Source organism: Streptomyces sp. SID12488, from assembly GCF_010548275.1.
In the GTDB taxonomy this organism is placed as follows: domain Bacteria; phylum Actinomycetota; class Actinomycetes; order Streptomycetales; family Streptomycetaceae; genus Streptomyces.
This window is the reverse complement of the sequence record NZ_JAAGLT010000027.1, coordinates 1-56,834: the sequence shown is the minus strand read 5'-3', so window position 1 is coordinate 56,834 and position 56,834 is coordinate 1. Positions and strand designations below refer to the sequence as shown.

52 protein-coding genes and 1 pseudogene (1 of these 53 running past the window's edge) are annotated in these 56,834 nt (G+C 70.5%); 27 read left to right on the top strand and 26 right to left on the bottom strand.

Going from position 1 to position 56,834, the window contains the following annotated elements; all coding sequences use genetic code 11:
• Positions 1-471 carry the 3' portion of a hypothetical protein gene (locus G3I56_RS32020; protein ID WP_343240108.1) on the top strand. The gene continues 75 nt to the left of window position 1, outside the view, so only the last 471 of its 546 coding nucleotides appear in the window; its start codon lies off the left edge, out of view; it ends in the stop codon at positions 469-471.
• A 29-nt stretch (positions 472-500) separates the two neighbouring features.
• On the opposite strand, the gene G3I56_RS32015 is transcribed toward G3I56_RS32020, so the two are convergent.
• On the bottom strand, positions 501-3,098 hold the full coding sequence (locus tag G3I56_RS32015) for a helicase C-terminal domain-containing protein (protein ID WP_164415113.1): 2,598 nt from the start codon (positions 3,096-3,098) through the stop codon (positions 501-503).
• A 210-nt stretch (positions 3,099-3,308) separates the two neighbouring features.
• Here G3I56_RS32015 and G3I56_RS32010 point away from each other — a divergent pair, with 210 nt between their 5' ends.
• Together G3I56_RS32010 and G3I56_RS32005 are read left to right on the top strand one after the other, a co-directional pair.
• Positions 3,309-4,352 (top strand): hypothetical protein, encoded by a 1,044-nt coding sequence (locus tag G3I56_RS32010; RefSeq protein WP_164415266.1) that lies wholly within the window; start codon positions 3,309-3,311, stop codon positions 4,350-4,352.
• Positions 4,353-4,405: 53 nt separating this feature from the next.
• Positions 4,406-5,056 carry a haloacid dehalogenase-like hydrolase gene (locus G3I56_RS32005; RefSeq protein WP_164415111.1) on the top strand — a complete coding sequence of 217 codons (651 nt, stop codon included), beginning with the start codon at positions 4,406-4,408 and terminating at the stop codon, positions 5,054-5,056.
• Here G3I56_RS32005 and G3I56_RS32000 read toward each other — a convergent pair.
• Positions 5,029-5,283 (bottom strand): hypothetical protein, encoded by a 255-nt coding sequence (locus G3I56_RS32000; RefSeq protein WP_164415109.1) that lies wholly within the window; start codon positions 5,281-5,283, stop codon positions 5,029-5,031. The genes G3I56_RS32005 and G3I56_RS32000 overlap by 28 nt on opposite strands.
• 216 nt (positions 5,284-5,499) lie before the next feature.
• On the opposite strand from G3I56_RS32000, the gene G3I56_RS44840 reads away from it, so the two are divergent.
• A complete protein-coding gene (locus tag G3I56_RS44840) occupies positions 5,500-5,883 on the top strand; it encodes a cold-shock protein (protein ID WP_164415107.1) in 384 nt (127 codons plus the stop codon).
• A gap of 150 nt (positions 5,884-6,033) precedes the next feature.
• Here the strand turns inward: G3I56_RS44840 and G3I56_RS31990 are convergent, their stop codons facing one another.
• The 4 genes from G3I56_RS31990 to G3I56_RS31975 all read right to left on the bottom strand — a co-directional run bounded on the left by G3I56_RS31990 (position 6,034) and on the right by G3I56_RS31975 (position 9,673).
• A complete protein-coding gene (locus G3I56_RS31990; RefSeq protein WP_164415105.1) occupies positions 6,034-6,903 on the bottom strand; it encodes a 1,4-dihydroxy-6-naphthoate synthase in 870 nt (289 codons plus the stop codon).
• Positions 6,875-7,642, bottom strand: coding sequence for a futalosine hydrolase (locus tag G3I56_RS31985; RefSeq protein WP_343240107.1), 768 nt, complete (start codon positions 7,640-7,642; stop codon positions 6,875-6,877). Before G3I56_RS31985 ends, G3I56_RS31990 begins: the two co-directional genes overlap by 29 nt.
• Positions 7,612-8,112, bottom strand: a complete 501-nt coding sequence (locus G3I56_RS31980) for a DUF2771 domain-containing protein (RefSeq protein WP_164415103.1) — start codon at positions 8,110-8,112, stop codon at positions 7,612-7,614. Before G3I56_RS31980 ends, G3I56_RS31985 begins: the two co-directional genes overlap by 31 nt.
• Positions 8,113-8,218: 106 nt before the next feature.
• The gene (locus G3I56_RS31975; protein WP_164415101.1) at positions 8,219-9,673 is read right to left on the bottom strand and encodes an MFS transporter; all 1,455 of its coding nucleotides are present in this window, start codon (positions 9,671-9,673) and stop codon (positions 8,219-8,221) included.
• A gap of 439 nt (positions 9,674-10,112) precedes the next feature.
• Here G3I56_RS31975 and G3I56_RS31970 point away from each other — a divergent pair, with 439 nt between their 5' ends.
• Positions 10,113-11,066 carry a DUF3027 domain-containing protein gene (locus tag G3I56_RS31970; RefSeq protein WP_164415099.1) on the top strand — a complete coding sequence of 318 codons (954 nt, stop codon included), beginning with the start codon at positions 10,113-10,115 and terminating at the stop codon, positions 11,064-11,066.
• Between the two features lie 88 nt (positions 11,067-11,154).
• Here the strand turns inward: G3I56_RS31970 and G3I56_RS31965 are convergent, their stop codons facing one another.
• Entirely contained in the window at positions 11,155-12,036 is an 882-nt protein-coding gene (locus tag G3I56_RS31965; protein WP_343240106.1) for a prohibitin family protein, read from the bottom strand.
• Positions 12,037-12,276: 240 nt separating this feature from the next.
• On the opposite strand from G3I56_RS31965, the gene G3I56_RS31960 reads away from it, so the two are divergent.
• Complete coding sequence (locus G3I56_RS31960) at positions 12,277-15,435, top strand: molecular chaperone Hsp90 (protein WP_164415095.1); 3,159 nt, start codon at positions 12,277-12,279, stop codon at positions 15,433-15,435.
• Positions 15,436-15,717: 282 nt separating this feature from the next.
• Positions 15,718-16,530: a hypothetical protein gene (locus G3I56_RS31955; RefSeq protein ID WP_164415093.1), complete on the top strand. Its 813-nt coding sequence runs from the start codon at positions 15,718-15,720 to the stop codon at positions 16,528-16,530.
• A 223-nt stretch (positions 16,531-16,753) separates the two neighbouring features.
• Here G3I56_RS31955 and G3I56_RS31950 read toward each other — a convergent pair whose 3' ends face one another.
• On the bottom strand, positions 16,754-17,116 hold the full coding sequence (locus G3I56_RS31950; protein ID WP_164415091.1) for a DUF6086 family protein: 363 nt from the start codon (positions 17,114-17,116) through the stop codon (positions 16,754-16,756).
• A gap of 287 nt (positions 17,117-17,403) precedes the next feature.
• On the opposite strand from G3I56_RS31950, the gene G3I56_RS31945 reads away from it, so the two are divergent.
• Together G3I56_RS31945 and G3I56_RS31940 are read left to right on the top strand one after the other, a co-directional pair.
• Positions 17,404-18,339, top strand: a complete 936-nt coding sequence (locus G3I56_RS31945) for a hypothetical protein (protein WP_164415089.1) — start codon at positions 17,404-17,406, stop codon at positions 18,337-18,339.
• A 281-nt stretch (positions 18,340-18,620) separates the two neighbouring features.
• The gene (locus tag G3I56_RS31940) at positions 18,621-19,550 is read left to right on the top strand and encodes a hypothetical protein (RefSeq protein WP_164415087.1); all 930 of its coding nucleotides are present in this window, start codon (positions 18,621-18,623) and stop codon (positions 19,548-19,550) included.
• Positions 19,551-19,573: 23 nt separating this feature from the next.
• On the opposite strand, the gene G3I56_RS31935 is transcribed toward G3I56_RS31940, so the two are convergent.
• The 3 genes from G3I56_RS31935 to G3I56_RS31925 form a co-directional block, all read right to left on the bottom strand.
• Positions 19,574-22,000, bottom strand: a complete 2,427-nt coding sequence (locus G3I56_RS31935; RefSeq protein ID WP_164415085.1) for an HAD-IC family P-type ATPase — start codon at positions 21,998-22,000, stop codon at positions 19,574-19,576.
• Positions 22,001-22,157: 157 nt separating this feature from the next.
• On the bottom strand, positions 22,158-22,406 hold the full coding sequence (locus G3I56_RS31930; RefSeq protein ID WP_164317483.1) for a DUF2530 domain-containing protein: 249 nt from the start codon (positions 22,404-22,406) through the stop codon (positions 22,158-22,160).
• A gap of 139 nt (positions 22,407-22,545) precedes the next feature.
• Positions 22,546-22,728, bottom strand: coding sequence for a ribbon-helix-helix protein, CopG family (locus G3I56_RS31925; RefSeq protein WP_164317481.1), 183 nt, complete (start codon positions 22,726-22,728; stop codon positions 22,546-22,548).
• Between the two features lie 155 nt (positions 22,729-22,883).
• On the opposite strand from G3I56_RS31925, the gene G3I56_RS31920 reads away from it, so the two are divergent.
• From G3I56_RS31920 to thpR, 3 genes are all read left to right on the top strand, one after another.
• Positions 22,884-23,321, top strand: coding sequence for a MarR family transcriptional regulator (locus tag G3I56_RS31920; protein WP_164317479.1), 438 nt, complete (start codon positions 22,884-22,886; stop codon positions 23,319-23,321).
• Positions 23,322-23,604: 283 nt separating this feature from the next.
• Positions 23,605-24,918: an MFS transporter gene (locus tag G3I56_RS31915; RefSeq protein ID WP_343240111.1), complete on the top strand. Its 1,314-nt coding sequence runs from the start codon at positions 23,605-23,607 to the stop codon at positions 24,916-24,918.
• Positions 24,919-24,932: 14 nt separating this feature from the next.
• Positions 24,933-25,532, top strand: a complete 600-nt coding sequence (gene thpR / locus G3I56_RS31910) for an RNA 2',3'-cyclic phosphodiesterase (protein ID WP_164415080.1) — start codon at positions 24,933-24,935, stop codon at positions 25,530-25,532.
• A 198-nt stretch (positions 25,533-25,730) separates the two neighbouring features.
• On the opposite strand, the gene G3I56_RS31905 is transcribed toward thpR, so the two are convergent.
• Complete coding sequence (locus tag G3I56_RS31905; RefSeq protein ID WP_164415078.1) at positions 25,731-26,723, bottom strand: aldo/keto reductase; 993 nt, start codon at positions 26,721-26,723, stop codon at positions 25,731-25,733.
• A gap of 189 nt (positions 26,724-26,912) precedes the next feature.
• Between G3I56_RS31905 and G3I56_RS31900 the strand changes: the two genes are divergently transcribed.
• The gene (locus G3I56_RS31900; protein ID WP_203691113.1) at positions 26,913-27,857 is read left to right on the top strand and encodes a nuclear transport factor 2 family protein; all 945 of its coding nucleotides are present in this window, start codon (positions 26,913-26,915) and stop codon (positions 27,855-27,857) included.
• Positions 27,858-27,979: 122 nt separating this feature from the next.
• Here the strand turns inward: G3I56_RS31900 and G3I56_RS31895 are convergent, their stop codons facing one another.
• A complete protein-coding gene (locus G3I56_RS31895) occupies positions 27,980-28,459 on the bottom strand; it encodes a carboxymuconolactone decarboxylase family protein (protein ID WP_164415075.1) in 480 nt (159 codons plus the stop codon).
• 271 nt (positions 28,460-28,730) lie between these two features.
• Here G3I56_RS31895 and G3I56_RS31890 point away from each other — a divergent pair, with 271 nt between their 5' ends.
• A complete protein-coding gene (locus tag G3I56_RS31890) occupies positions 28,731-29,354 on the top strand; it encodes a dihydrofolate reductase family protein (RefSeq protein WP_164415260.1) in 624 nt (207 codons plus the stop codon).
• Between the two features lie 3 nt (positions 29,355-29,357).
• Here G3I56_RS31890 and G3I56_RS31885 read toward each other — a convergent pair whose 3' ends face one another.
• Together G3I56_RS31885 and G3I56_RS31880 are read right to left on the bottom strand one after the other, a co-directional pair.
• The gene (locus G3I56_RS31885) at positions 29,358-29,954 is read right to left on the bottom strand and encodes a Uma2 family endonuclease (protein WP_164415073.1); all 597 of its coding nucleotides are present in this window, start codon (positions 29,952-29,954) and stop codon (positions 29,358-29,360) included.
• Between the two features lie 88 nt (positions 29,955-30,042).
• Positions 30,043-30,726 (bottom strand): GDSL-type esterase/lipase family protein, encoded by a 684-nt coding sequence (locus G3I56_RS31880; RefSeq protein ID WP_164415072.1) that lies wholly within the window; start codon positions 30,724-30,726, stop codon positions 30,043-30,045.
• A gap of 244 nt (positions 30,727-30,970) precedes the next feature.
• Between G3I56_RS31880 and G3I56_RS31875 the strand changes: the two genes are divergently transcribed.
• The 3 genes and pseudogenes from G3I56_RS31875 to G3I56_RS44240 all read left to right on the top strand — a co-directional run.
• Positions 30,971-31,969 (top strand): WD40 repeat domain-containing protein, encoded by a 999-nt coding sequence (locus tag G3I56_RS31875; RefSeq protein WP_164415069.1) that lies wholly within the window; start codon positions 30,971-30,973, stop codon positions 31,967-31,969.
• Positions 31,970-32,184: 215 nt separating this feature from the next.
• Positions 32,185-33,747, top strand: coding sequence for a cellulase family glycosylhydrolase (locus tag G3I56_RS31870; RefSeq protein ID WP_164415067.1), 1,563 nt, complete (start codon positions 32,185-32,187; stop codon positions 33,745-33,747).
• Between the two features lie 73 nt (positions 33,748-33,820).
• A pseudogene (locus tag G3I56_RS44240) lies at positions 33,821-33,962 on the top strand (VOC family protein); the annotation flags it as partial.
• A 63-nt stretch (positions 33,963-34,025) separates the two neighbouring features.
• Here the strand turns inward: G3I56_RS44240 and serC are convergent.
• From serC to G3I56_RS31835, 6 genes are all read right to left on the bottom strand, one after another.
• The gene (gene serC, locus G3I56_RS31860) at positions 34,026-35,144 is read right to left on the bottom strand and encodes a phosphoserine transaminase (protein WP_164415065.1); all 1,119 of its coding nucleotides are present in this window, start codon (positions 35,142-35,144) and stop codon (positions 34,026-34,028) included.
• Between the two features lie 168 nt (positions 35,145-35,312).
• The gene (locus G3I56_RS31855; protein ID WP_164415062.1) at positions 35,313-36,521 is read right to left on the bottom strand and encodes a cytochrome P450; all 1,209 of its coding nucleotides are present in this window, start codon (positions 36,519-36,521) and stop codon (positions 35,313-35,315) included.
• On the bottom strand, positions 36,518-37,132 hold the full coding sequence (locus G3I56_RS31850; RefSeq protein ID WP_164415258.1) for an ATP/GTP-binding protein: 615 nt from the start codon (positions 37,130-37,132) through the stop codon (positions 36,518-36,520). Before G3I56_RS31850 ends, G3I56_RS31855 begins: the two co-directional genes overlap by 4 nt.
• A 43-nt stretch (positions 37,133-37,175) precedes the next feature.
• Positions 37,176-37,571 (bottom strand): DUF742 domain-containing protein, encoded by a 396-nt coding sequence (locus tag G3I56_RS31845; RefSeq protein ID WP_164415060.1) that lies wholly within the window; start codon positions 37,569-37,571, stop codon positions 37,176-37,178.
• Positions 37,568-38,023 (bottom strand): roadblock/LC7 domain-containing protein, encoded by a 456-nt coding sequence (locus tag G3I56_RS31840; protein ID WP_164415058.1) that lies wholly within the window; start codon positions 38,021-38,023, stop codon positions 37,568-37,570. The genes G3I56_RS31845 and G3I56_RS31840 overlap by 4 nt, the downstream gene beginning before the upstream one ends.
• Complete coding sequence (locus G3I56_RS31835) at positions 38,020-40,026, bottom strand: ATP-binding protein (protein ID WP_164415057.1); 2,007 nt, start codon at positions 40,024-40,026, stop codon at positions 38,020-38,022. The genes G3I56_RS31840 and G3I56_RS31835 overlap by 4 nt, the downstream gene beginning before the upstream one ends.
• Before the next feature lie 268 nt (positions 40,027-40,294).
• On the opposite strand from G3I56_RS31835, the gene G3I56_RS31830 reads away from it, so the two are divergent.
• The 6 genes from G3I56_RS31830 (at position 40,295) to G3I56_RS31805 (ending at position 50,720) form a co-directional block, all read left to right on the top strand.
• Positions 40,295-43,183 (top strand): FAD-binding and (Fe-S)-binding domain-containing protein, encoded by a 2,889-nt coding sequence (locus tag G3I56_RS31830; RefSeq protein ID WP_164415055.1) that lies wholly within the window; start codon positions 40,295-40,297, stop codon positions 43,181-43,183.
• Between the two features lie 396 nt (positions 43,184-43,579).
• Complete coding sequence (locus G3I56_RS31825) at positions 43,580-45,112, top strand: MFS transporter (protein WP_164415053.1); 1,533 nt, start codon at positions 43,580-43,582, stop codon at positions 45,110-45,112.
• 91 nt (positions 45,113-45,203) lie between these two features.
• Positions 45,204-45,617 carry a helix-turn-helix domain-containing protein gene (locus G3I56_RS31820; protein WP_164415051.1) on the top strand — a complete coding sequence of 138 codons (414 nt, stop codon included), beginning with the start codon at positions 45,204-45,206 and terminating at the stop codon, positions 45,615-45,617.
• 26 nt (positions 45,618-45,643) lie between these two features.
• Complete coding sequence (locus G3I56_RS31815) at positions 45,644-46,873, top strand: LLM class flavin-dependent oxidoreductase (protein WP_164415049.1); 1,230 nt, start codon at positions 45,644-45,646, stop codon at positions 46,871-46,873.
• 54 nt (positions 46,874-46,927) lie between these two features.
• A complete protein-coding gene (locus tag G3I56_RS31810; RefSeq protein WP_164415047.1) occupies positions 46,928-47,653 on the top strand; it encodes a siderophore-interacting protein in 726 nt (241 codons plus the stop codon).
• A 34-nt stretch (positions 47,654-47,687) separates the two neighbouring features.
• Positions 47,688-50,720 (top strand): BTAD domain-containing putative transcriptional regulator, encoded by a 3,033-nt coding sequence (locus G3I56_RS31805; RefSeq protein ID WP_164415045.1) that lies wholly within the window; start codon positions 47,688-47,690, stop codon positions 50,718-50,720.
• A gap of 152 nt (positions 50,721-50,872) precedes the next feature.
• Here G3I56_RS31805 and G3I56_RS31800 read toward each other — a convergent pair whose 3' ends face one another.
• The 4 genes from G3I56_RS31800 to G3I56_RS31785 all read right to left on the bottom strand — a co-directional run bounded on the left by G3I56_RS31800 (position 50,873) and on the right by G3I56_RS31785 (position 52,535).
• A complete protein-coding gene (locus G3I56_RS31800) occupies positions 50,873-51,097 on the bottom strand; it encodes a hypothetical protein (RefSeq protein WP_203691109.1) in 225 nt (74 codons plus the stop codon).
• A 21-nt stretch (positions 51,098-51,118) separates the two neighbouring features.
• Positions 51,119-51,688 (bottom strand): CYTH domain-containing protein, encoded by a 570-nt coding sequence (locus tag G3I56_RS31795; protein ID WP_164415043.1) that lies wholly within the window; start codon positions 51,686-51,688, stop codon positions 51,119-51,121.
• Between the two features lie 218 nt (positions 51,689-51,906).
• Positions 51,907-52,128 (bottom strand): hypothetical protein, encoded by a 222-nt coding sequence (locus G3I56_RS31790; protein ID WP_239135235.1) that lies wholly within the window; start codon positions 52,126-52,128, stop codon positions 51,907-51,909.
• Positions 52,129-52,223: 95 nt separating this feature from the next.
• Positions 52,224-52,535, bottom strand: coding sequence for a hypothetical protein (locus G3I56_RS31785; protein ID WP_164415041.1), 312 nt, complete (start codon positions 52,533-52,535; stop codon positions 52,224-52,226).
• 162 nt (positions 52,536-52,697) lie between these two features.
• Here G3I56_RS31785 and G3I56_RS31780 point away from each other — a divergent pair, with 162 nt between their 5' ends.
• Entirely contained in the window at positions 52,698-52,943 is a 246-nt protein-coding gene (locus G3I56_RS31780) for a winged helix-turn-helix domain-containing protein (RefSeq protein ID WP_203691105.1), read from the top strand.
• A 174-nt stretch (positions 52,944-53,117) separates the two neighbouring features.
• The gene (locus tag G3I56_RS31775) at positions 53,118-54,191 is read left to right on the top strand and encodes an EamA family transporter (protein WP_164415039.1); all 1,074 of its coding nucleotides are present in this window, start codon (positions 53,118-53,120) and stop codon (positions 54,189-54,191) included.
• A 22-nt stretch (positions 54,192-54,213) separates the two neighbouring features.
• Here G3I56_RS31775 and G3I56_RS31770 read toward each other — a convergent pair whose 3' ends face one another.
• Positions 54,214-54,897 (bottom strand): hypothetical protein, encoded by a 684-nt coding sequence (locus G3I56_RS31770; RefSeq protein ID WP_239135228.1) that lies wholly within the window; start codon positions 54,895-54,897, stop codon positions 54,214-54,216.
• A 64-nt stretch (positions 54,898-54,961) separates the two neighbouring features.
• On the opposite strand from G3I56_RS31770, the gene G3I56_RS31765 reads away from it, so the two are divergent.
• Positions 54,962-55,453, top strand: a complete 492-nt coding sequence (locus G3I56_RS31765) for a CGNR zinc finger domain-containing protein (protein WP_203691103.1) — start codon at positions 54,962-54,964, stop codon at positions 55,451-55,453.
• 182 nt (positions 55,454-55,635) lie between these two features.
• On the top strand, positions 55,636-56,592 hold the full coding sequence (locus G3I56_RS31760) for a helix-turn-helix domain-containing protein (protein WP_164415035.1): 957 nt from the start codon (positions 55,636-55,638) through the stop codon (positions 56,590-56,592).
• The last annotated feature ends 242 nt before the right edge of the window (positions 56,593-56,834 follow it).

Sequence of the window (56,834 nt, the reverse complement as noted above, 5' to 3'; positions counted from 1 at the left end):
TGGCCGATGGGCGTCGACGCCCGCCTCTGGGGCGAGGTGCGGCCGGTGATCGAGACCCGGCTCGTGGCCGACTCGCGGGGCAGCGGGTACGGGGAGACGGTGGCCGGGCTCAGGGCGCGGTGGTTCTGCCGGGCGGAGCCTTTGGACCTCGGCGAGGACGGCGACGGCGTCGTACGGGCGGGCGTCAACACCCTGTGCATGGAGTACGGGGTCCGCGTGGGCGCCCTGGTGGAGTGCGGCGGCTCCCGGTACCCGCAGGTGTTGCGGCTGGAACGGGCGGCGGACGGCGGCTACCGGGTCGTGTCGCGGGAGGAGCCGCCGGACGGTGCCGGGTACGCGGAGTGGATGGAGGACCACTTCGGTTTCTTCGCCGGGTCCGGCGCCGACGGCACGATGTCGTCCACCGACCTGGAGACCGCCGCCCGAGCCCACTTCGGCCTGCCCGCGGACGCCCGGGTCGCCGCCTGCTGACCGGTTGCTCTGAGAAGCCGCCCGGGTGCCTACGGCTGGTCGTCCGCCAGCTCCGCCACCCCGGTGACCCGGTGCAGCGGATACGTCCGTACCTCGTCCGCCGTGTGGTCGTACGCCGTCACGAAGCCGCCCTCCACCCGGATGGGGGCGATGACGCGCTGGCTGGCGGCGCCCTCGGCGTTGACGTAGCCGATCCACACGGCCTCGCCGGTCATCACGGCGGCCTGCATGGTGGCCAGGGTCTCGGGAGGGCTGGTGCGCGGGAGGTCGCCGCTCGGGGCCGGGGTCTCCGTCGGTTTGCGCGGGGTCGTCGAGGCCAGGTCGCCCGCCCGGATCGCCCGGATCGCCGCCGAGAGGAGCGTGGTGTCGGGGGCCGGCGGACCGTCCGGTACGGGGTCCGGGGCGGTGCGGGGCGGGGTGCGGTGGGCGTGGGCGCGGGTGATCAGGACGTCACCCTCGGCGGACTCGGCGGCCGGTGCGAAGCCCATGCCGCGCAGGCCTTCGAGGAGCGTCGCCGGGTCGGCCTGGGCGGCCAGCACCGTGGGCGCCAGGCGCCGCAGGCGCAGGTTCGCGGACCGCTTGTCGGCGAGGATCTCGCTGAGCACCGCGTCGTCGTCGCAGCGCACGTAGGCCGAGGCCGCGCCGATCCGCAGGTGTCCGTGCCTGCGCGCCACGTCGTCGATGAGGTAGGCGAGGGGCTGCGGGACCGGCGTACGGGAGTGAGCGGTCAGGAAGTCGTGCAGGTCGGAGGCGGAGCGGCCCGCGTCCAGGGCGCGGCGTACGGAGCCCGGGGTGAAGCGGTAGACCGTCGCGCCGCCCTTCGACTCGACGTCCGCGAGCACGCCGAGCATGTCGGCCAGGGGTCGCTTCAGGGGGCCCGGGGCCACCGCCGTCAGGTCCGCCTGGAGGAGGACGTGGTCGAGCGGCTCGGGCAGGAGCGGGGTGAGCAGCCGGGCGGCGGTGGCGGAGGCGACGGCCTGCTCGGACGCCGAGAGGGGTTCGAGGGTGTGCCCGTGGGAGTGCGGGTGGGAGTGGCTGTGGTGGTCGTGGGTGTGGTGGTCGTGGGTGTGGTGGTCGTGGTGGACCGGGAGTTTGTCGCCCGGGCCGGTCGACTCGGGCGCCTTCGTCGTCGCTGCGGGGGCGCCCAGCAGTGCCCGGCCCTGGGACGACAGTGCCCCCCGGCCCGTGACGCCCAGCGACTCCGCCTCGGCCAGGGTCCAGCGGGCGAGCCTGGTGCGCAGGTCCTCGTCGCCCTCCCGGTCCTGTTGCGGGCCGCGCGTCGGACGCTCCCAGTGCAGGCGGGCCAGCACGGACTCGACGGTCGGGGACGTGCCCTCCGGGAGGGCGGCCAGCAGGGCCAGCACCCGGTGCCGTACCTCCGGCGCGGCCGACCGGTCCAGGGCCGGGCCGAGCGCGGACAGCGTGCGGTCCTTGGCGTCCCGGCCGCCGATCACGCCGGGCGTCCGGGTCGCCGTCAGCCATGCCTCCGCGAGCCGGGCCCAGCGCCGGCTGGAGGGCCACTCCAGCCACTCGTCGTACGCGGGGGTCGCCGCGTACCGTTCGTCGGCCTCGCCGTCGGACGCCAACAGGCCTGCCGCGTAGGCGAGTTCGACCCAGAACGCGGCCACCGGCTCGGACACGTCCAGGGCGACGGCCGTCCGCTTGAGGTCGCGGACGCTCAGCCCGCCGGCCCGCAGCACCGCCGGTCCGCCCTCGTCCCAGTCCTTCAGCAGCTCCTCGACGGTCGCGAGCGCGGTGTACGCCTGTCCGGCCGCCGCGTTGTCCACAACCTGTGGACGATGGTTCGCGGCGGGCTCGATCCCCGGCGGCAGCGGCTCGGTCGTACGGTGCGCCTGGCCGCCGCGCAGATGCAGGGCCACCTCGCGGGGCAGTACGACGGTTCCGGGCGCGGTGGGGAGCAGCAGCCCCCGGTCCAGCAGCCAGCGCAGGTGTGCGGCCGGCTCGGCGGTGATCTGCCCGTACGGCGGGCCCCAGACGAGGCGCCGCAGTACGTCCACGGAGTCCGGGGCGGCGCTGTCGAGCAGCGCGGCCATCCGCCTGCGGTCGGTGAACAGGGTGGTCAGCGAGGCGACCGCGCTCACCGCGTCGTGCGTCGACGTGAGCCCCGCCGCAGCCACGATCTCCTGGACCCGGCCAGGCGACATCCCGGCCGTCGCCTCCGCGACCGTCGGACCGAGCCCCGTCGGGGACGGATGCTGCGGCGAGGGCGCCAGCAGCTCGCGGGCGGTGCGGACGAGACGCAGCCGGTCCGTCCCGCCCCACACCAGCGCCTGCTCGCGCAGCGTGGTGAGGGCGCGGGGGAGGGCCGCCGTGACGGTGGGGTCGGCGGCGTCGCCCGCGAGGAGCGCCAGCAGATCGTCGTACGCCGCCGGGTCCGGGGCCACGGCCAGCGCCTGCGCCGTCTGGAGCGTGAAACGGTCCAGACGTTCCAGGGCGCGTACGACCGACGCGCGCGTGCCGGCGCGGGTGGCCAGCTGGGTGAGATCGGTGGGGACGGGGGTGATGAGGTCCGGACGCGTGCGCAGCAGCGCGGCGAGCGATGCGTCGTCCCGCGCGCGAAGCGCCTCCGCGAGGGAACGCGGCGCCGGTGTCTCCTCGGTGCTCATCCCGCCCACGGTAGCGGGTGGGTGCGGTGAGGTGTCTTTTGTCGGTGCGGGTCGGTTGGTGTGGACGTCACTGGGGGCGCTGCCCCCAGACCCCCGTTCGCGCTGAACGCGCTCGTCCTCAAACGCCGGACGGGCTGGATATGCGGGCCCGGGCTGAAGACATGGCGGGGGCGGGTGGGTGGCAAGGAGATGCCGGTAACGTCTGGCTTCGTGGGTATCGAGAGCGACCAGGTCGTCTACGAGTATCTGAGCAGGGTCGGAGACCTGGCCCAGCAGCGGCAGTTGCCGTCCGGTGAGCGGATGCGCCTCGTGTCGGGGCTGCGTGCGGAGATCGACCGGCGCCGCGCCAAGGCGCCGGTGGACAGCCCCGCCTCCGTACGCCGCATCCTCGACCGCATCGGCAGCCCGGACGAGGTCGTGGCCGGCGCGGGCCCCGGTCCCGGTGTGCCCGGCGCGCCCGAGGCGCCGCGTGCCTCCGTGCCCGTACAGCGTGACCGTGAGGAGCCGCAGCGCAAGGGCAAAGGGCTCGGGCGACTCGTACCGCGCCCGCGTCCGGCGGAGGCCGGCGAGGAAGCGGGTGTCGCGGGGCCGTTCACTCCGTTTCCCTCGGGCGGCGACCCCGCCCCGCCCCATCTCGCGGGTACGGACGAACTCGGGGACGCCGACTGGTGGCTGGCGGGCCGCAGGGGCCCGCTCGCGGACGCGGACGGTCTTCCGGCCGGGTTCGTCGGTGGGGTGGAGATCCCCGACCTGCTCAAGCCGCCGCCCAGGCCCCAGAAGCCGCAGCCGAAGCCGACGGACGAGGCCGCCGAGGCAGTCGAGCCCGACGCGTCCGCTGCCGAAGGGGACGCCGGGGACGAGATCGCGGACGCACCCCGTCGACGGCGCCGCCGACTGCGCCTCCCGCTCCCCTCCGGCGGCTGGAGCAACCCCCTGCTCCTGCTCGCCGCCGGCCTCCTCGTCGCGGGAGCGGTCCTCGGCAACCTCTACGCCCTCCTCGTCGGCTGGGCCATCGCCTACGCCTCGCGTCGGCTCTCCCAGGCCGAGACCAAGTGGGCGGTCGTGTACCTGCCCGGAGTGGCTGTCGCGGCCGGTGCGGGGTGGCTGTGGGGCCGTACGCGGGGCCGCTGGGGCGAACCCATCGCCGAGGGGCACATGAACGAGGCCCTCAGCCAGACCTGGCCGTGGGTGGTGAAGGGCGCCGCGATCGTCTCCGCCCTGTTCCTCGTCTGGCGCTCCCAGCGCTCACGCTGAGCGTTCCCCCTGCCCCCGTTTCTCCTTCTGCCCGCTCCCGCACAATGGTGCATATGACATCGATGCCCTCGCCGACGCCCTCCGGCGCGCTCACCGTCGGGTTCGACCTCGACATGACCCTCATCGACTCCCGCCCCGGCATCCACGCCTGCTATCTGGCGCTCGCCGAGCGGACGGGCACGTACATCGACGCCGATCTGGCCGTCACCCGGCTCGGCCCGCCCCTCGCGGACGAGCTCGTGCAGTGGTTTCCGGCCGATCAGGTCGCGGCCATGAGCGACCTCTACCGTGCGATGTATCCGGCCATCGCCATCACCGCGACCCCCGCGATGACCGGCGCCCGCGAGGCCATCGCGGCCGTACGGGAGTCCGGCGGGCGGGCGATCGTCGTCACCGCCAAGTACGAGCCGAACGCCGAGCTGCACCTCGAACACCTCGGCATCGAGCCCGACGCGGTCATCGGGAACCTGTGGGCCGAGCAGAAGGCGGTGGCCCTGCGCGAGCAGGGCGCGAGCGTGTATGTCGGCGACCACGTCGGAGACGTACGCGGTGCCCGGGCCGCCGGCGCCCTGTCGGTGGCCGTGCCCACCGGGCCCTGCGACGCCGCTGAGCTGCGCGAGGCGGGCGCGGACGTCGTCCTCGACGACCTCACGCACTTCCCCGCCTGGCTGGCCTCCTACTCGGGTGTGGCCGCGCGCGCCTGACGGCGGCCGTCGGCCACCGACTGGAGCACCCCGGCGCCCGCGACGAGGAAGCCGACGCCCATCAGCATGCTCAAGCCGAACATGTACGTCGGGAATGGCGTCGTCCCGAGGAGGAATGGGGCCACGGTGACCAAAGTGGCCACCGCACCGACGAAGAACACGATGGCACCGACACGGATCAGCCGATCTCCGGCCGCGGCGGAATTCGTTTGGGTTTTGTCACGCACTCGACCAGGGTAGTTCCCTGCCCGAAGGAACAATCCGGCGACGTCTTGTCACCGGTCCGCAGACCACTAGCCTTGGAACCGGCGGGTCACACGACCCGCCCCAGTGCTATCAAGACCCGTTTTCCCGCCAGCAGTTCGAAGCGCTTCGAAGCACTTCGTAGCAGATTCAAACAGCCCGAAGCAGTTTTCCGACGAGTATGAGGACGAGGAACAGACGTGCCCACCGGCAAGGTCAAGTGGTTCAACAGCGAGAAGGGCTTCGGCTTTCTCTCCCGCGATGACGGCGGTGACGTCTTCGTCCATTCCTCGGTCCTGCCCGCCGGAGTCGACTCCCTCAAGCCGGGCCAGCGCGTGGAGTTCGGAGTTGTCGCCGGACAACGCGGTGACCAGGCACTCTCCGTCGTGATCCTGGACCCGACCCCGTCGGTCGCCGCGGCACAGCGCAAGAAGCCCGACGAACTGGCTTCCATCGTCCAGGACTTGACGACCGTCCTGGAGAACATCACGCCTTTGCTGGAAAGGGGCCGTTACCCCGAGAAGACCTCGGGTGCGAAGATCGCGGGCCTGCTGCGGGCGGTCGCCGACCAGTTGGACGTGTAGGACGCCTCCGGGGATTCCCAGGGGAAATCGAGAGCGTTCGCGGCCGAGGGGCGGCACCAGCCCCCCTCGGCCGCCGCGCGTGCAAGCAGTCCAGTCCCCGGACCATCGCGGCACCTCTTTCCGCCGTCGTTCTGCCGTCCTTGCGCCGGATCAGGGAAACGAGAGGGCTTCAGGGCCGAGCGCCGGTACCAGTCCCTCGGCCGCCGCGCGGGTCAACAGCCCCCGGACCGCCGCGTAGCCGTCCTCGCCGAGGTCGGCGGTGAACTCGTTGACGTACAGCCCGATGTGCTGGTCGGCGACCTTCGGGTCCATCTCCTGCGCGTGTTCCAGGACATAGGCCCTGGAGGCCTCAGGGTCGTCCCAGGCGGCGCGTACGGACGTCCGGGCGGCCTGGGCAAGCAGCTCCAGCTTCCGGGCTCCCAGCGACCGCTTGGCGATGATCGCGCCGAGCGGGATCGGCAGCCCGGTCGTCGCCTCCCAGTGCTCGCCCATGTCGGCGAGCTTGTGCAGCCCGTAGTTCTGGTACGTGAAGCGCGCCTCGTGGATGACCAGCCCGGCGTCGACCTTCCCGTCCCGCACGGCGGGCATGATCTCGTGGAACGGCATCACGACGACCTCCCCGACCCCGCCGGGGATCGTGTCGGCGGCCCAGAGGCGGAACAGCAGGTACGCCGTCGACCGCTCGCTCGGCACCGCGACCGTGCGCCCCGTCAGGTCGGTCCCGGCCTCCCGCGTGAGCACCAGCGGCCCGCAGCCCCGCCCCAGCGCGCCCCCGCAGGGCAGCAGCGCGTACTCGTCGAGGACGTACGGCAACACGGCGTACGACACCTTCAGTACGTCGAACTCGCCGCGCTCGGCCATGCCGTTGGTGATGTCGATGTCCGCGAAGGTCACGTCGAGCGCGGGCGCGCCCGGCACCCGGCCATGGGCCCAGGCGTCGAAGACGAAGGTGTCGTTCGGGCAGGGCGAGTACGCGATCCGCAGCCGCCGTTCAGTTTCCGGGGTCACTCGGGTGCTCATGGAGGTCCTCATGTGGGTTCCAACTCTCCAGTACCGGCGCGAGCTTCCCGAAGGCCTCGGTCAGGGCCGTGAGCGCGTCGCCGATGCGCCAGGCGGCGCGGTCGCGGGGGCCGACGGGGTTGGACACGGCCCGGATCTCCAGCACCGGCACACCGTGCGCGGCGGCGGCCTCGGCGACCCCGAAGCCCTCCATCGCCTCGGCCAGCGCACTCGGGTGCCGGGCGCGCAGCTCGGCAGCGCGTTCGGCGCTGCCGGTGACGGTGGAGACGGTCAGGACGGCACCTGCGCGGGCGCCGATCGCGGCCGTGAGATCTCGTACGAGTGTTTCCGGCGGACGGTGGGTGACGGCGCCGAAGCCGAGCGCGGTGACCGGGACGAAGCCGTCCGGGGTCTCGGCGCCCAGGTCCGCGACGGTGATCTCGTCGGCGACGACCAGCGAGCCGACCGGTGCCTCCGGCTGGAAACCGCCGGCGATGCCCGCCGAGACGACCAGGTCGTACGGGGTGCCGCGGAGGGCCGCGGTGGTGAGCGCCGAGGCGACGGACGCGGCGGAGGCGGCGGGGCCGACTCCCGCGGCGATGACGTGGAACGGTCCGGTGACGTCGAACGGTCCGGTGACGTTGCCGTCAGCGACATCGAACGCCTGTGCCACCGCGTCCCGTTCGACGGGGACCGCGGTGGCGACGAGGACCCGTACCCCCGAGATCGTCAGGAGTCCTTCTTCAGCCGGAACGACCACACACCCTTGACGTCGCCCTCGCCCTCCTTGACGGTGACGAGCGTCGAGTCCCCCTGGGCGCCGTACTGCTCGTTGAAGAACACGCTGCCCGGGATCGTGCGGTACGTCTTGGTGCTGGCGTCGGTCAGCGGGTTGCCGTTCAGCAGGATCGTCCAGCCCTTGTCGGCGATCTTCGGGTCGACACCGAAGCGCACGTTCTCGTCAGGGTCGACCTTGATGCTCTTGACGTCCGAGTCCTTGGCGGTGTCCTTCTTGAGGCACTCGGTCACCTCGGCCGCCTTCAGCTCCTTGGCGTCGCCGTCGGCGTAGCAGGAGGCCTCCGAGCTCACCGAGGAGGTGCCGACGGTGATCGTGGAGATCGGCGTCGGCTTGTCGCAGGCGGACAGGACGAGCAGTCCGGCACCAACGGCGCCGACGGCGGCAACAGCGCGGCGACGGCGCGCAGTGGAAGCGGAACGCAACGAGGTCATGGCCGAAGGCTATCGGGCACCCGCGGCACGGTTGTCACGTGGGTACGGCGTGCCGGGCACCGGTAGGTGCGGTACGTACGTGCTGTCCCGGCCTCGCCGGGTGGCGTCAGGCGACCCGGGGGTGGGCCCGGCCCCCGTGGCGGGCCGAGCCGATCAGGCCCTTGACGGTGGTCAGCCAGCCGACGGCGACGATCGTGGCGGCCACCCCGAGGCCCAGCTCGCCGATCAGCGGCAGCGCGATACCGATCGCGCCGCCCAGCACCCAGGCCATCTGGAGCAGTGTCTCCGAGCGGGCGAACGCGGAGGAGCGGACGTGTTCGGGAACGTCCCGCTGGATCAGGGCGTCCAGGGACAGCTTGGCGAGGGCCTGGCAGAACCCGGCGACCGCGGCCAGACAGGCGACCAGGGCGGCGCCGAAGAAGATCGCGGCGACGATCGCCGCGCCGAGGACCACGGCGACGACCGTCACGACGATCAGCTCCGGCGCGCGTTGCTTCACGGCCGCCCCGACCGCCGTACCGAGCGCGTTGCCGACGCCCGCCGCGACGGCGACCATGCCCAGCGACCACGCGGCGCTCTCCCCGGTCAGCGGGTGCTCGCGGAGCAGGAAGGCGAGGAAGAAGATCAGGAAGCCGGACAGACAGCGCAGGGCGGCGTTGGCGCCCAGGGCGTGCGTGACGGCCGTACCGACCGTGCGCAGACCCGGGCGGCGCAGGGTCTCGCGGCGGTGCGGGCCGTGCAGATGCTCCGGGTCGGCGGCCAGCAGAGCGATGTCCTCGCCCTTGGCGGAGTCCACCTTGTGGGGGAGCGTGAAGGACAGGAACGTACCCGCGATGAAGATCACGAAGGCGCCGTAGAGCGGCCAGCGCGGTCCGAGGGCCTGGAGCCCGCCGCCGATGGGTGCGGCCAGACCGGTGGCGAGCAGCCCGCTCAGCGTGACCCGCGAATTGGCCTTCACCAGGGAGAAGCCGGGTGGCAGGAGACGGGGTACGACGGCGCTGCGGACCACGCCGTACGCCTTCGAGGCGACCAGGACGCCCAGCGCGGCCGGGTACAGCTCGATGCTGCCGGTGGCGACCGCGCCGGCGAGCAGCAGGGCGAGCAGCGCGCGGGCGAGCATCGAGCCGGCCATCGCGGCGCGGCGGCCGTGCGGGAGACGGTCGAGGAGGGGGCCGATCACGGGGGCGAGGAGAGTGAAGGGCGCCATGGTGATGCCGAGATAGATGGCCACGCGCCCGCGTGCCTCGTCGGTGGGGACGGAGAAGAACACGGTGGAGGCGAGGGCGATGGTGATCATGACGTCGCCGGCGCCGTTCACCGCGTGCAGTTCGATGAGCTTGCCGAGCCCGGACTCCCCGGCCCCGTGCGCGTGGGTGGCCTTGCGGATGCCCCGGGCCGTACCGGTCACCGGGAAGTGCAGGGCATGGCCGACCGCACGTACGGACCCGTTCATCCGGTCCCGTACGCCACGCCGGCCGCTCTTGGTGCCGGTGCCGCTCGGGTTGTGCCCCTCGGTCCCACCGGTCTCGGTGGCGCCGTGGGGCGACCTGTCGGTTGCCACCCCGCAATAGTGCCCCGAGAACGGCGTACCTAGCGTGGTTACCGCGCGTATGGGGCCGAGTGGGGTGGGGGAGGAGGGGGTTGGGCGCGACTCATGACGGTTCGGGTGAGGTGTTTTCCGGCCATTGAAGGCCGGGAAGAGTGGGGTGAGAGGCGAACGGGAGGAGGGCCGGAGTTGCCACGGTTGGATGTCGGTCGCCACGAACCGTCCCGTCGGTGTGGGCCCCGGGCGCTGGAGAAGGTAGCGTGCGTAGCGCGCAGTGGCGGTTGTTCTCGGCCGCGCGCCTCTCGGCCATCCCGCAGAATGGATGACGTAGGTGCGCCCGAGCGTGATCGGGCGCGAACGTTGACGCGGTCCTCTGGTCCGCTCCGTTCGCAACCGGTCGCACCCCGTCGGGACGGGCGCACTCGTGAGACGGCGTAGGAGAGAAGCGATACCTGTGAGCGCAGCGACAACGCGAAGCCGCACCCCCGACCGCCTGTGCGCCGAGGCCGTCGACCTCGCCCTTTCGGCGGCGGAGGAGGCGGCGGCACCAGGCGTGGTGGGTGAACACTCGGGCCTGGTGTCAGAAGGCGACCGTGTGGTCACGCACTTCTTCGAGTGCAAGGAGTTCGGCTACCGGGGCTGGCGCTGGGCGGTGACGGTCGCCCGGGCGTCCCGGGCCAAGCTGGTCACCCTGGACGAAGTGGTGCTCCTCCCGGGCCCCGACGCCCTCCAGGCCCCGGAATGGGTGCCCTGGAGCGAGCGCCTGCGCCCCGGGGACATGGGCCCCGGTGACCTGCTCCCGACGGACGCGGAGGACCTGCGTCTGGAGCCCGGCTACTCGGGCGAGGACGAGCCCCTGCCGAACTCCGTGCTGGGATCGGCCTCGGCTTCGGTGGCACTGGCCGCGGATCTGGCGGAGGCCGAGGACGCGGACATCACACCGGGCTCACCGGCCGACTTCACGGTCGTACCGGCTCGCGGCTCGATCGCGGCGGTGGCGGAGGAACTGGGCATGCGCCGGGCGCGCGTCCTGTCGCGGTACGGCCTGCACAGCGCCGCCGACCGCTGGGAGGACGCGTACGGCCCCACGACGCCCATGGCCCAGGCCGCGCCGGCGACGTGTGTGAGCTGCGGGTTCCTGGTGGCGATCGGCGGATCACTCGGGCAGGCGTTCGGTGTGTGCACGAACGAGTTCGCCCCGGCGGACGGGCGTGTGGTGTCCCTGGCGTACGGCTGCGGAGGCCACTCGGAGGCAGCGGTGATGCCGAAGCCGCCGGTTCCGCCACCGCACGTGATCGACGAGACGATGGTGGACCCGTTCCCGCTGCGACCCGCCGCCGACTCCGGATCGGTGTCGGTGGACGGGGCGGACGCGGACGGGGATACGGCGGACCTCGGGCACTCGTAGGTAGTGCGGTAGGGAAGTGCGGTGGGGGCGAGGGCCACGGCCCTCGCCCCCACCGCACTTCACCTGACGAACTGCCGGTCCAGCGGGGCTAGTTCTTGCCGCTGTCCACGATGACCGGGGTGCCGTTCGCGTTCGTGCCGCACGGCACCGCGTACACCGGGTTGGCCTTGGCGGCTTCCTTGTAGGCCTCCAGGCACTGGTTGTACAGCACCTTGTCGCTCAGCGACTTCGAGAGGATCTCGTTGGCGCGGGCGATGCCCTCCGCCTCGATCCGCCTGCGCTCGGCCTCCGCCTTGGCCGTACGCGCCGCCTCGACGGACCGCTCGGTGTCCTGCTCCTGCTGGATCTTCTTGTCGATCTGTTCCTGCAGCTTGTCCGACGGCTTCACATTGCGCAGATTCACGTTGGTGACGTCGATCCCGCGCGGTGCCAGACGCGCCTTGATGAGGGCGGCGATCTCCGAGCCGATCTCCTCGCGGGCGGAGGCGTAGCCCTCTTCGCTGGTGTGCTTCGCGAATACGTTACGGATGATCTCGCGGCTGTCCGGCACCACCAGCCGCTCCTGGACGGCCTCCTCGCTGCCCGCCAGCCGGTACAGCTCGACCGCCTTGGCCGGGATGACGGCCCACTTGATGGTGACGTCCGCGTACAGCACCCCGCCCTGCGCCGAGCGGACCTCGACCACGTCCTTGCCGTAGAGGTCGAGGTCCACGGGACGGGTGGAGAACGACGTGACGTCGGTGAACGGCGACTTGAACTGGACGCCGGAGGTCAGCGGACTCCCGACCTTGCCGAAGGTCACCGGCACCCCGACCTCGTAGGCGCGCACGACATGGACGCACGCGAAGACGCCGGCCAGCACGGCCGCGACGGCGCTGAGTGCCGCTCCGGCCTTCCAGCCGCCGGCCTCCCGCCCACGGCCGACGAAAAAGAGCACGACCGCCGCTATGAGCAGCAGTATGGACAACACGAACACAGAGATCCCCCCTCAGGAACAGGTACCTCGTACCTGCTTCGTGGACCTGCGCCGCCTCGGGCGTGATCCGCAGGGAATGGTAAGTGGCGCCGGTACGGGCCCTCTGCCTCCCGGGATGTGTGGGGATGCGTGAGTGTGTGTGCAGGCCCTGGGGGCCGACCGGGTCCGGTGGGCGGGTGCCCTGTCCGACGCGGGGTACCTTCTTGCTCACGCCGATGAGGAGAGTGAACGTCCGTGAGCAAGTTCGTGCGACCGGCAGCTGAGGGCTCGGATCCTTTCGGTACGGCCCGTCTGCGCCGGGGCGTTCTGGACGCGTGGGCCACCAGCCCCGCCCGGTTCCGTGAGGATGCCAACGCCGAGGAGGATCTCGTCCTCGGTGGCTACCGGGACCGGCTCGTCGTCGAGCTTGCCCAGAACGCCGCCGACGCCGCCCGGCGGGCCGGGGTGCCGGGCAGGTTCCGGCTCACCCTCCGCGAGGGAGTCCTCGTCGCCGCCAACACCGGCGCCCACTTGGACGCCACCGGTGTGGAGTCCCTGTCGACCTTGCGCGCCTCAGCCAAGCGGGACGCCCAGGACAGCAAGGGCGGCGAGGACGGCAAGGCGACGGGCGCCGTCGGACGGTTCGGCGTCGGCTTCGCCGCCGTCCTCGCCGTCAGCGACGAGCCCGCCGTCGTCGGGCGGCACGGGGGTGTGCGGTGGGCGCTGGCCGAGGCCCGCGACCTGGCCGCCGAGACCGCCCGGCACAGCCCCGGACTCGGTGACGAGATCCGGCGGCGCGACGGCCATGTGCCCCTCCTCAGGCTGCCGTTCGCCGCCGAGGGCACCGCCCCGGACCCGTACGACACGGCTGTCATCCTGCCGTTGCGCGACACCGCCGCCGAGGCTCTCGCGGAGCGGCTGCTGAGCGGCGTCGACGACGCGCTTCTCCTCACCCTCCCCGGTCTCGAAGAGGTCGTCATCGAGGTGGGGGAGCAGACGCGCACCCTCAGCCGCCGTACCGACGGCGCCCTGACGCTCGTGGAGGACTCCCGGGACGGTACGAGCCGTTGGCGTACCGTCTCCGCGCACGGACCCCTGGAGGCCGCCCTGTTGGCCGGGCGGCCGGTCGAGGAGCGTCTGCGTCCGCACTGGTCGGTCACCTGGGCGGTGCCCGTCGACGCCGACGGAACTCCCGTGCCGCCCCGGACCAGCCCCGTCGTGCACGCGCCCACGCCGAGCGACGAGCCGCTGGGTGTACCGGCGTTGCTCATCGCCTCGCTCCCGCTGGACACCGCCCGTCGGCATGCCGCGCCCGGCCCGCTCACCGACTTCCTGGTGCAGCGCGCAGCCGACGCGTACGCCCAACTCCTCGCCGACTGGCACCCGGTGGGGGAGGGCATCATCGCGCTCGTGCCCGGCCCGCTGGGCAAGAGCGAGCTGGACGGGCAGTTGCGCCACGCGATCCTCGAACGGCTGCCGCGCACCGCCTTCCTCCCGCCCGCGCTCGACCCGGGAGACGACGAGGAACTGCCCTCGGCCCTGCGCCCCCGGGACGCGGAGGTCGTCGAGGGCGCCGGGGCCGAGACCGTCCAGGTCCTCGCCGAGGTGCTGCCCACGCTGCTGCCCGCCGGGCTCGAACGCCGGGTGGAACTACGGACGTTGGGGGTCGCCCGCGTCCCCCTCACCGAGGCCGTCGATCGGCTCGCCGGCCTGGAGAAGGCGCCCGAGTGGTGGCATCGGCTGTACGACAGCCTGGCCGGCGTCGACCCCGACCGGCTGACCGGACTGCCCGTGCCGCTCGCCGACGGGCGTACGACCATCGGCCCCCGCCAGGTGCTGCTGCCCATCGGGGGCGAGGTGGAGGGCCCCGCCCCCGAGACCCTCGCCCGCCTCGGCCTCAAGGTCGCCCACCCGGACGCCGCGCACCCCCTGCTGGAGAAGCTCGGCGCCCTCCCGGCGACCCCGCGCGCCGTCCTCACCACCCCGCAGGTACGGGCCGCCGTCGCCGCCTCCCTCGACGAGGACTCCGCCGCCCTGTCGTGGGACGACGAAGGAACCCCGGACGCCGAGGAGTTGGCCGACACGGTCCTCGCCCTCGTCCGGGACGCCCGCCTCGAACCCGGCGACGAGCCCTGGCTCGGCGCCCTCGCTCTCCCCGACGAGGACGGCGAGCTGGCCCCCGCCGGTGAACTCGTCCTGCCCGGCAGCCCGTTCGCCCAGGTGATCCGCGAAGGCGAACTGGCGACGGTGGACGGTGAGTTGGCCGACCGCTGGGGCGAGCAGCCGCTGGCCGCCTGCGGTGTCCTCGCGACCTTCGCCCTCGTACGCGCCACCGACATCGTCCTCGACCCGGACGAACTGGAGCCCCGGGACAGCGACTTCGCCGAACCCGACGACCCGGGCCTGCTCGACGCCGTGGACGTGTGGAGCGAGGACATCCTCGACCGCTTCCCCGACTCGCCTGTGCCTCCCGTCGCCACGGAACTGGTCGCCGTACGCGACCTGGACCTCGTGGACGACGACCGCTGGCCCCAGGCCCTCGCGCTCCTCGCCCAGCCGCCCCTGCGGGACGCGATCGTCCAGCCGGTGCGTGTCCTGCTGCCCGACGGCACGCATGAGCTCGTACGGCCTTACACCGCCTGGTGGTTGCGCGGAAACCCGGTGCTGGACGGGCGCAGGCCGGCCGGTCTCCTGGCGGCGGGCGGCGACCCGCTGCTGCGCGGCCTGTACGAGGAGGCCGACGCCACCGGGTTCGACGACGAGCAGGTGCTCCGGGCGCTGGGCGTACGGACCTCGGTGGCCGCCCTCCTCGACGAGCCGGGCGGCGCGGCCGAACTGCTGGACCGCCTCGCCGACCCCGACCGGGAGGTGAGCGGAGTCCAACTGCACGCCCTCTATGGCGCGTTGGCCGACCTCGACCCGGAACAGGTCACGCTGCCGGACGACCTGCGGGCCGTGGTCGACGGGCACGTGGAGGTGGTCGACGCGGCGGACGCCGTGGTGGTCGACTCACCCGACCTGCTGCCGTTCACGGCGGGGGTGCCGCTGCTCCCCGTACGCCCGGCGCGAGCCGCCGAACTCGCCGAGCTGTTCCAGGTACGGCGGCTGAGCGAGTCGGTGACGGGCGAGGTGACGTCGGAGGGATCGGAGCACGACGTACCGGATTCGGTACGGGTACTGCTCGGTCCGGCGACGCCGGCCACGTACGTCGAGCACGACGAGCTCGTCGTCGACGGCGTGGAGCTGGACTGGCGCCGGACGCGGGACGGTGTGGTGCACGCCGCCACCCTGGAGGGCGTCGCGGCCGGCCTCGCCTGGGCGGCCGGTCAGTGGCCGCGGCGGTTCGAGGTGGCGGCGCTGATGGAGGACCCGTCGAGGACGACGGAGCTGGCGCGGGATCGCTGGTTCGACTGAGGCGGGGGCGGGGGTGAGGGCGGGGGCGCGGAGACTGGGGGAGTTTCCGCGCCCGACCATTGGTCGGTCATCGCCGCACAAAAACGGTAATGCGAGCATAAAATTCCCGTGTTCTCCGCAACATTCCGCAACTTCCGTACAACCATCCCCACCCGTCACAGATCTGAGCGGTCGAGTCAACAGACTCCAAGATCACTCGGGCCCGGGTGCGACGCGAGCCGTACGGATGGATTCCGTGCGGACCAGCACCACCGGGCCCCCTTTCTCCACCTGGGGAAACGCATGCGCATACGTGCCACTGTGGCCGCCGTCACCGGCGCCCTGGCCCTCTCCGCCTTCGCTGTGCCTGCCGCGCAGGCCGCCTCGGCGCCCGACGTCACCTTCACCAAGGTGACGGTCAACAACGGCAAGCCGATCGTCGCCCGCCCCACGGGGACCACCTCCGTGCCGGTGACGTACACGTTCAAGCACGCCGCGGGTCTCAGCATCAGCCCGAACAAGCTCGTCACGCTTCCGTTCTTCTACGTCGGCCGCACCGCCGATCTGGATCTGGACAAGGTCCGCCTCCACGCCGATGATCCGGGCACCTGCACGGCCACTTCGTCGACCGTCGCCAGCTGCAAGGGTGTCATCAACCTGCGCACCAGCGGCGATGTTGACAACAAGCTCCTCAACACCGACGCGCGCACGTGGAAGGTGGGCGCCGTCGCCGTCGCCCTCACGGACGAGGGTGACTTCAAGAGCCAGGGCGACCTCGGCACCACCCAGATCAAGTTCCACTCGAAGCTGACCACCACCGACGCCACCCCGGAGCCGGTCAAGAAGGGCGCGACCATCACGGTCAAGGGCACCCTGACCCGCGCCAACTGGAAGACCCGGAAGTACGAGGGCTACACCAACGCCCCGGTGGCCCTCCAGTTCCAGAAGAAGGGCACGACCGCCTTCGTCACCGTCAAGACGGTCAAGGCGGGCGCCGCCGGCGCCCTGAAGACCACCGTCAAGGCATCGGTCGACGGCACGTACCGCTACGCCTTCGCGGGCTGGTCGACGACGGCGCCCGTCACGGCGGCCGGTGACTACGTCGACGTGAAGTAGACGGAGCGCGGGCCGCGGGGCTCGTACGACGAACGAAGGCCGCTGCCACCCAATCAGGGAGGCCGCGGCCTTCGCGCATCGGATTCGGCTCAGCCGACCCCGGCTTCGAGGAAGTACTCGTAGCGGTTCAGGTCGAGGACGATTCCGGTCAGCCGCCGGAACGCGTCCGCGTGTGCGCCCTTCAGCGGATACACATCGGTGAGTCGGGCGGGGGAGGAATGCCCTACAGCGTTGCCATCGAACGCGCGAGGGCCGACTTTTCCCTCGCGAAGGCATCCTCGTGTTCTGGCCTCAGGGGAATTGAGCCCCCTGCTCGGTCCAGCAGCACGAGCGACGTCAGTAGCAATCCGTGGGCCAGTCCGTGAAGCAGTTCGTTCTGGGTCGAGGAGTAGGTACCGCAGAGCCTTTCGACGAAGACCTGGAACGATTTCGGGTCCACGTCACAGCCACCTTGAGCGTTGGGCGTCAGCCCGGACGGCAGTTCCAGGAACTCGGCCGTGCCGTGAGCGAGAGCGGCGTACAACTTTCCGCTGTGGTAGCCCGCGTCCCAGAGAGTCCTGGTGCCGTGCTCAAAGGGATAGCTCATCTGCGATCTTCAGTCGGAGGCCCGGCCCCGGGTGGTTCTGCCCTGATTTCCTGGGTTGTGCCTGCAACACCGGAGCCATGGCGACGCGCGTGCTGTGACGGACGCCACGTGTGAAGCGTGAAGGAAATCTGTCCCGCTCGTACAACCATTCTCACCTGTCACAGATCTGAGCATGCGAGTTGACTGACTCAACAATCACTTGGGTCCCGGGTGTGACTGCGCGTGGTGCGGACGGACTTCGTACGGACGTGCACCTCCGGGCCCCCTTTCTCCACTTGGGGAAACGCATGCGTATACGTGCCACTGTGGCCGCCGTCTCCGGCGCCCTGGCCCTCTCCGCTCTTGCCGTGCCTGCCGCGCAGGCCGACGGCTCGGTGTCCCGCGCCGACATCGCCAAGGTTCTGAAGGCCGGCCAGGCCGCCTCCGGTACTTCCAAGTCCGCGTTCAGCGCGTCGGCCGTCGCCGCCGACGCGCCGTACGCCCTCGATGTGTCCTTCTCCAACGTCAAGGTCAACAAGGGCAAGACGATCGTGGCGGGCACCACCGGCACGCTGACCGTGCCGGTCACCTACACCATGACCCACGCCGCGAACGTCGACATCGCCGCCGAGGACTTCTTCAGCGACATCGAGCTGTACTACGGCGCGACATACGTGGACTCCGAATACGGCCTGTACAGCGACGACTTCCCCGTCTGCAAGTCCACCTCGACGACCGTCGCCAACTGCACCCAGTCCATAGTGATCCACCCGGCCTGGGGTGACCTGGAGAACGCGGCCGCCGGCAAGTGGAAAGCTGCGGCGTACGCGGTCGCCCTGAACGGCCAGGACCCCAGTAGCGACACCTTCGACGTCACCAAGGTCGGTGTCGCCGAGAAGGAAGGCCTGCCCGGCGTCAGCATCCTGCGCGCGGCCAGGCTGTCGGTCAACGCCACTCCGGAGCCGGTGAAGAAGGGCAAGACCATCACCGTGACCGGGAAGCTGACCCGTGCCAACTGGGACGGTGCGAACTACACCGGGTACGGGAACCAGGCGGTGAAGCTGCAGTTCCGGAAGAGCGGCACCAACACCTACACCACGGTCAAGACGATCAGGACTGCGGCGAACGGTGACCTGAAGACCACCGTCAAGGCGACCGTCGACGGGTTCTTCCGGTACGTCTCCGCCACCACGGTGACCACCTCGGACGCGTACGCCGCGCCCGACTACATCGACGTGAAGTAGAAGTAGACGCCACGCGACTCCCGAACAGGCGTTAAGCGGTCTGAATCGTCTGCCGGTCAGGCGAAATGCTTGTAGCCGCCGTCGACCCTCCGCGTTTTCGGGGTCGGCGGCGGGCCCATGTGTAAGGGGTACGCAAAATTACGTCCTCTCCGCACAACCAACCACTCCCGTAGCGGATCTGATCACGGGGGCCATCAGGCTCCACGATCACCTGGGTCCCGGGTGGGCGCGCGTCGATGCGGACGGTCGCCGTCGGGTCCCTTCTCCATGTGGGGAAACGCATGCGTATACGTGCCACTGTGGCCGCCGTCACCGGCGCCCTGGCCCTCTCCGCTCTCGCCGTGCCTGCCGCGCAGGCCGATGTCCACGCTTCCGGCGGCGACTCCAACTACCGCGCGACCGTCGCGAAGATTCTGGGGACCGGCGGCAAGACCGCGTTCATCACCTCGCCGGTCGCCGCCGCCAAGCCGTACCCACTGAACGTCACCTTCTCCAACTTCAAGGTCGCCAAGTCGATCAACGTCGGTGCCAGCGGCCATGTCGCCATCCCGGTCACGTACACGCTGACCCACGGCATCGAGGTCGACATCAAGGCCTCCGACTTCGACAGCGGCCCGTACCTGTACAGGGGCGACTTCGCGAAGCCGGAGAACGTGATCTTCGGCGAGAAGCCCGGTACCTGCACCGCCACGTCGACGACGACCGCCAACTGCAAGGCCAACCTCGACATCTACCCCGGCGAGGGCGACCTGACCACCACGGACGCCGGTACTCGCTGGACGGCGGGCGGCATGGCCATCGCCTTCAACGGACAGGACCCCGAAGGCGACACCATCGACCCCTCCAAGATCGGCATCGCCCAGCAGGGCGACCTCGGCACCACCACCGTGCGGCGTCTCGCCAAGCTGACGCTGAACGCCACCCCGGAGCCGGTGAAGAAGGGGAAGACGATCACCGTGACCGGGAAGCTGACCCGGGCCAACTGGGACGGTGCGAACTACACCGGGTACGGGAACCAGGCGGTGAAGTTGCAGTTCCGGAAGAACGGGACCAACACCTACACCACGGTCAAGACCATCAGGACGGCGGCGAACGGTGACCTGAAGACCACCGTCAAGGCGACCGTCGACGGGTTCTTCCGGTATGTCTCCTCCACCACGGTGACCACCTCGGACGCGTACGCCGCGCCCGACTTCATCGACGTGAAGTAGACGCCACGCGACTCCCGTACGCCTTACGCCGGGAAGCGGCGGTCCACCCACCTCCACAGGACCTCCAGGGTGGCCGCCGCCACCGCCGCGATCCCCACCGCGATCCACGGCATCGTCACGCCCACCAGCTTCAGCGCGAAGAACTCCTGGAGCGACGGTACGACGAGTACCAGCAGGAAAGCCGCGCCCATCGACGCGACCAGGACGATCCGCCACCACGTGTAGGGGCGGGCGACTATCGCCAGTACCCACATGGAGATCAGGAACAGTGTGAGGGTCGCCGCGCTCGTCTCCGCGTCCAACGCACCCTCCCCTGTGTAGTAGTGACGAGCTGTCAGGTAAGTCGCGAAGGTTGCCACCGCCGCCAGTACGCCGCCCGGGATCGAGTAGCGCATGACCCGCCGAACGAAGTGGGGTTTCGCGCGCTCCTTGTTGGGGGCCAGGGCCAGGAAGAAGGCCGGGACGCCGATCGTCAGGGTGGAGAGCAGCGTCAAGTGCCGGGGCAGGAAGGGGTATTCGACCTGGAAGCAGACCACCAGGACTGCCAGGAGGACCGAGTAGACCGTCTTCACGAGGAACAGGGTTGCCACGCGGGTGATGTTGCCGATGACCCTGCGACCCTCCGCGACCACCGAAGGCAGTGTCGCGAAGCTGTTGTTGAGGAGGACTATCTGGGCCACAGCCCGCGTCGCCTCCGAGCCCGACCCCATGGCCACGCCGATGTCGGCGTCCTTCAGGGCCAGTACGTCGTTCACGCCGTCGCCCGTCATCGCCACCGTGTGGCCACGTGACTGCAACGCGCCCACCATGTCCCGCTTCTGCTGCGGGGTGACCCGGCCGAAGACCGTCCCTTCGTCCAGCGCCTTCGCCATCTCCACTGTCTCGGTGGGGAGTTGGCGGGCGTCCACCGTCGAGCCGGTCAGGCCCAGTTTTCCGGCCACCGCGCCCACCGACACCGCGTTGTCGCCCGAGATGACCTTCGCGTCGACGTCCTGCTCGGCGAAGTAGCGGAGTGTGTCCGCCGCGTCGGGGCGCAGGCGCTGCTCCAGGACGACCAGGGCGGTGGGGGTCGTGCCGGTGGCCACCTCCGGGTGGTCGAGTTCGCGGGTGGTGCGGGTGAGGAGGAGGACCCGCAGGCCCGCCTGGTTCAGGCGGTCCGTTTCGGCGAGGGCCGGGTCCTCGGAGGCAAGCAGTACGTCCGGGGCGCCCAGCAGCCACGTGCTCGACTCCCCGTTGCCCTCGCTGAACGACGCGCCGCTGTACTTGCGCGCCGAGGAAAACGGCAGCGACTCGGTGCAGCGCCAGTCCTCGCTGTCCGGGTAGGCGTCGATGATGGCCTTGAGGGAGGCGTTCGGGCGGGGGTCGGACTCGCCGAGCGCGCCCAGGACGCGCCGCAGGTATGTCTCGTCGCCGCCGTTGAGGGAGCGCAGCTCGGTCACGTCCATGCCGCCCTCGGTCAGCGTGCCCGTCTTGTCCAGGCAGACCGTGTCGACGCGGGCGAGGCCCTCGATCGCGGGCAACTCCTGTACGAGGCACTGCTGCCGGCCGAGCCGGATGACACCGATCGCGAAGGCGACGGAGGTCAGGAGGACGAGGCCCTCGGGGACCATGGGGACGATGCCGCCGATGGTACGGGCTATCGACTCCTTCAAGTCGTTGTCCTTGACGACCAGTTGGGTGATGCACAGGCCGATCGCGGCCGGAACCATCATCCAGATCACGTACTTGAGGATCGTCGAGATTCCGGTACGGAGTTCCGAGTGGACGAGAGTGAAACGGGAGGCCTCTTCGGCGAGTTGGGCCGCGTACGCCTCGCGGCCGACCTTCGTGGCCGTGAACGCGCCGCCGCCCGCGACGACGAAACTGCCCGACATGACCTGGTCGCCGGGCTGTTTGACGACGGGGTCGGCCTCGCCGGTGAGCAGTGACTCGTCGATCTCGAGCCCGTCGGCCTCGACGCACTCGCCGTCCACGACGATCCTGTCGCCGGGGCCGATCTCGATGAGGTCCCCGAGGACGATGCCGGAGGTGCTCACCTCGGTGGCGACGCCGTCGCGGCGGACCGTGGGCCTGGCTTCGCCGATCACGGCGAGGGAGTCGAGGGTCTTCTTCGCCCGCCACTCCTGGATGATGCCGATCCCGGTGTTGGCGAGGATGACGTATCCGAACAGGGTGTCCTGGAACGGGGCGACGAACATCGTGATCAGCCAGAGCACACCGATGATCGCGTTGAACCGGGTGAAGACGTTGGCGCGGACTATCTCGCCGATGCTGCGGCTGCTGCGTACGGGGATGTCGTTGACCTCGCCGCGGGCGACGCGGTCGGCGACCTCTGCGGCGGTGAGGCCGCGGGCGCGGGCGCGGAGTGGTGCGTCCCTGCCCGGCTTGGCGCCGGGGAGGGGGACGGGGTGCACAGGATCGAGTTCGGCGCCGGCGTCGATGTGCGTCATGTGTTCGACGGTACGTGCGGATTTATGGCTTCACCCGGTGAGTGGGGCAAAGATCCGACCTGGGGAGGAGGGGTGGGGTGGGGAGTGATGCGGTGGTCGTAGTCCCGTTCCGAACGCCGGACTGGCTGGAATGCCCCGGTCGGGCTGCGCGGCCCCCCTACTCCGACTGCGTCCTCTTGATCGCCGCGTCACGTCCCCGGACGTACCAGATGCCGATCAGGCCCAGGGCCGTGCCCGCGAGGCAGGTCCAGACCCACCACTCGTGGTCGTGGTCCTCGTACCAGCCGTAGAAGGGGAGCTGGGCCAGGAAGAGGACGAACCAGAGGATCGTGAGGCCTGTGATGGTGGCGACGACGGGGCCCTCCAGGGGCTCCGGCGCCTCGTGCTTCGGTGTCCACTTCGCCATGCGACCAGCTTACGAGGGCCGCCCAGCGGGCGCGCCGCAGCCCCATGGCTCCCCCACTGCCTGATGCTGGCGCTGGGGCTGACCTGACCCGCCTCACCTCGTCCCGTCCCGTCCCGTCCCGCCTGGTCCGTGGGGTGTCTCACGGCACCCCGTAGAACTTCTCCGTCTCCTCGACGGCGGTCTGGAAGCGCTCGTCGAAGTCGTCGCGAACGAGCGTCCGGACCACGTAGTCCTGCACGCTCATCCCCCTTTTCGCCGCATGGTCCCGGAGCCGGTCGAGCAGCTCCCCGTCTATCCGCAGGCTGAGCACGCTGGTCCCCATGGAGACGAGGGTCGCGGGCCGGTGCGGGGCGGCGGGTGGCTTTTTGCGGTCGGTTCACTCGTATGGGTGATGTGAAGGTTCCGTGGCCCGCGTCACGGGCATCTCGGCGCGTTTCGAGTGGTCTTTAGTCAGAGTAATGAGTTAGGCTAAATAACATGCCGGACCTAACCCATGGCGACGACGCTGCCGCCGTGAACTCCCTGCGCTCCGCCGTGATGCGCCTCTCGCGTCGACTCAAGCACCAGCGGGTCGACGAGTCGCTGAGCCCCACCGAGATGTCGGTGCTGGGCACCCTTGCCCGCTGCGGCTCGGCCACGCCGGGCGAGCTGGCCCGCAAGGAGCATGTGCAGCCGCCCTCCATGACACGAATCGTCGCGTTGCTGGAGGGCAAGGGCCTGGTCAGGCTGGAGCCGCATCCCGAGGACCGGCGCCAGAAGGTCGTCACCCAGACCGAGACGGCCGAGGCGATTCTCGAAGAGAGCCGCCGCAGGCGGAACGCCTGGCTGGCCGGTCTGGTCGAGGTCCTGGACGAGGACGAGTGGGCCAAACTGCGCGCCGCCGCCCCCGTACTGGAGAAGCTCGCACATCTGTAAGCAGGACACAGCAAGGAGGCGATTACCTTTGAGTTCGGGAACCGGAGCAGACTCCGCACCCGCACCAGCCGCCCACGACCCCCAGCCCGCTCCCCACCCCACCGCGCCCGCCACTCCAGCGGCGCCTGTCACTCCCGCCGTGCCCGTGCCCGTGCCCGTACCCGTGGCTCCGGCGGCGCCCGTGACTCCCGCCGTGCCCGTGACCTCCTCCGCGCCCGTCGGCCGCCCCGAGCCCGCCGGTCTCCCGGAGCCGCATTCCGGGCTCCGCGCGCCTTCCACCGAGGTGGAGTCCCCCCGCGCCGGCTCCCGTACCGCCATGTTCGGTTCCCTCAAGGTCCGGAACTACCGTCTCTTCTTCCTCGGCCAGGTCGTCTCCAACATCGGCACCTGGATGCAGCGCATCGCCCAGGACTGGCTGGTCCTCAGCCTCACCGGCTCCTCGACCGCCGTCGGCATCACGACCGCGCTGCAGTTCCTGCCGATGCTGCTCTTCGGCCTGTACGGCGGTGTCCTCGTCGACCGGCTGCCCAAGCGCCCCACGCTGCTCGTCACGCAGGCGATGATGGCCGTCACCGGCCTCGCACTCGCCGCCCTGACGCTCACGGGTGGCGTCGAGGTCTGGCACGTCTACCTCGCCGCCTTCGCCGTCGGTCTCGCCACGGTCGTCGACAACCCGGCCCGGCAGTCCTTCGTGTCCGAGCTGGTCGGGCCCGACCAGCTCCAGAACGCCGTCAGCCTCAACTCCGCGAACTTCCAGTCCGCACGCCTCGTCGGACCCGCCGTCGCCGGTGTGATGATCACCGGCGTCGGCACGGGCTGGGCCTTCCTCTTCAACGGCCTCTCCTTCGTCGCCCCCATGGCCGCCCTGCTCCTCATGCGCGGCCGTGAGCTGCGCGCCGTTGAGCGGGCGCCGCGTGCCAAGGGGCAGCTGCGCGAGGGCCTGCACTATGTCGCCGGGCGGCCCGAGCTGATCTGGCCGATCGTCCTCATCGGGTTCATCGGCACCTTCGGCTTCAACTTCCCGGTCGTCCTCTCGGCCTACGCGGACGACGTCTTCCACGCGGGCGCCGGTGCGTACAGCCTCTTCAACACCCTGATGGCGGTCGGCTCCCTGACTGGCGCCCTGCTCGCCGCCCGGCGCGGTACGGCGAAGCTGCGCGTCCTCGTCGCGGCGGCGGTGGCCTTCGGCGTGCTGGAGATCGTGGCCGCCGTCGCCCCGTCGCTGTGGCTGTTCGCGCTGCTGATGGTGCCGATCGGGATCGCCGGCCTGACGGTCAACGTCACGGCGAACACCTCGATCCAGATGACCACCGACCCGGCCATGCGCGGTCGGGTCCTGGCCCTGTTCATGATGGTCTTCATGGGCGGTACGCCGGTGGGCGCACCGATAGTCGGCTGGATCACGGACGCGTACGGCCCCCGGGTCGGCCTCGCCTTCGGCGGCATCGTCGCGACGGCCGCCGCCCTGACGGTCGGCCTGGTCCTGGCCCGGGTGGGCGGTCTGAAGGTCTCCGCCGTCTGGAACTCCGGACACCCGCGCGTCAGCCTCGTCAAGCGGCAGGAGGAGCATCGGGAGCCGGTGGCTTCCGCGGCCTGAGTACGGTGAGCGCCATGAGTTCCACGAGTGCCACGAACACCGTCAGGCTGTTCGCCGCCGTGCTGCCGCCCGAGGACGTCTCCGAGCAACTCGCCGTCGCGGTGGCTGGGTTGAGGGGCCTGCCGGGTGCGGACGGGCTGCGCTGGACCGGCGTACCCGGCTGGCACTTCACCCTCGCCTTCTACGGCGAGGTGGACGAGGACGTCGTACCGGAACTGTCGGAGCGGCTGGCGCGGGCCGCCCACCGTACGGACGCGTTCGCGCTGGCGGTGTGCGGCGGCGGGCAGTTCGGGCACGGGCGGGCGTTGTGGGCGGGCGCCGCCGGTGAGGTGAGCGTGCTGGGTCTGCTGGCCGACCGGGCGGAGGCTGCGGGGCGGAAGGCGGGCGTCGACATGGGGGACCACCGGCGCTACAAGCCCCACCTCACGGTGGCGCGCAGCCGCGAGGCCTTCGAGGTGCGGCCGTACGTCGAGGCGCTGGACGCGTTCACCAGCCGCACATGGACGGTGGACGACCTGGCGCTCGTACGCAGCAATCTGCCGAAGTCGGGGGTGCCGGGGGAGCAGCCCCGGTACGAGGTGGTCGGCCGTTGGTCCCTCGGCGCGGCCGGTTAGGCTCGGCGGCGTGAATCCGAAAATCCGGAACCGGGTGATGGCCGGTGCGCTCGTACTGATGTTCATTGTGGTGGGAGTGGCGGCGGCGGTCGGGAAGTGACGAGGGAAGTGGCGCGCGAGGTGCCGTAGGAAGGGACCTCGCGCACGTCGGCTTCCGACCGCCGCCCACCTGCTACGGCTGCTGCGGCGACCGTCGCGTCACCAGGCGAAGGCCTCCGGTGACGGGCCCGGGCCCGGGAAGATCTCGTCGAGCGAGGTCAGCAGGTCGGCGCTCAGCTCCAGCTCGGACGCCCGTACCGCCGACGCCAACTGCTCCGCGGTGCGCGGGCCGACGATCGGGCCGGTGACGCCGGGGCGGGTGAGCAGCCAGGCGAGGGCCGCCTCGCCGGGCTCGATGCCGTGCTTGTCGAGCAGGTCCTCGTACGCCTGGATCCGGGCGCGGTAGGCGGGGTCGGCGAGGGCGTCGGCCGCCCGGTCACTCGCGCGTCGGCCGCCCTGGATCTCCTTCTTGATGACGCCGCCGAGGAGTCCGCCCTGCAGCGGCGACCAGGGGATGACGCCGAGCCCGTACTCCTGCGCGGCCGGGATGACCTCCATCTCGGCGCGCCGCTCGATGAGGTTGTAGAGGCACTGCTCGCTGACGAGCCCGATGGTGCCGCCGCGCCGGGCGGCGATCTCGTTGGCCTGGGCGATCTTGTATCCCGGGAAGTTGCTCGAACCCGCGTAGAGGATCTTCCCCTGCTGTACGAGCACGTCGATCGCCTGCCAGATCTCCTCGAAGGGAGTCGCGCGGTCGATGTGGTGGAACTGGTAGACGTCGATGTAGTCGGTCTGGAGCCGCTTCAGCGACGCGTCCACCGCGCGCCGGATGTTGAGCGCGGAGAGCTTGTCGTGATTGGGCCAGGCGTCGCCCTCCGGGGCCATGTTGCCGTACATCTTCGTGGCGAGGACCACCTTGTCGCGGCGCTCACCGCCCTTGGCGAACCAGTTCCCGATGATCGATTCCGTACGGCCCTTGTTCTCGGCCCAGCCGTAGACGTTGGCGGTGTCGAAGAAGTTGATCCCCGTCTCCAGGGCCGCGTCCATGATCGCGTGGCTGTCGGCTTCGTCGGTCTGGGGGCCGAAGTTCATGGTCCCGAGGACGAGTCGGCTGACCTTGAGTCCTGTGCGTCCGAGCTGCGTGTACTTCATGACTGTTCAGCCAACGTCGTGGAGTGCGCTCTAGGCAAGGGTGGGTCGGGCGGGGCGGGGTGGCAGGCCGACGGACCTTGACGCTAACTCGTGGTTAGTGCTTACGTATGCACAGCGCCACTCGCTTTAAGTTTCAAGATTCTGGTTCGTCGTCAAGATCCCGAGAGAGGGAGCACTGTGACCCCCCACATGCCTGCCCCGCGCGTGCCCGTCCGCCGTGTCCTTGTTGCCGCGCTCGCCGCGTCCGCCCTGCTGGGCGCCGCGACCGTGCCCGCCGTCGCCTCGCCGTCCGTGGGTGGGCGTCATGTCGTCGGGTACGGCGGGTACGTCGGTGCCGACGCGCGGCTCGACTACCAGAAGGACGTTGCCGTACGCGTCCTCAAGGGCGTGTTCGAGCGGGGTGACACCGCGATCGTGGACAGGTTCGTGCGGGCCGACTACATCCAGCACAACCCGCTCGCGGCCGACGGCTCCGGGCCGCTGAAGAACCTGGCCACCGGGATTCACCAGCAGTTCCCCGACGCGAGGTACGACGTGAAGCGGGTCATCTCCGAGGGCGATCTCGTCCTCGTGCACTCCAACGTCGCACTGACGCCGGGGAGTCGGGGCTCGGCCGTCTTCGACATCTTCCGCTTCCGGGGCGGGAGGATCGCCGAACACTGGGACACCGGGCAGAACGTGCCGGACACCAGCGCGAACGGCAACGACATGTTCTCCACGGTCAGTTGGCCGCGGACCGAGCAGCCGGGGTCGCGGTGGCTCACCGCCTACAACAAGAAGCTGGTGACCAAGGCGTTCGACCGGCTCATCGTCGACAAGGATCTGTCCGCGCTCGACACGTACTGGGGGACCGAGTACCACCAGCACAATCCCAACATCGCGGACGGTGTGGCCGGTGCGCGGGAGGGGCTCGGGGGGTACTTCCGGGCGTTCCCGGAGCTGGCGGTGTCCCGTAAGCGGGTGGTGGCGGAAGGGGATCTGGTCGCCGTGCACAGTCACTACGTGAACGCGCCGGGCGAGCGCGGACAGGCTGTCGTGGACCTGTTCCGCGTGCGGGGCGGGAAGATCGTCGAGCACTGGGACGTGCTGCAGGACGTGCCGGCCACTTCGGCCAACGACAACACGATGTTCTGAACTAGGGGTTCTGAGCTCGGGATTCCGAGTCCGGAACACGGCTGAGGCGAGTGACGGGGCCGCCGTGCCTCCCGCCGGGCGGCCCCGTCACTCCGGTCGCCCGGCAGAAGGCGTCGACGTCGTCAGAGCTGGGCGAGCATGCCGGGCTCGTAGTCGCCGGCGGGCTGCTGGACGATGACGTTCATCCGGTTGAAGGTGTTGATGAGGGAGATGGTGAGGATCAGCGCGGTGAGCTGTTCCTCGTCGTAGTACTTGGCGGCGTTCGCCCAGGCCTCGTCCGTGACGCCGCCGGCCGCGTCCGCGATGCGGGTGCCCTGTTCCGTCAGCTCCAGCGCGGCGCGCTCGGCGTCGGTGAAGACCGTGGCCTCCCGCCAGGCCGCGACCAGGTGGAGGCGCTGCGCGGTCTCACCCGCGGCGGCGGCCTCCTTGGTGTGCATGTCGGTGCAGAAGCCGCAGCCGTTGATCTGGCTGGCTCGGAGCCGCACCAACTCCTGCGTCGCGAGCGGCAGGCCCGAGTCCGCGGCCGCCTTGCTCGCTGCGACGAGGTGCTTCGTGGCCTTGGCGGCGACCGGGCTGGCGAAGAGGTTCAAACGGGCTTCCATGATGGGCTCCTTCGTCGTTGGCACTGCTGGCTTCCGGTGCTCTGGTGCTTTGGTGCTGCGGCCTTCGTGGGGCGTTACACATGCACGACGGGGCGGAGCGCTGGGATGTGACATGGGTGAGTGAATGTGATGTGGGTCTCGTTGATGTTCGAGGGCTACGGTGTCGAACGGGCCGGTTCCTGATCGACGTGAGGGTGAACGAGCAGACGCACCAGTACTTCACCAGGACCTCAGGACCTCAGGACCTCAGGAGCCCATCGTGACCGAGAGCGTGACCGTCACCGCGGATCTGGCCATCTCCCTCGACGGCTGCGTGGCCGGCACCGATGTCACCCTCGACAACCCGGGAGGGGACGGCGCCGAGCCCCTGTTCGAGTGGATCCACAACCTGGCGAGCTGGCGGGAGCGCCAGGGCATGACCGGCGGGGAGGAGAACCGCGACTCCGAGTTGATGCGCGAGTGGTTCGACGCCACCGGAGCGGTGGTCATGGGCCGGATGATGTACGACACGGGCGAGGCGTTCTGGGGCGACAACCTGCCGTTCCGGACACCGGTGTTCGTGCTCACCCATCGCCCCAGGCCCACCCTGGTCAAGGAGGGCGGCACCACCTTCACCTTCGTCACCGACGGCATCCACAGCGCCCTCGACCGGGCGAAGGCGGCGGCCGGGGACCGGAACGTCGACATCGCGGGCGGGGCGAACACGGTTCGGCAGTACCTCGCGGAGGGGCTCATCGACGAGCTGCAACTGCACGTCGTACCCGCGCTCCTCGGAGACGGCCTACGGCTCTTCGGGGGGCTGGGCCCGGCGCGGCGGACCTTCGAAAAGGTCAGGGTGGTCGACACGCCCCTGGCCACGCACCTGAAGTACCGCTTTGTGGCGTCTAGTTGCTAATTGCTAGTCGCGGGGGAACTCGTCCGTCTTGAGGGTGAGGTCGACGACGGTGTCGCCGAGGTCCACGTCGTCGCCGAAGGGGAGTTTCGTCTCGGTCGCGTACTCGCCGTTCTTGGGGTGGGTGTAGAGGAAGCACCTGCCCTGGTAGGGATCGGCGATGAGATAGACGGGGACTTCGGCCTCGGCGTAGGCGGTCTTCTTGGGGCCGTAGTCATTGGCGGCGGTCTTCTTCGAGATCACTTCGGCAACGAACTCGACGTCCTGGTAGCGCCACAGGCCCTTGTCGCCCTTCTCGGCACCGTCGGTCATGAGCGTGACGTCGGAGGAGAAGCCGTTGAGGTGGCCCGGGTAGTCGATGCGGACGTCGGACTTCACACGCTTGCGCGGGTACTTGGTGCGCAGCTGATCGTAGATGGCTGCGATGATCTCCCAGTGGGTGTCCCGCTGCGGCGACATGAAGATGTTCCCTCCGACGATCTCGACCCTGTATCCGTCGGGGATGGGGCTCTTCTCGAGCCACTCGTACATCATGTCGAGCGTCAGCTTGTCGCTGTTGTCGGCGATGTCGGCCATCTCGATCCTGTCTTCAAGGACGGTCACCGTGGCACTCCTCCCCGGCTGTGCCCCGGACGAGCGCAGCCGTGCGGTACAACGATACGCACGGTGACCAGGGCACGCCCGGATTCGGTCAGTCGGTTTCAGCCCCGTACCGGTCCCCGAGATCCCAGGCCTCGTACAGCGAGTCCGCGAACGCGCCCGCGATCTTGTGCTCGCCGTTCGCGTTGGGATGCGTGCCGTCGTACGTGTCGTGGTGGATGTCGTACGAGGGCGGGGGCGACGTCAGGAGCAGGGGGGAGCGGGATTCGTCCAGGTCGGCCGCCGTCTTCGCCAGGAGTTCGTTGAAGCGGGTGACCTGGGCGGCGAAGGGCGGGTCCGTCTCCGCGCGGACGTTCGGGATCACCGGGAGCAGGGCGATGGCGATGCGCGGGTTGGACCGTCGGGCCTCGGCCACGAAGAGGCGGACGTTGTCCGCGGTCTGTTCCGCGTCCGTGTAGAAGCCGAGGTCGATCAGGCCCAGGGAGACCAGCAGGACGTCCGGCTCGTGGGCGAGTACCGCGTCCGCGATCAGCGGGGTGATGTGGTGCCAGCCCTCGCCCCAGCCGGCCAGGTGGGCGCGGGGGAAGTCAGGGTCGGCGTACTCGTACGAGTCGGCGGTGTCCGTCGCCTTGTCGTACAGCGCCTCGCGCGGACCGACGATCCGGAACGGGCCGCCGTAGGTCTCCCGCAGGTGCTGCCACAGCCGGTAGCGCCAGGTGTGTTCACCGGCGCTGCCGATGGTCATCGAGTCGCCTACGGGCATCAACCTGAGCATCCGCTCATGATGAGGGATGGGGGGAGGGGCGTGGGAAGCGTGCGGTGTGTGAGTCGGGCCACCCGGTGTCAGGCGAATGTCAGGTGTGGGTCGGCTTGCGGGTAGTTGGCCGTCGGTGAGCGGGCGATCCGGCATCGGCCCAGCACTGGTCCGGCACTGGCCCCACACTGATCCGGTGACCGATCCGGCGGGCGCTCAGGGTCATGGGTCTCGCAACGAGCGCCGGGATGGCACGCTTGAGGGCATGCGCCGATCGCTCGCCCTCCTCGCCGGGGGCCTACTCGTCGGGGCGCTCGCCGCGCCCGCCTCCGCTGCCGATGGTGACCAGGACTTCACCATCAAGGACCCGCGGATCACCGAGTCCAGCGGTCTCGCGGCCTCCCGCCAGCACCCGGGCGTCTACTGGACCCACAACGACAGCGACGACGGCGCCTTCCTGTACGCGATCGACAGCGCGACCGGGCAGACCGTCGCCACCGTCACCATGACCGGCGTGGGCAAACCCCGCGACATCGAGGCCATCTCCATCGGGCCGAACAACCAGATCTACGTCGGCGACATCGGCGACAATGATGGTGTGACCTGGGATTACGTATGGATCTACCAGCTCACCGAGCCCAAGGTGCTCAGGAACCAGACGATCCGCGCCAAGCAGTACGTCGTGAAGTACTCGGACGGTTCGCGTGACGCCGAGTCCCTCGTCGTGCATCCGAAGACGGGGCGTGTCTACATCATCGACAAGCAGGAGGACGGCGGCCACCTGTACTCCGGGCCGGCCAAGCTCTCCTCCTCCGGCACCAACGTCTTCCGGCCCGTCGCCGCCGTCGACATGTGGGCCACCGACGCCGCGTTCTCGCCCGACGGGCAGCAGTTGGCCGTACGGGGGTACTTCGGCGGCGTCTCCTACGCCTGGAACGGCGGCAAGTTGAAGCGGCAGGGGCAGCTCGACGTGCCGTTGCAGCAGCAAGGGGAGTCGGTCACGTACAGCCGGGACGGGTCCAGGATCATGTACGGGAGCGAGGGCGCCGAGAGCGGGGTCAAGGCCGAGGACGCTCCTTCGTACGGCAAGTCCGGTGACTCCGACTCCGACTCGGCTTCCGGCAACGGGAGTTCGGCCTCGGGTGGTGACGGAGGCGGGAGCGCGGAGGGCAACGTCAAGAACGGGGCCATCGCTGTCGGCGTGCTCTTCCTCGCCTATCTCGGGTTGAAGCGGCTTCGGCGGCGGCCGTCGTCGTCTTCGTGATCGTCTTCGTGATCGTCCCGGCGGTCCGTTCCCGGGAGCTGAGCCGTTGAGCCGTTGAGCTGCCGCGCGCCGGACGGTCGCTGACGGGCTTACGTATTCCGGGGTTGCCGCGAGTATTGACGTGGGCATGTTGTGTCAGTTTCCTGAGAGGTGCGCGGCGTATGGGAGCGCTCCCATCGATTCCGGGGCCGCGCCTCCCGAGAGGAACGAACGACATGTTCCGCTTCCCCCAACTCCGCGACCGCCGTGGCTGGCGAAGAGTGCTGTGTTCCGTGGCAGCCGTGCTCCTGCTACCACTGGGAGCCGGTGCACAGGCCGCCCACGCGGCGGACGCCGATACGGCGGACGTCCGTGCGGCAGCCGCCGGCGCCGGCTACTGGCACACCAGCGGGCGCCAGATCCTGGACGCGGCCGGGCAGCCGGTCCGGATCGCCGGCATCAACTGGTTCGGCTTCGAGACCAGCAACAACGTGGTGCACGGCCTCTGGTCCCGCGACTACAAGAGCATGATCGACCAGATGAAGACGCTCGGCTACAACACCATCCGGCTGCCGTACAGCGACGACATCTTCAAGTCCTCGACCGTCCCCAACAGCATCGACTTCAGCAGCGGCAAGAACGCCGACCTGCAGGGTCTGGGCTCCCTCCAGATCATGGACAAGCTGGTCGCGTACGCCGGTCAGGACGGCCTCAAGGTCATCCTGGACCGGCACCGGCCGGACGCGGCCGGGCAGTCGGCGCTCTGGTACACCTCGGCGGTGCCCGAGTCGACGTGGATCGCCAACCTGAAGGCGCTGGCGGCGCGTTACTCCGGCCAGGACGCGGTCATCGGCATCGACCTGCACAACGAGCCGCACGATCCGGCCTGTTGGGGCTGCGGTGACACGACCAGGGACTGGCGGCTGGCGGCACAGCGGGCGGGCAACGCGGTTCTCGCCGTGAATCCGCAGCTGCTCGTGTTCGTGGAGGGCGTGCAGACGTTCAACGGGGTCTCCGGCTGGTGGGGCGGCAACCTGATGGGCGTCGGGCAGTATCCGGTGCAGCTGGATGTGGCGAACCGGGTGGTGTACTCGGCCCACGACTACGCGACGAGCGTGGCCCAGCAGAGCTGGTTCAGTGATCCCTCGTTCCCCGCGAACATGCCGGGGATCTGGGACAAGTACTGGGGCTACATCTTCAAGCAGAACATCGCGCCGGTGTGGGTGGGGGAGTTCGGCACGACTCTCCAGGCGACCGTGGACCAGCGGTGGCTGGCCGCGCTGGTCGACTATCTGCGGCCGACCGCGACCTACGGCTCGGACTCCTTCCACTGGACCTTCTGGTCCTGGAACCCCAACTCCGGTGACACGGGCGGGATCCTGAAGGACGACTGGCAGACGGTCGACACGGTGAAGGACGGGTACCTTGCGAGCGTCAAGGCGCCGGGCTTCCCGGGGAGCGGCGGCGGGGGAGGCGGCGGTGGCGGTGGCGGCAGTACGGCGGCCTGTGCCGCCACCTACACCGTCAGCAGCGACTGGGGCGGCGGGTTCAACGCCGAGGTGAAGGTCACCAATTCGGGCACGGTGGCGCTCAAGTCCTGGAAGGTGACGTGGACTTGGAGTGGTTCACAGGGGGTCACCAGCATGTGGAACGCGTCGTACACGCAGAGCGGGGCGACGGTCACCGCTGTGAACGCGTCTCACAACGGGAGCGTGGCGGTGGGGAGTTCGGCGAGCTTCGGGTTCGGGGGAGCGCCGGGGGGTGGGGGGACTCCTGCGGTGAGCTGTACGGCTACGTGAGGGTCTGAGGAAGTGGACGGGGGTGCCGGGCGACCTGTTCGGCCGGCGCGGCACCCTCATCGACGTCGTTGCCGGCATCGAGCACCATGCCGATCCCCACCGGCAGCAGCCCGGCACGATCAACCGCAACGACGGTGGCCACGGCGTGTACTTCATGAACCCGGCGGGCCACCATGGAACTCATCACCGTGCCGTACGGCGGCTGGGCCTTGTAGGCGGATGCGCCGAGGGCCGCACTCCACTGTGGAGTGCGGCCCTCAACCGCAGTTTGTGCGTGGTTACAGCTTCTCGATCACGTAGTCGATGCACTTCGTCAGGGCCTCGACGTCCGTCGGGTCGATCGCCGGGAACATCGCCACGCGGAGCTGGTTGCGGCCGAGTTTGCGGTAGGGCTCGGTGTCGACGATGCCGTTGGCACGCAGGACCTTGGCGACCGCGGCGGCGTCGACCTCGTCCGTGAAGTCGATCGTGCCGATGACCGCCGAGCGCTTGGCCGGGTCGGTGACGAACGGGTTCGCGTACTTCACGTCCTCGGCCCAGCCGTACAGCGTGCGGGCCGAGGTGGCGGTGCGGCGGACCGCCCAGTCCAGGCCGCCCTGGCCGTTGATCCACTCCAGCTGCTCGTTGAGGAGGAACAGGGTGGAGAGGGCCGGGGTGTTGTACGTCTGGTTCTTGCGCGAGTTGTCGATCGCCGTGGGGAGCGAGAAGAACTCCGGTACGTGGCGTCCGCTCGCGTGGATGCGCTCGGCGCGCTCGATCGCGGCCGGGGAGAACGCGGCGAGCCAGAGGCCGCCGTCCGCCGCGAAGGACTTCTGCGGGGCGAAGTAGTAGACGTCGGTCTCGGTGATGTCCACGGGCAGACCGCCGGCGCCGGACGTGGCGTCCACGAGGACGAGGGAGCCCTCGTCGGCACCCGGTACGCGCTTGATGGGAGCGGCGACACCGGTGGACGTCTCGTTGTGGGTGAAGGCGTAGACGTCCACGCCCGCCTCGGCCGCCGGGTCCGGGTGGGTGCCCGGGTCCGAGGAGAGGACGGTCGGGTCGGCGAGCCAGGGGGCGAGCTTGGCGGCCTTCGCGAACTTCGAGCTGAACTCACCGAAGGTGAGGTGCTGCGACTTGTTCTCGATCAGGCCGTGCGTCGCGACGTCCCAGAACGCGGTGGAGCCGCCGTTGCCGAGGATCACCTCGTAGCCGTCGGGGAGCTGGAGCAGGGAGGAGATGCCCTCGCGCACCTTGCCGACCAGGTTCTTGACCGGGGCCTGGCGGTGGGAGGTACCGAGGAGGGAGCTACCGGTGGCGGCCAGCGCGTCCAGCGCTTCCGTCCGCACTTTGGAGGGGCCCGCGCCGAAACGTCCGTCGGCGGGCTTGATGTCAGCGGGAATCTGGATCTCAGCCACGGGGGGAGCGTAGCCGTTTTGGGAAACGTGGACGAAACGTGGTCCGTCCGGTGAGACGCGCTCCGCGGGTTTGGCGGGGGGTTGGGGGCGCCCGTCTCTGGGGGCTGTGCCCCCAGACCCCCCTTTCGGGCTGAAGGCGCTCGTCCTCAAACGCCGGACGGGCTGAAATTAGCCCCTCAGCGTTGGTGTGAAGCGGACCGGGAGTTCCGTCAGGCCCCGTAGCCACGGGGACGCCCGGCGGGTCAGAGTTTCGGCCGGGACTGCCAGGTCGATGTCCGGGAGGCGGTCCAGGACGACCTCGATGCCTGTTCTCGCGATGACCTCCGCGACCTCCTGCGCCGGGAACGGGCAACGGTGTTCGCCGTGTCCGAAGGAGAAGTGGGCGTTGTTGCCGCCGGTGAGGGCGGAGCCGTCGGTGCGGACCTGGGGGTCGGAGTTGGCGGCCTGGAGGCCGAGGAGGAGCAGGTCGCCCGTACGGATGTGCCGGTCGCCCAGCCGGGTGTCGCGGGACGCCCAGCGGCCCGGCATGGTCTGTACGGGCGCGTCCTCCCACAGAACCTCGTTCATCGCCTCGGCGACACTGCTGCGGCCACCGAAGAGGGAGGCCGCGAACCGCTCGTCCGTGAGCATCAGGCGCAGCGAGTTGCCCATCCAGTCGGCGGTCGGGTCGTTCCCCGTCGCGATCATGATCATCAGGTCGTGGGCGACCTCCTCGTCCGTGAAGCCGTACGGGTTCGCGAGCATCCGCGAGACCACGTCGTCCGAGGGCCGCAGCCTGCGGGCGGCCAGCAGCCGGCCCATCGACTCGATCAGGTGCTGCTGGCCCGCCATGCCGGTCTCCAGGCCGTCGGTCATGGCGAGCGCCGCGGAGACCAGGGTCGGCCCGTCCTCGTCGGCGAACCCGAAGAGGCGGGCCATGACGCGTACCGGCAGCAGCATCGCGTACTCCTTGACGAGGTCCGCCTCGCCCCGGGCGCAGATCGTGTCGATCAGCTCGTCCGCGAACTTCTCGGTGTACGACCGCAGTTCGACCGGATCGGCCTCCTCCAGCGCGTTGCCGATCATCGCGGCGCGCTCGCGGTGGCGTTCGCCGACGGTGTAGAGGATCGAGGGCTGCCCGCGGCCGATCATCGGCAGGTGCGGCCAGTCGGCGGGGATCCTCTCCCATTGGTTCCACAACTCCGAGTCCCGGCTGAACAGCACGGAATCGCCGGTGACCTGATGCAGTTCGCGGTAGCCGAGGACCAGCCACGCGGGTACGTCCCCGTCGAGCAGCACCGGTGCCACCGGACCGTGGTCGCGCCGCATCTCCCGGTACAGCCGGTCGGGTTCGGTCCGCAGCCGGGAACCGTTGAGGGGGACATGGGCGGCGGTCACCGGGGCAACTCCTCGTAAGGGGCGGGCACTTGGGCATCGTACGAATGTGAGAGCTGTGAACGCCGGTTGCGGCTCTTCGCGTGTTCCACGAGTGCGATCAGCACCCGCTTGCTCGAACTCCGTGCGCGCGCGTCGCAGTGTATGAGGGGCACGTCGGGGTCGAGGTCGAGCGCGTCACGGACGGCCTGCGGGGCGAAGTCGGGGCCGCCGAAGTCGTTGCGGGCCACGACGAACGGTGTGCCGTGCCGTTCGAGGCGGTCGATGGCGTACCAGGAGTCGTCGAGGCGGCGGGTGTCGACGAGGACGACTGCGCCCAGCGCGCCGCCGAACAGCCGGTCCCAGAGGAACCAGAAGCGTTCCTGGCCCGGCGCGCCGAACAGGTACAGCACGTTGTGGGCGTCGAGCGTGATGCGGCCGAAGTCGAAGGCGACGGTCGTGGCCTTCTTGTCGCGCACCGCGCTGACGTCGTCGACGGCCTCGCCGGCCCGCGTCATCGTCTCCTCGGTACTGAGCGGACGTATCTCGCTGACCGAACGGACGAGCGTCGTCTTGCCGGCGCCGAAGCCGCCGACGACCACGATCTTCAGTCCGTTGTCGGCGGAGGCGCGCAGGGGTGGCCGTGGGTCGGCCTCGGGGTCGGCGCCTTCGGCCGGGTCAGAGGTTACGGAGTCCAACGAGCACCTGCTCCAGGATGTCGGGGTCGGTGATGGCGGTCCGGCGCGGATGGCGGGCGCTGACGCGGCCCGCGGCGAGGAGGTCTGCGAGCAGGACCTTGGTGATGCCCACCGGCAGGCGCAGCACGGCGGCGACCTCCACCACCGCCGTGGGACGCTCCGCGAGCCGCAGGATCGCCGCGTGCTCGGACTGCATCCCCGGCGCCGGATCGCACTCGGCGACGACCAGCGTCACCAGGTCGAACGGGTTGTCGGGCGCGGTGCGGCTGCGTCCTCCGGTGAGGGTGTAGAGCCGGTCCGGGGAATCGTCCCTTCCCGGACGGTTCCCCGGTTGTCCCGCCGGTCGTGCCCCCGACTGTCCCCCCGGTCCATTCATGCCGTACGGGGCTGGACTGTTCGCGGTTGGACGGTTCGGGGCTGGGCGCGCAGGTACTCCCCGAGCTGCTCGACGAGTTCGCTCATGTTGTGGCCGACGAGCCCGGTGTCCGCGTCCTCGGCGGTGACGACGGCGAGGTGCGCGCCCTGGCCGGCCTCGACGATGAACAGCACCCCGCCGTAGAACTCGGTCATCGCGGTACGCACCCCTCCGCTGCCGTCCCCGAACTCCACGGACGCGCCGTGCGACAGCGACTGGATGCCGGCGGCGATCGCGGCGAGCTGGTCCGCCTGGTCGACGGACAGCTCCGGCGTACGGCACAGCTTCAGGCCGTCCCGGGAGAGCACGAGCGCGTGCCGTGCTCCCGGGGTGCGCTCGAGCAGGCCCTCGATGAGCCAGGTCAGCTTGTCGTCGGCGGTCGTCGGTCCGGGGCCGAGGCCAATGCCGGTCATGGGGTGGGGTCGCCTTCCGGGTGGGAGGTGGTGGGGGGTGAGGTGGCGGGCGGTGAGGCGGCGGCTTCCGCCGCGGGTACGGGGGCCTGCGCGGGGACGGCGGAGGGTGCGGGGGCGGGTGCCGGCTCCGGGCCGGCGCTGCCCTGGAGGGCCGCCTGATCGGGCACGGTGCCGCGCACGGCCTGCCGGAAGGTCCCGAAACGGGCCACACGCTCGCGTGTGTCGTCGGGGTCGGGCGGCGCGAGGGGGATCGAGAACCTCGACTCGTCGGCCCCCGCGCCTCCTCGGGCGCGCTCGGCCTCGGCGAGCGTACGGCCCCGGCGCCGCTGCGGCAGCTCGCCGGGGGGCACCTCCGAGGTGTGGCTCTCCGGGGGCTCCGGCGCGTGGCCGGGGGACTCGTGGGTCGGTACGGGGTCCGGGTCCAGGTCACCGATGGCGGCGCGGGCTGCTGAGTACGACTGCTCCGGGTACGACTGCTCCGGGTACGACTGCTCCGGGTACGACTGCTCCGCGTAGGACTGGTCTACGTACGGTTGCTCCGCGTACTGCTGCTCCTGCGCGGAGGGCGTGTCCGCGTACGGCTCCTCCGGGTACGGCCATTCCACGTGGCCCTTTTGTGCGTACGACACCTGCGGGTGCTGTTCCTGTTCCTGGTCCTGTTCCCAGGACGGGGCTTCCCAGGGTTCGCCGGGTGTGGGCGCCGGGGCCGCGGGGGCCTCCGGCACGGGCTGTGCCGGAGGTGGCGGTATCGGCATGGGCAGCGGCTCCGCCGTCACCGTGCTCCCGGCCAGGATGTCCTGCGGGATGAGCACCAGGACGCCGGTGCCGCCGCGTGCCGAGGGGCGGAAGGAGACCTTGAGGCCGTACTTGCGGGCGAGCCGTCCGACGACGGTGAGGCCGAGGCGGGTGCCGGTGAGGCCGCCGAGCCCCACGCCTTCGGAGTTCCTCCCGTTGCCCTTGGCGTCGTTGCCCTTGACGTCGCTCTTTCCGTCGTCCCCGGAGACGGCCCGTTCGGCGCGGTGCAGCTGCACGTCGCTCATGACCAGGCCGCTGTCCTCCACGGAGACGATGACCCCGGCGGGGACCTCCTCGACGTACACGTGGACCTCGGCGGTCGGCGGCGAGAAGTTCGCGGCGTTGTCGAGGAGTTCGGCCAGCGCGTGCATGACACCCTCGGCGGCGTGTCCGGCGACGGCGGCGGCGCTGGCGGAGTGCACGCGCACGCGTTGGTACCCGCCGATGCGGCCCATGGCGCCGCGCAGGATCGACTCCATGACGATCGGGCGGGCCCAGCGCCGGCCCGAACGGGCGCCCGAGAGGACGGCGATCGAGTCGGCGAGGCGGCCCGCCTGGGCGGTGCGGTGGTCGAGGTGGAGGAGGTCGGCGACGACGTCCTCGTCCGTGTGCCGGTCCTCCATGGCACGCAGGTCGGCCAGGGTGCTGGTGGCCAGCGCCTGCATCCGGCCGGCCACGTTGGCGGTGGCCGCGAGGGCCGCCGCCCGCTCCTGCCTGGCCCGGCGCAGCTCTTCGGTCAGACGGGCGTTGTCCTCGGTGAGCTGGGTGATCTCGTAGGCCTTCTCCTGCTGGAGGCGGCTGAACTCCTGGACGGAGGCATCGTTGAGTCGGGAGCGCTCGCGGGCGAGATCGGCGGACACGCGCGCGCGTTCCCGGTCGAGATCGGCGGCCGTTCCGGCCCGTATCTGGTTCAGCTCCTCGGTGAGGAGAGCCCGGTCGTGCAGCAGTCGGCCGGCGTCGTCGGTGACGGTCGCGAGCCGCCGGCCCGACAGACGGGCGGACCTGACGCCGTGGACGGCCACGGTGACGGCCACGCACAGCAGCAGCGCGGCGACCGCCCCGCCCAGGGTGAGCGGGACGCGCGCCTCGTCCGGCGCCCGGGCGACCCCGCCGGCCACCGCGGCGGCGGCGAGTACGGCGGTGAGCAGCGGGGCGGGCAGGAGGGCACGGTAGGCGAGGCGTTCGCCGGGCTGGCGGGGCGCGGTCATGAAGGGGTCCTCGGTCGGTTCCTCGGTCGTTCCTGGGGCGGTTCCTCGGCTGGGTCTTCGGTGCTGTTGCCGCCTGGCCCACGGGGCCCTGCGCGGTGCCTGTGCAATCGGTTTGTGAGCGAGATGTGACTAATGGTGCTCAACTCGACGTAACTATAGGGGAGTTAGTGATCAAATTGGCGGTGTTTCGGCTCGGTCCCCACAAACCGGCCACGTTTGCCGAGCCGCCCCGACGGTCACTGTCAGTGGCGGGATGCATGCTGGGGGCATGACGGATCTTCGGCCGCTGGAGGCGGAACTGCGGGGGGCCGTCCGGGGCGAGGTCGGTTTCGACGCCACGTCCCGGGCGCTGACCACCATGGACGCGTCGAACTACCGGCGCGTCCCGCTGGGTGTGGTCGCCCCGCGCGACGCGGACGACGTGGCGGCGGTCCTCGCCGTCTGCGGGGCGCACGGTGTCCCGGTCGTGGCGCGCGGCGGGGGCACGTCGATCGCGGGCCAGGCGACGGGCACCGGGGTTGTTCTGGACTTCACGCGGCATATGAACCACCTCCTCACCCTGAACCACGAGGAACAGACGGCTGTTGTTCAGCCAGGGCTCGTTCTCGACCGTCTTCAGGAGGCCGCGGCCCCGCACGGCCTGCTTTTCGGCCCCGATCCGTCGACGCACGGCCGCTGCACGCTCGGCGGCATGATCGGCAACAACTCCTGCGGGGCGCACTCCGTCGCCTGGGGCACGACCGCGGACAGTGTGCGCGAGCTGACGGTGATCCGCGCGCGCGGCGACCGGCTCCGCCTGGGCCGGGACTGGGCGGGCGCCCCGGACGGCCTGCGACAGCTTGCGGAGGCTGACCTGGCCCGTCTGCGCACCGGCTTCCCGGACCTCCCGCGCCGTATCTCGGGGTACGCGCTGGACGCACTGCTGCCGGAGAAGGGCGCGGACGTCGCCCGCTCCTTCTGCGGCTCGGAAGGCACCCTGGGGATCGTCACGGAGGCGGTCGTCCGTCTGGTCGAGGCCCCACGCGCGCGTGCGCTGGCCGTGCTGGCGTACGCGGACGAGAGCGCGGCGGCGGAGGCGGCGGCGGGCCTGTTGCCGTACGGTCCGCTGACGGTCGAGGGCATGGCCGCCGACCTGGTCCGCACCACCACGGACCTACCCCGGGGCGGCGCCTGGCTGTTCGTGGAGACGGGCGGCGCGAGCCCGGCGGAGGCACGCGCGCGTGCGGACGCGATCGTGCGGGCGGCGGACGTCACGAACGCCCTCGTGGTGTCCGACCCGGCCGGTCGACGCGCCCTGTGGCGCATCCGGGAGGACGCGAGCGGCACGGCGACGAGGATGCCCGACGGCACGGAGGCCTGGCCCGGCTGGGAGGACTGCGCGGTACCGCCGCTCCGACTGGGCGCATACCTGCGGGACTTCAGGGGACTGTTGCGCGACCACGGGCTGCGCGGCACGCCGTACGGCCACTTCGGCGACGGCTGCATCCACGTACGCATCGACTTCGACCTGCTGACGGCACCGGGCGTGGCCCGCTTCCGCAGCTTCTCGGAGGACTTGGCGGAGCTGGTGGTGTCCCACGGTGGCTCGCTCTCGGGCGAACACGGCGACGGCCAGGCCCGCGCGGAACTCCTCCCGAAGATGTACGGCCCCGAGGTGATCGCCCTCTTCGAGCGCGTGAAGGCCCTCTGGGACCCGGACGACCTCCTGAACCCCGGCATGCTGGTCCGCCCCGCCCGGCTGGACGAGAACCTCCGCTTCGCGGTCCTGCCCCGCGAGCCGGTGGACGTGGCCTTCGGCTACCCGGCGGACGCCGGGAACTTCGGGGCGGCGGTGAGCAGATGCGTGGGCGTGGCCAAGTGCCGCACGCCGGCGGCCGGCAAGGGGGGTTCCGGGGGCTCGGACGTGATGTGCCCGTCCTTCCGGGTGACGGGCGAGGAGGCGCACTCCACGCGCGGGCGGGCCCGGCTGCTGCACGAGATGCTCGCGGGCGAGGTGATCACCGACGGCTGGCACTCGACGGAGGTCCGCGACGCGCTGGACCTGTGCCTGTCCTGCAAGGGCTGCCGCTCGGACTGCCCGGTCGAGGTCGACATGGCCACGTACAAGGCGGAGTTCCTCCACCACCACTGGGCCGGCCGACTGCGCCCGGCGGCGCACTACGCGATGGGACGGTTGCCGGTGTGGCTGGGGGCCGTCGCCCGCACACGCACGGCGCGCGTGCTCAACTCCCTTGCCTCGGTACGTGCGTTGGCGGCACTGGTGAAACGGCTGGGCGGAATCGCGCCCGAGCGGGAGATCCCGGCGCTGGCGAGGGAGACGTTCAGCCGGTGGTGGGGGAGGCGGGCATCGGCTGCGCCTGCGACTGCGCCTGCCAACGGGGGGCGTCCGCCGGTCGTCCTCTGGCCCGACACCTTCACGGAGCACTTGACGCCGTCGGTGGGACGGGCGGCCGTGCGCGTACTGGAGGCGGCGGGCCTGGAGGTGACGTTGCCGCCGACCGTACGGACCCGCATCCGCGCCCGCGCCCAGGTCTGCTGCGGCCTGACGTATGTCTCGACCGGCCAACTGGACCGGGCCCGAGCGGTGTTGCGCCGCACGCTCGACGCCATGGAACCGGTGCTGGACGCGGGCACCCCGGTGGTGGTCCTCGAACCGAGCTGCGCGGCAGCCCTCCGCGCCGACCTCCCGGAGCTGCTGCACGACGACCCACGCGCGCGGCGCCTCGCGGACGCGGTCCTCACCTTCGCGGAGACCCTGGAACACCACGCCCCCGACTGGACCCCGCCCCGCGTGGACCGCCCGGCGACCGGCCAGACCCACTGCCACCAGCACGCGGTACTGGGCGACGCGGCGGACAGGCGGTTGCGGGAGTCCGTCGGCCTGACGGGTGAACTGGCGGGTGGCTGCTGCGGTCTGGCCGGCAACTTCGGCTTCGAGAAGGGCCATTTCGAGGTGTCGGTGGCCTGCGCGGAGGAGCGGCTGCTGCCGGCGGTAAGGGAGGCGGGCGAGGGGACGGTGGTGCTGGCGGACGGGTTCTCGTGCCGGACGCAGCTCCAGCAACTGGGCGGGGTGCGGGGGCGGCATCTGGCGGAGGTGCTGGCGGAAGGGCTGGCGGAGGGGCTGGAGGGGGACGAGGCGGCAGTGGGACTCGGCTGAAGAAGGTTGCCGTCCTCTCCACCGGCCGAGTGCACGACGTACTGGTTTCTCCATTGCTAACGCCCCGCTGGCACGATCTGGCGATGACGGAGAAAGCAGATCTCACCTGTCGAATTCTGGGAAAAGGATTCCTGATTTGACAACCCGGTCAGCGTTATGTGCAACGGAATTCCGCCGCAGGCAGTGAAATTCGGGTGCTAGGGTCGGCTTTCTGCGTCGAGACTCGACCGCGCATCGCAATGCCCTCGGACGGCTCAGAAGAAATAGCACTTGACAAAGTGCTATCCACTCTGTGCACCCCTCATCCGGGCCGTAACTAAATTTGACATCCCTGGTTTTCCCTGTCCGGGTGAATTACTTTTCCGCATCCCTCGCCACACCCTTTGGAGTTCCCCCTTGTCTGCCGACAGCACCACCACGACCCCCGGGCAGCCGGGTACCGATGCGCCCGGGGCTTCCCCGGGCGGCCGGCACCTCGGCCTGGCGCTCTTCGTGATCGCCGCGGCCCAGCTGATGGTGATCCTCGACGCCACGATCACCAACATCGCCCTGCCCGCCATCCAGACCGACCTGAGTGTCACCGACGCGAACCTGGCGTGGATCGTCAACTCCTACGCGCTGGCCTTCGGCGGACTGATGCTGCTCGGCGGCAAAGCCGGTGACCTCTTCGGCCGGCGGCGCCTGTTCCAGGCAGGTATCGCCGTCTTCACGCTCGCCTCCCTGCTGGGCGGACTCGCCCCGGACGAAGGCCTGTTGATCGGTGCCCGCATCCTCCAGGGCATCGGCGCCGCCCTCGCCGCGCCCAACGCGCTGGCCCTGATCACCACCACCTTCCCCGCCGGCAAGTCACGCAACACCGCCATGGGCGTGTACGCGGCGATGGGCGGCGTCGGCGCCACGGTCGGCCTGCTGCTGGGTGGCGTACTGACCGACGGGCTCGACTGGCGCTGGGTGTTCTTCATCAACATCCCCATCGGCCTGGCCGTCCTCGCCGGCACCAGGAGCCTCGTCGAGGCGGAGCGCCACCCCGGCAGCCTGGACGTCCCCGGTGCCATCACAGGCACCGGCGGCCTGATCGCCCTCGTGTACGGCATCACGCGCGGCGGCGAGCACGGCTGGACGGGCGGCCTGACCCTGGCGTCCTTCGCGACGGCCGCCGTGCTGCTGACGGTGTTCCTGGCCGTCCAGTGGCGCGCCGCGGACCCGATGATGCCGCTGAGGCTGTTCAAGGACCGCAACCGCTCCGGCAGTTACGCCACAATGCTGTTCGTCGGGTCGGGCATGTTCGCCATGTTCTACTTCCTGACGCTCTACATGCAGCTGATCCTCGGCTACAGCGCCGTCAGGACGGGCTTCGCCTTTCTTCCCTTCAGCGTCGGAATGGGTGCCGCCGCGGGTATCAGCTCCAAGTTGATCACCCACCTGGCGCCCCGCCTGATCGCCGGACCGGGCCTGCTGGTCGCCGCGGGCGGCATGTTCTGGTTCGCCACCCTCGATCCCGACTCCTCGTATGCCGGACATCTGATGCCGGCGATGTTCGTCACCGCGCTCGGGCTCGGCATGAGCTTCGTCCCGATGACGCTCGGCGCGGTCAGCGGCGTCGACCACCAGGACACCGGCATGGCATCGGCACTGCTCAACACCGCCCAGCAGATCGGCGGCGCACTCGGGCTCGCCGTCCTGTCGACGATCTCCACGACCGCCGCGAACGACAAACTGCCCGAGGCGGCCTCCGCCTTCTTCAGGGGCCTGGCCACCAAGGACTTCCCCCTGGTCGCGAAGGCGGGCGACGCGCTGACCCACGGCTACACCATGGCCTTCGTCGCCTCGGGCGCTATGTTCCTGGGCGGCCTGGCGGTCATGTTCCTCGCCGTCAACGCGGGCAGGCAGCAACACACTGAGGGCGCCGTGCCCGTCCACATCGGCTGACCTCACGCTCCTGTCCTGAACACGACCATGACGACGTACGGCGGAGGCGTCACACCGCGATGCCTCCGCCGTACCGGAGCGGACACACATCATGACCACCCCCCAGACCACCCCGCAGCGCTCGCAGCCGGACCCCCGGTTCGAACCCTCACAGCAGGCCCAGCCCGACCCGGCCCTCATCCGAGCCTTCGCTCTCCTCGGTGAACCATGGAACGGCCTGATCATCGCGGCCCTGGCCAAGGGCCCGGCCGGCTTCGCCCAGGTGCGGGAGCGAGTCCCCGGCATCAGCGACGACACGCTCGCCGACCGCCTCCGGCACTTGACCACCGTCGACCTCGTCACCCGGACCGCCCGCCCCGGACCGCCGCCCCACAGCCGGTACGCCCTGGCTCCCCACGGCAACGCCTTCCTCATCCCCCTGGCCGCCCTGACCGTGTGGGCCCAGGACCACCTCCCGGCGAGGGACTCGCCGACAGCGGCCGGGCAGCTCGGCCCGCACTCGTAACGGGCCGCGGTCCAGAAGGAGCCACCGTGAAAACACTGGTCCGGTGCAGCAGCGCCATCCCCGTGACGCCCTCGGAACGACGCTCGGGGCGCCCGATCGGCCGGGACATCCATGCCTTTCAGTCCATGCTGCGCAACTACGAGGACATCGCCCGCTGGGCCGACGCGTTCGGCCTGGACGGTTTCGGCAGCGCCGAACACCATTTCCGGACCGAGGGCGGCGAGAACATGCCCAACAGCCTGCTGCTGTACGCGAAACTCGCGGCGCAGACCAGGCAGATCATGTTCGCCCCGATGTCCATCGTGCTCCCCGCCCACAACCCCCTGCGCGTCGCCGAGGACCTCGCGATGTTCACCCACATGTTCCCCGGCAGGCTCGGTGTCGCCTTCGCCCGCGGCTACCGGACGCGCTGGATGCAGACCCTGACCCAGGACGACACCATCGTCTCCGGCCACCCCGATTCCGACGCCCGTAACCGGGAGATCTTCGACGAGTACCTGTCGATCGTCGAGCGGGCCTGGACCGAGGACTCCTTCCAGCACAACGGCGAGCACTATCAGGTGCCCTACCCGGCCTTCGGTGTCGCCGACCGGCCGCCGGCCGACCGGACCCGCGCCTACGGCGGCCCGGACGGGGCCGAGAAGGACGGCACCGTGAACCGGATCGGGGTGGTGCCCAAGCCTGTGCACAGGCCGACGGTCTTCGTCCCCACCACCGCTTCGCCGCAGACCGTGATCGGCGCCGCCCGCAACGGACGGACTTTGCTGCTCGCTGCCAGCAGCCGGGAGAAGGTGCGCTCGATCACCGAGCTGTACCGCGACACCGCCCGCGCCGACGGCCGCGACCTGCGGCTCGGCGAGGGAACGGGCATCGTCGCGAAGCTCTTCCTCGGCGACACGTTCGAGGAGGCGTTCGACCTCGCCGTCCAGACCTCGGGCTACTGGTACCAGGACTGCTTCCAGGCCTTCGGCCGCAACGAGAACCTCCGTACCGCCGATGACCCCCACCGCCCACTGTGCCTGGACGACGCGCGGGCACTCACCCTCCGTATGCACGCGGCGGGCCGCCTCCTCTGCGGCACGGCGGACCAGGTCCGGGAACAGCTGAAGGACGTACAAACCGTCTACGGCGGCGGCCAGTTGGACTGGTTCGTCTGGGAGTACTGGGCGCAGGCGCTGCCCGGTGTCGACGCGCCGGACATCCAGCGCGAGCAACTCAAGACCTACGCCGAGCAGATCATGCCGACGTTCCGCTGATCGGCCTTCTCGGTTGCTCGGCCGCACGAGAATCCGCTACCTGAGGAGTGACCGATGCCCAGCCTGCCCGCGCCCTTCGCCCGGATGATCGAGGTCCGTGGAATGCCGTGCACGGTGACCGGAACAGAGGACCTGTCGCCGTCGTTCCGGCGGGTCCATCTCTCCGGCGAGCGCCTGAAGGGGCGTGACTGGGCACCGTGCCAGGTGACCACGTTCCTGGTCTCGCCGACCGAGTTCCGGCGCTACACACCGGACGCGGTCGATACCACCACGGGACGCATGTCCGTCCTCTTCTACCGGCACAGTGCCGTGATTCCCGGCCCGCCCTCGCCGGGAGACGCGTGGCTGGACGGTCTCGCGGTCGGCGACACCGTCTCCGTGATGGGGCTGGAAGCGACACGGGGCTTCCGGGCACGGGCCGAACCGGGGACCACACTCGTGTGCGGCGACGCCACCACGGTGGGCCTGTGGTCCTCGATGATCCACTGGCTGGGCGACCGGGCCCGGGTGCGCGGTGTTGTCGAAGTGCCCGCACGGGACGTGCCTCTCGTACGGGATCTGCTGCCCGGCGTGCAGGTCGTCGCGCAGAGCCCGCAGCCGGGGGAGGCGCTGTTGTCCTGGCTGGCCGAGGCGCCACCGGAGAAGGTCACGCACGCCTACCTCTCCGGGCACGGGCAGACCATCCAGCAGGCGCGGAACCTGGTCCGTACCCGGTATGACCTGCACCGGTCCGCCATCTACACGCAGCCGTACTGGGCGACGGGGAAAGTGGGCCTGTGAGATCATCCGGCAAGTTCCCCCGGTTGAGGTGGCCATGGACGACCCCGGACAGACGGTGCCGCACACCGCAGGTCTGATCCAGCACAAGATCTCCGTTCCGGACGTGCCCGAGCGCCTGGTGTCACGGCCGAGGATCGAGACAGCTCTCGGCGCACTGATCGAGCGACGTCAGGTGGTGCTCGTACTGGCGACCGCGGGCGCCGGCAAGACCACCGCGATCAGCCAGGCGACGGCCCGCCTGCCCCACCCGGTGGCGTGGCTGTCGGTCGACGCGACCGACGCCCGGCCGGGACGTCTGCTCGCCTACCTCGAAGACGCGCTCGCACAGCACGCACCCGCCGCACACCAGGTGGCGACCCGAGCACTGCGCGCGGGCATCCAGCACACGGAGTCCGCCGGGCTCCTCGCCGAGTCCCTGCGGGGACACACGCTGGTGCTGGTGCTTGACAACCTGGAACGGCTGGGGGTGTCGGGAGAAGGCTGGGAGGCGCTCGGCTCCTTCCTGCACTACCTTCCGCGCACGGTCCGCGCGGTCCTCGTCAGCCGGCGGGACATCCCGTCGGCCGTGCACCGGCAACTCGACCCGACCTCGGTGGCCGCCCTCCGCGAGGAGGACCTCGCCTTCACCGTCGAGGAGGCCGCCGACGCCCTGCGGCTGGGCGACAACGCCACGATCGACCCGGCGGAGGCTGTGTCGGCGACGGGCGGCTGGGTCACCGGCGTGCTGTTCGAAGCCTGGCGCTCCGAGGAGCACACCGCGGTCGTCGGAGGTGAGGCCGACCCTCTGCACGGTTACATCTCCTCCCGGATCCTCGCCGAACTGCCCGACGTGGACCGAGAGTTCCTCGTCACGGCAGCGATCCTCGACGAGGTGACGGCCGAGCGGGCGCGGGCTCTCGGCCTTGACGCGTCGGCGAGACGGATGCAGTCGCTGCGCTCGGTCCGGTTGCCCGTCGTCTGGTCCCGGGACGGGCGCACGATGCGCTGCCACCCGCGGCTGCGGGAGTTCCTGCTGGAACAGCTCGGCCGGCGCGACGACGAGGAGCTGCGCCGGATCCGCCTCGCTCACGGCCGGCTGCTGGCCGACGAGGGCCACGACGAGGAGGCCACCGAGGTCCTGCTGCAGGCCGGAGAGGCCGCCGAGGCGCGCGTCTGCGGGGCGCGGGTCATCCGACGGGTGATCGAGCGGCTCGACCTCCCCGTCGCCGAGCGGTGGCTGGAGGCGTTCGGACCGGCCGACCGCGAACCCCACGAACTGACCACGGCACGCCTCATGCTCGCCTGGGCCCGGGACGACTACCGCGGAGGCGTGGCCATCGCAGACGCGCTCAACCGGGCCGCTACCCGCGACGAGGTCGCCCGGGCATCGGAACGGGCGGCGGCGCTGATGATCTACTGCTACGCCCAGTGCGGCCGCCCCGGGGACGTGGACGAGATCCTCCGGCTGGCAGGCCCCGGCGCGGAGGTGGCCGCCGTACGTTACTCACTGGGCACCATGTATCCCTCGTACCGCATCGACACACCACCGGAGCTGACCGGCGGGCCGTTCGACGCGTGTGTGCTGTTCGCGAAGTACTGGTTCGGGCACCTCGGCGACCTCGACATCTCCCTGGAATCGCACTGGGGGACGTCCCTGGCCACCCCGTGGCAGATCGCGGCGCTCCGCGCGCAGGGCCACACCCGCCGGGCCCTGGAGCTGTACGAACGGACCCGCGACTCGCTCTCCAACTCCATGAGCCTGCACGCGGTCGTGCCGGAACTCCTGCTGGACGCCGGGCGCCCCGACGAGGCGATCACGGCCCTGGAGGAAGGCCGCAGGCTCGCCCGCCACGCCGGGGCGCACATCTGGTACCTCGGCTTCACGGAAGGGCTGGTCAGACTCAGGATTCTCGACCGCCGCGACCCCACGGTGTCCATGGCGCTGCTCGACGGCCTGGACAACGACCCGCTCATCGAACACGCGGTGCAGCTCAGCGCCAAAGCCTGTGCCTGGCGAGGCTGGCTCCTGCTGCGCGGCGGCAGCGCGGACGCCGACGCGCTCGGTTGCCTGCGCGAGGCCGTCTCGCTCATGAAGGCTGGCGGTCTCTTCCTGGAACTGCCCATCGCAGCGGTGCTTTTGGCGGAGGCGGAGTGGCGCGCCGGCCACGAGGACGAGGCAGACCGGGCCGCAGACCTGGCCCTTGAGGTGTCGGGCCGTCAGGGTTCCCACCACGTTCTGCTCCAGGTTCTCGCCGAGTTCCCGGCCGTCGTCTCGCGCCGCATCGACGCAGAGGCCGAAACGGACACCCGCTGGCACGCGATCGGCCGGGCGCTCGCCGCCCAGGGAGCGACCATCCAGGTCATGGAGCGGACTCCGGCCGTGAGGGTCATGGAGTTCGGACGGCACACCCTTCTCGTCGACGGCGTCGAGGCCCGCCTGCGCATCAGCAAGAGCCTGGAGCTGCTCTCCTACCTGAGCAGCAGACCCGGCCTCACCGCCGACCGCCCCCGGGTCCTGGAGGCGCTGTTCGCACGCGACGACCGGTCCACCCGCGCCTACCTGCGTCAGGCCGTCCACCAGCTGAACCTGGCCCTGCCGCCACAACTGCGCCTCACGGTCGAACAGAACAGGCTGTGCCTCGCCGAGGAGGTGGCGCAGGGGTGCCAGTCGCTGCGGATGGAAGCCGACCTCGCTGCCGCCCACCGGCTGACCGGTCGGGCAAGACTGTCGGCAGTCGAGGCGCTCCTCGCCCGAAACGAGGGCGACTACCTGCCGGACCGCACCTCGCAGTGGGCCGAGGAACGGCGCCGGGTACTGTCCCGCCGTGCCGCCGACGCGCTCTCCTCGGCGGCCGACCTCGCCCTGCGACTGCACCAGTACGGCGACGCCGTCCGCCTGTGCGAACAGGCAACCACGATCGACCCGCTCCGCGAGGTGGCCTGGCGTGTACGGATGCGCGCGGCGAACGCCCTGGGCGACGACGACGGAGTCCTCACGGCGTTCCAGCGCTGCGAGACAGCACTGGCCCGGATCGACGCAACACCCTCACCCAGCACCCGCAGGCTGCTCAAGCAGCTTCAGAGGTAGGGGAGTTGTGCTTCGCCGTTGTGCGCGCGGGGGCCCGGGTCGGCCTGCCGCCAGTCAGGCGCAGGCGCTTGAGCTGGTGGTGGCGTTCCGTCTGTATGGCGGGGCTTGGGTCGGTTCTCATCGGCTTCCACGCCTGGTAGGCGTCATCAGACTCACTCGGAGGGGACCTTCTGCGACTCGACCGGGCCGAAGTCCTCACTGGCCGGGCGGGTGAGCTCACGGTGAAGATTTTTGTCGGCGTGGATGAGGGCGGTGGACTTCCACACGGCGATCACAGGGGCGAGCAGGCTCACGTTGTCCAGGTCGACGGCTGCCCGCGCGGTCTCGACGAACTCGACGAGGAACTCGCGGACGGCCGCTTCTGACAGGAAGCGCATCCACGAGAACCCCTCGGCTGTCTAGGAGGGGTCCGCCTGCCTCCCGGCGCGCGAGAACAGGAGAGTGTGCTCGGCGAGGATGTCGCGGTCGACCTCGCTCTTGTAGATGCCGTCGACGCTGCCGAAGCGGGCCTCGGAGTAGTCGAGGTCCAGGAGTACGGCGGCCTGGCGGACCGATGCCTCGTCGGGCCCCTCGATCTCCAGGAAGGTGGGGAGGCCGGGCCAGGTGTCGAAGTCGAAGGCGACCTCTCCCAGGCGCCACTCCTCGCGGTAGTTCTCCTGGTGGCGGACCTCGACGCAGCCGACCCGGCGCAGGATGTCGGCCATGGCGTGCAGGTCGGCGACCTCGGTCTCGATCTCCGTGGTGCCGTCGATCGTCGTGGCATCGGTGACCTGCTTGAGCGTGAGCGTCGAGCGGGTGCCCTCGTCGCGCAGCCGGAGCCACGCCCCGTCGTCGAGGAGGCTGTTCTCGAAGATGGTGCGGGTGAGGAGGGTGCGGGGGAATGCCTGGACAGCGCCGAGAGTCGTCAGCTTGGCCTGAAGGCCGGCGGCGTCAATGGCCAGGAACTTCGCCTCGTACTCGTGCTTCATGGGGCCTTCTCTCGGAAGTGGTTGGTGAGGGCGGGCCATGCCTGGTGGGGTGGCCAAGGGCCCGATGGACCGCAGGAAGTCCGCGCTGCGCAGGCACAGTCCGTACGGCGCCGCTGCGCGGGCGGTGATCAACCGTGCTTGTCAGATTCTGAGTTCGAGGTGAGAAGCCTGGACAGCCGTGGACTCCTCACCTCAACTCCCTCTTCCTCTCGTAGCGTTCAGTTCAACAGGTTCAACCGCTGCCCACGGCTCTCGGCCACGCGAAGCGCATCACGCAGGGCTTCCGTCAACCGCTCGGCGAGGAAGCGGAGTTCGCCGCGCGGAGTGTTCGGGAGTAGTTCGCGGGCGTGGGCGAGGAGTTCGGTGCCCATGCCGAGTTGGATGGATTCCGTCGCGTCGGCCAGGCGGGACACGGGGCCTCCGCGGTCGTCGGTGATCAGGTATCAGGGCTTGCCTTCCTGGCCGGTCCAGGGCAACAGGCGCGGCCCGTGCGGTAGTTCAGGGTTGGCGCTCGTCGACTCCGGTTCCGCTCGCATCAGGCGACCTCCATCCCGTGGATCCAGTACGGGCCGGGCATGTCCAGGCCCAGGGTGGCCATCGCCAACTCCCTTCGCCGCAGCCGTTGTTCGTGGGCGGTGAGGTACGGGCGTACGGACCTGGTGGCGGTGCCGTCGAGAGGGGCATCGGCGTCCAGGCCGTACGGGCTGCGGTGGGTGGGGAGTGTGGTTCGGGCTGGGGTTGCACCTGCGGGCGCGAAGAGGAAGGCCGGGCGGGTTCGGCGGTGCGTGCCGCGTGGGGTGAGCAGGAGACTCACCCAGGCGGCGAAGCGGCCGATAAGGTCGGTCACTGTCATCAGCTCCGTTCGGATTTGGCTGGTGCCCATGCCCCGGGACGGGCGCAATCCGTCGCCGGGGTCTTTCAAAGCTACACCCTACTGCGGTCTACTGCTGTATGAGCGGTAGACTGTGAATCGCGCAGAATACGGCGGTCTGCGCATGGTGGTGCGGTGATGGAATTTGCTGCCGACATCCCCCGCTGGCGCCAGGTGGCCGAGGTGATCCGCCGCCGTATCGAGGACGGCACGTACCCGCCGCGGACTCGCATCCCGTCCGTTGTGGAGATCACCGCGGAGTTCGGCATCGCCGCTGTGACCGCGCAGAAGGTGCACAAGGGTTTGCGTGCGGAGGGGCTCATCTACACCGAACCGGGCCTCGGCTCCTTTGTCGCCGAGCGGCCCGCTAAGCCCTCGGAGTAGACGTCCGCCGAGTGACCCACGAGCTTGATCAACGACTTCAGGGCTGCCGGAGCAAAGGCTGGGGCGCCTCAGGAGCCCTGGGTTCGCGCGCCCTTCCCGGTCCATTACTCTGGACGGTAGAGTGCATCTCATTGTACGGAGATCGCGCGTAAATCGTGGGAAGGCCCTGTGAAGATGCCCAGTGCTGAGCGTCTGCCCCCGTGGGCCGCCGTGGCGGGACCGGTCGTGACCGCCGGTGCGGGTGACGTTGCGCTGCCCTCCGCCAACCTGCCCGCTCTCATCGTGCCCACCCCCGGGGGCTCTCGGGGGCGGCACCGGGGAGCGCGCAAGGGGTGGGGGGCCCTGGGGGCCGTTGGGCTCGTGCTGTCCGGGGGGATATCCGTGCAGTTCGGCGGGGCGCTCGCCGTGACCTTGCTGCCCAGGGCCGGGGCCTTCGGGATCGTGACGCTGCGGCTGGTTGCCGCCGCCGTGATCATGCTGTTGGTGTGCCGTCCCAAGGTGCGCGGGTACTCGCGGGGCGACTGGGGAGTGGTCGTCCTGTTCGGCGTGACCATGGCCGCCATGAACGGCCTGTTCTACCAGGCCATCGGACGGATTCCGCTCGGTCCCGCCGTCACGCTGGAGGTGCTCGGGCCGCTCGTGCTGTCCGTGATCGCCTCCAGGCGAGCCATTAATCTCGCCTGGGCCGGTCTCGCCCTCGCCGGGGTTTTCCTGCTCGGTGGCGGCGGCTTCGGCACCCTTGATCCCGTAGGGGTCGCCTGCGCCCTTGGTGCCGGTGTCCTGTGGGCGGTGTACATCGTCCTCAGTTCCCGTACGGGACGAAGGTTCCCGCAGGCCGACGGGCTGGCGCTGGCCATGGTGGTCGCCGCGGCGGCGTTTCTGCCGTTGGGCATCGTCGAGTCGGGCGGGAAGCTGCTCGACCCGGCCACCGTGGCGCTGGGTGCGGCAGTGGGCGTCCTGTCCTCCGTGCTGCCGTACACCCTCGAACTTCTTGCCCTGCGGCGCCTGCCCTCCTCCACCTTCGCGATCCTGATGAGCCTGGAGCCCGCCGTCGCCGCGACCGCCGGTTTCCTGATCCTCGACCAGGCCCTTTCCGCCCCCGAGGCCCTCGCGATCTCCCTCGTCATCGTGGCGAGCATGGGGGCGGTACGGACTCAGGTAGGCCGGAAGAAGGAGCCGGTCGTTGTTGTCGAGGAGTCTGCTCGGTCGGCTCAAGTGCCCAGGAAGCCGCTGGAGTTGGAGGCATAGGAGTGTGCCGTGCCGCGTCGGCTCAGGATGCCTCGGGCAGGAGCCAGCCGATGCGCAGTTCCTCCGCGCCCGGGCGGAAGGTCCGTATGAGCTCGGCGCGCTCGGGGTCGTTCTCGGGGAGGTTGTCGGCGAGGAGGGCCTGCGCGGCGACTGTCTGGGGCCGGGCGCCGAGCGCGGCGCGCAGGTGGAGAGAGCGGCGCAGCATCGCGATCCGCTCGGCGGGCTCCTTGCGCGGTGCGAGGTGCCGGATGACGTACGACTCGAGGTGGCCGTCGCCGGACTTCGTCGCGATCTCGAGAGCTGTCTCGTAGTGCGGGAGGGCGCCGGCCGGGTCCTCGTCGATGTTGTCCAGCAGGACGGCCCAGTGGAACTCGGCCCAGCCGCGCAGCTTGTCGTCGCCGCTCTCGGCTGCCGCGCGGTAGCCGGCCTCGGCCACGGCGCGGTCGTCGGGGCGGGGGTCGCGCCGGAACAGCAGGCGGCTGTAGGCCAGTCGCGCCGTGAGCAGGTGCGCGGTCGGCGAGGCGGGATCGAGCGCCGCGACCGCCTTCTCGGCCTCCTCGTGACCCTCGATCCGGAAGGACCAGCGGTCGACGGCGATCTCCGCGCGCAGTTCGGGCTCGGCATCCGGGCCCAGGACGGCGAGTGCGGTGCCCCACTCCCCGAGCAGCAGCAGGCGGCGGGCTACGTAGGTGTCATCGGATAGCATGACGCCTACATTAGGAAGCGGCTATGTAGGTGGTCAAGTGCAATACGGTGACTACATTGGGAACGTGACGCGGTTGGCCGTCGAGCTGGCCAACACCGGGACCCTCGACGAGCACGGCGAACTGGTCGCCGCGTTCTTCGCGGAGCACGAGATCACTCCGCCGCCGGGCGGCGACTACGGCGAGCTGCCGGACCTCGTGCGCACGGCCCTGGCGCAGTCGGTCGACGGCGCCGCCCCCGACGCCGTACACCGCCTGCTGCACGACTATCCGCCGGAAATGCATCTGTCCGACCACGACGGCCTCGGCGGCTGGCACGTCCACTTCAGCCGCAACGGCACTCCGGCCGAACGCTGGGCCGGTCAGCTGATCGCCGCCAAGCTCGCCCTGGTCGCGGCCGGGGATCCGGCGGTGACACTGGGGCGGTGCGCCGCGGCCGGATGCGGAAACTACTTCTCCGACCAGTCACGGAACCGGACTCGCCGGTTCTGCTCCAACGCGTGCGCGAGCCGGACGACAGTCGCGGCCCATCGCGCCCGGGCGGCGAAAAGTGAGTGAGCGACCGCAGCGCGTTCGGCGGCCCTGCTGAACGCGTGGGCATCTGCAGGGAGGGCCGGATGGGCCTCAGGAAGCTGAGGTGGCTCAGGGGGCTTGTCCTGCTGCCGACGAGTGATCGTTGGCGCCGGGGTCTCCGCCGCCTACGGTCCGATGCTCAGTCCCGCCCCACGTAACCTCTCCCTGTGCCCGCGCCCCGCCTGCATCGCGTCGCCGTCCTTGTGCTCGAGGGGGCGAAGCCGCTCGATGTCGGGATTCCCGCGCAGGTTTTCACGACCCGCGCGAGCATGCCGTACGAGGTGCGGATGTGCGGGGCTGGACCCGGGCTCGTCACCGGCGGCGACGGGCTCGCCTACCACGTCGACCACGGCCTAGACGCGCTCGCGTGGGCTGACATCGTCTTCGTCCCCGGCTACCGGTTCCCGGACCGTGACGACCCGCCGCAGGCCGTCGTCGACGCACTGATCGCCGCCCACGACCGGGGCGCGCGACTCGCCGCCATCTCGACGGGTGCCTTCGCGCTCGCCGCCACGGGCCTGCTCGACGGCAGGCGCGCCACGACGCACTGGCACTACACGCGGGCGCTCGTGGCCCGGCATCCGCTCGTCCAGGTCGACGAGAACGTGCTGTTCGTCGACGAGGGCAGCGTGCTCACCTCGGCCGGCGCAGCCTCCGGCATCGACCTGTGCCTGCACATCCTGCGCGGCGAACTCGGAGTGGCCGCGTCCAACCACGCGGCCCGGCGTCTGGTCGCGGCCCCCTACCGCAGCGGCGGCCAGGCCCAGTACGTGCCGCGCAGCGTCCCCGAGCCGCTCGGCGAGCGGTTCGCCGCCACCCGCGAGTGGGCGCTGCACCGGCTCGGCGGCCCCCTCACCCTCGACATACTCGCGCGGCAGGCGGGGGTCTCACCGCGTACGTTCTCCCGGCGCTTCGTCGAGGAGACCGGCTGCACGCCGATGCAGTGGGTGATGCGCGCCCGTATCGACCTGGCCCGCGAACTGCTCGAACGCTCGCAGCGGAGCGTCGAACAGATCGCCGCCGACATCGGACTCGGCACCGGCGCGAACCTGCGCCTGCACTTCCAGCGCGTCCTTGGCACCACCCCGAGCGAGTACCGGCGCACCTTCACCCGGGGCGAGTAGCCCGCCGCCCGGCACCGCGTGGCGGGTCGTGGCGGTCGTGGCGGGATCCTTTCGAACCATGGCGATCCCGCCACTGTCAGCGGCATCGGCCGCGGGCGAGCCTGGTGGGGAAGGGAAGGGACTTCCCAATCGTGTTGTCAAGCCGCTCCCGTGACGGGAGGTGAAGCGTGAAAGCACTCTCCGTCACGGATCATCGCCCACAGGACGTTGAGGCGTCGGCGTGCGAGGGCCAGCAGGGCCTG

Coding starts and splice junctions, on each gene's coding strand:
- G3I56_RS32015 (WP_164415113.1), bottom strand. CDS start 3,098: ATGAGCACCGAGGAGACACCGGCGCCGCGTTCCCTCGCGGAGGCGCTT.
- G3I56_RS32005 (WP_164415111.1), top strand. CDS start 4,406: ATGACATCGATGCCCTCGCCGACGCCCTCCGGCGCGCTCACCGTCGGG.
- G3I56_RS31990 (WP_164415105.1), bottom strand. CDS start 6,903: ATGAGCACCCGAGTGACCCCGGAAACTGAACGGCGGCTGCGGATCGCG.
- G3I56_RS31980 (WP_164415103.1), bottom strand. CDS start 8,112: ATGACCTCGTTGCGTTCCGCTTCCACTGCGCGCCGTCGCCGCGCTGTT.
- G3I56_RS31955 (WP_164415093.1), top strand. CDS start 15,718: ATGCGCATACGTGCCACTGTGGCCGCCGTCACCGGCGCCCTGGCCCTC.
- G3I56_RS31950 (WP_164415091.1), bottom strand. CDS start 17,116: ATGAGCTATCCCTTTGAGCACGGCACCAGGACTCTCTGGGACGCGGGC.
- G3I56_RS31945 (WP_164415089.1), top strand. CDS start 17,404: ATGCGTATACGTGCCACTGTGGCCGCCGTCTCCGGCGCCCTGGCCCTC.
- G3I56_RS31940 (WP_164415087.1), top strand. CDS start 18,621: ATGCGTATACGTGCCACTGTGGCCGCCGTCACCGGCGCCCTGGCCCTC.
- G3I56_RS31935 (WP_164415085.1), bottom strand. CDS start 22,000: ATGACGCACATCGACGCCGGCGCCGAACTCGATCCTGTGCACCCCGTC.
- G3I56_RS31930 (WP_164317483.1), bottom strand. CDS start 22,406: ATGGCGAAGTGGACACCGAAGCACGAGGCGCCGGAGCCCCTGGAGGGC.
- G3I56_RS31925 (WP_164317481.1), bottom strand. CDS start 22,728: ATGGGGACCAGCGTGCTCAGCCTGCGGATAGACGGGGAGCTGCTCGAC.
- G3I56_RS31920 (WP_164317479.1), top strand. CDS start 22,884: ATGCCGGACCTAACCCATGGCGACGACGCTGCCGCCGTGAACTCCCTG.
- thpR (WP_164415080.1), top strand. CDS start 24,933: ATGAGTTCCACGAGTGCCACGAACACCGTCAGGCTGTTCGCCGCCGTG.
- G3I56_RS31905 (WP_164415078.1), bottom strand. CDS start 26,723: ATGAAGTACACGCAGCTCGGACGCACAGGACTCAAGGTCAGCCGACTC.
- G3I56_RS31900 (WP_203691113.1), top strand. CDS start 26,913: ATGCCTGCCCCGCGCGTGCCCGTCCGCCGTGTCCTTGTTGCCGCGCTC.
- G3I56_RS31895 (WP_164415075.1), bottom strand. CDS start 28,459: ATGGAAGCCCGTTTGAACCTCTTCGCCAGCCCGGTCGCCGCCAAGGCC.
- G3I56_RS31880 (WP_164415072.1), bottom strand. CDS start 30,726: ATGCTCAGGTTGATGCCCGTAGGCGACTCGATGACCATCGGCAGCGCC.
- G3I56_RS31875 (WP_164415069.1), top strand. CDS start 30,971: ATGCGCCGATCGCTCGCCCTCCTCGCCGGGGGCCTACTCGTCGGGGCG.
- G3I56_RS31870 (WP_164415067.1), top strand. CDS start 32,185: ATGTTCCGCTTCCCCCAACTCCGCGACCGCCGTGGCTGGCGAAGAGTG.
- G3I56_RS31845 (WP_164415060.1), bottom strand. CDS start 37,571: ATGAATGGACCGGGGGGACAGTCGGGGGCACGACCGGCGGGACAACCG.
- G3I56_RS31840 (WP_164415058.1), bottom strand. CDS start 38,023: ATGACCGGCATTGGCCTCGGCCCCGGACCGACGACCGCCGACGACAAG.
- G3I56_RS31835 (WP_164415057.1), bottom strand. CDS start 40,026: ATGACCGCGCCCCGCCAGCCCGGCGAACGCCTCGCCTACCGTGCCCTC.
- G3I56_RS31830 (WP_164415055.1), top strand. CDS start 40,295: ATGACGGATCTTCGGCCGCTGGAGGCGGAACTGCGGGGGGCCGTCCGG.
- G3I56_RS31820 (WP_164415051.1), top strand. CDS start 45,204: ATGACCACCCCCCAGACCACCCCGCAGCGCTCGCAGCCGGACCCCCGG.
- G3I56_RS31810 (WP_164415047.1), top strand. CDS start 46,928: ATGCCCAGCCTGCCCGCGCCCTTCGCCCGGATGATCGAGGTCCGTGGA.
- G3I56_RS31805 (WP_164415045.1), top strand. CDS start 47,688: ATGGACGACCCCGGACAGACGGTGCCGCACACCGCAGGTCTGATCCAG.
- G3I56_RS31800 (WP_203691109.1), bottom strand. CDS start 51,097: ATGCGCTTCCTGTCAGAAGCGGCCGTCCGCGAGTTCCTCGTCGAGTTC.
- G3I56_RS31795 (WP_164415043.1), bottom strand. CDS start 51,688: ATGAAGCACGAGTACGAGGCGAAGTTCCTGGCCATTGACGCCGCCGGC.
- G3I56_RS31780 (WP_203691105.1), top strand. CDS start 52,698: ATGGAATTTGCTGCCGACATCCCCCGCTGGCGCCAGGTGGCCGAGGTG.
- G3I56_RS31775 (WP_164415039.1), top strand. CDS start 53,118: ATGCCCAGTGCTGAGCGTCTGCCCCCGTGGGCCGCCGTGGCGGGACCG.
- G3I56_RS31770 (WP_239135228.1), bottom strand. CDS start 54,897: ATGCTATCCGATGACACCTACGTAGCCCGCCGCCTGCTGCTGCTCGGG.